The organism is Mycobacterium pseudokansasii (assembly GCF_900566075.1).
Classification (GTDB): Bacteria; Actinomycetota; Actinomycetes; order Mycobacteriales; family Mycobacteriaceae; genus Mycobacterium; species Mycobacterium pseudokansasii.
This window is the reverse complement of sequence record NZ_UPHU01000001.1, coordinates 1-57,671: the sequence shown is the minus strand read 5'-3', so window position 1 is coordinate 57,671 and position 57,671 is coordinate 1. Positions and strand designations below refer to the sequence as shown.

The following is a 57,671-nucleotide window of genomic DNA, read 5'->3' as shown; positions in this document are numbered from 1 at the left end:
CACCCACGAAATGGGCTTCGCCCGCTCGACATCGGATGCGGTCATCTTCATGGATCACGGCAAGGTCGTGGAAGCCGGCCCGCCGGAGCAGATCTTCGAGGCCGCACAGACCGAGCGACTACAGCGGTTCCTGGCCGAGGTGCTTTAGTCGGCGCTGACAGTCACCACGCAGGTCTTCAGCGAGCGCCATGTCGGGTTAGACTGCCGACTTATGGCGGACAGCGAATCCACCGCACCTGAGGTGACGGAATTGGCGGAGGGCCTGCACCGCGCGCTGTCCAAGTTGTTCTCGATCTTGCGCCGCGGGGATCCCAACGGCGCGGTTGCCGGTGAGTTGACGCTGGCGCAGCTGTCGATTCTGGTCACCTTGCTCGATCGCGGTCCGATCAGGATGACGGACCTGGCCGCGCACGAACGAGTGCGAACCCCCACCACCACGGTGGCCATCCGCCGGCTGGAAAAGATCGGGCTGGTGAAGCGTTCCCGCGACCCATCAGATCTGCGGGCCGTACTGGTCGACATCACCCCGCAGGGGCGTGCGGTGCACGCCGAGTCACTGGCCAACCGGCATGCCGCCCTGGCCGCGATGCTCAGCCAGCTCCCCCACTCCGACCTCGACACGCTGACGAAAGCGCTGGCGCCGCTGGAACGTTTGGCCAGCGGTGAACCGGCCACCGCCACCGCGGACGATGACGCCCGCAAGCAGGCGTGAAAGCAACCGACCGCCAAGCTGATTGGTAACCGCTCGAGTCATGCCCACCGCACTCATCACCGGCGCCAGCCGTGGCATCGGTTCGGCGATTGCCACCGCCTTGGCACCGACACACACCCTGCTGCTGGCCGGTCGGCCCTCCGAGCATCTCGACGCCGTTGCGGAACGGTTGGGCGCCACCACTTTTCCAATCGACCTGGCCGACTCCGGCACGATCGAGGCCAGCTGCGAAGTGGTCGACGAACTCGACGTGCTGGTGCACAACGCCGGGTTATCCGTCCCCGGCCATGTCGCTGATTCGCACGTCGACGAGTGGCACGCCACCTTTGCTGTCAACGTCTTTGGCGCGGTGGCACTTACGCTGGCGTTGTTGCCGGCACTACGGCAAGCCCGTGGTCAGGTGATATTCATCAACTCCGGTGCCGGGCGCAATGTTTCGCCGGGCATGGCGGCTTACTCGGCCAGCAAGTTCGCCTTGCGGGCCTTCGCCGACTCACTGCGCGCCGACGAGCCCGGCCTGCGAGTGACGACGATCTTCCCCGGCCGCACCGACACCGAGATGCAGCGCGAACTGGTCGAGTTCGAAGGTGGCAATTACGATCCCACCAGGTTCCTGCGGGCCGAGACGGTGGCCGCGGTGGTCGCAAACGTGGTAGCCACCCCGCCCGATGGCCACGTCCACGAGGTTGTCGTCCGGCCCCGCTAGCGCTAGCGGGCTGCCGAGTGTGTACCATGCGACAGGTTTTCGGCGTGTCGCGTCGGCCAATTCACAGTCGGCGGGAGATTCAGACCACCAGGTTGATCAGCCGGCCCGGAACCACGATGACCTTGCGGGGCGTGGCTCCCGCCAGGAACGCCTGCACCTTTTCGTCAGCCAGCGCGGCGGCTTCGACCGCCTCGTTGTCCGCCTCGGCAGCGACCACTATCCGGCCACGCACTTTGCCGTTTACCTGTACCGGGTATTCGACGGTCTCGTCGACAAGGTATGCCGGATCTGCCTCGGGGAAGGGGCCGTGCGCCAACGAGACGGTGTGGCCCAGCCGCAGCCATAGCTCCTCAGCCAGATGTGGAGCCAACGGAGCCAGCATCAACACCAACGGTTCGACCGCCGCGCGAGGCACCGCATCACGATGCTCTTTGGTGAGGTGGTTGGTGTATTCGATGAGTTTGGCCGCCGCGGTGTTATTACGAAGTGCCGCATAGTCTTCGGACACACCGGCAATCGTGCGGTGCAGTGCCCGCAGCGTGTCGGTGTCCGATTCCGCCCTGTCGACCACCCGCGTCTCACCGGTGTCCTCCTCGACCACCAGCCGCCACACTCGTTGCAGAAAGCGGTGAGCTCCGACGACATCCTTGGTGGCCCACGGACGCGACGCCTCCAGCGGGCCCATCGACATCTCGTACACCCGCAACGTGTCGGCGCCGTATGCGTCGCAGATCTCGTCGGGTGATATCGAATTCTTCAGGCTCTTACCGATTTTGCCGAATTCCTGGAAGACCTCGATCTCGCCGCCGGAATCCGGGTAGAAAAAGCGCCCGTCGCGTTCGATCACCTGATCTGCCGGCACGTAGGATCCGCGCACGTCGGTGTAGGCGAACGCCTGAATGTAGCCCTGGTTGATGAGCTTGCGATAGGGCTCCCGTGAGCTCACGTGACCCAGGTCGTACAAGACCTTGTGCCAGAACCGCGAATACAGCAGATGCAGCACCGCGTGCTCGGCGCCACCGACGTACAAGTCGACGCCGCCGGGGTCCTCCGGGCCGTGTTCGACCGGCCGCGGGCCCATCCAGTACGCCTCATTTTCCCTGGCGCAGAACCGTTCTGAGTTATGCGGATCGGTGTAGCGCAGCTCGTACCAGGAGCTGCCGGCCCATTGCGGCATCACGTTGGTGTCACGACTGTACCGCTTGAGGCCGTCGCCGAGATCCAGTTCCACGTTGACCCAGCCGGTCGCCTTGGCCAGCGGCGGCGATGGCTCACTGTCGGCGTCATCGGGATCGAACAAAACCGGTGAATGATCTGCCACCTCAGGCAATTCCACCGGCAACGCGGTCTCGTCGAGGGCATGCGGACGTCCGTCGCCGTCGTAGACGATCGGGAACGGCTCACCCCAATACCGCTGTCGCGCGAAAAGCCAGTCCCGCAACTTGAATTCAATTCGGGCTCGACCACGGTCCTCGGACTCCAGCCGTGCGGTAATCGCCGGCTTGGCTTCCGCGACGTTCATCCCGTCGAGGTAGCCGGAGTTCACCAAGACGCCGTCTCCGGTGTATGCGGCCTGCGAAATATCGCCGCCGGCAATGACTTCCACGACCGGCAGGCCGAACGCCCGGGCGAAGTCCCAGTCTCGCTGATCGTGGCCCGGGACCGCCATGATCGCCCCGGTACCGTACCCGGCCAGCACATAGTCGGCGATGAAGATTGGCACCGGTTCGCCGTTTGCCGGGTTGATCGCGTAGCTGCCCAGGAAGACGCCGGTCTTCTCCCTGCTCTCCTGACGCTCCAGGTCCGACTTCGCCGCGATCGCTCCGCGGTAGGCGGCGACGGCATCGACCGGTGTGGCGGCGCCGTAGGTCCACGATGGGCTGACGTCTTCAGGCCAGGCTGCGGCGACCAGCTCGTCGACCCGATCATGTTCGGGAGCCAGCACCAGGTACGTCGCGCCGAACAAGGTGTCGGGCCGGGTGGTGAACACCTCGATATCGACCTGCGAGCCGGCGCGGTCACCCGCCGGAATGGTCGCCGCAAACAATGCCGCCGCGCCCGTCGAACGCCCAATCCAGTTGCGCTGCATGGTCTTGACCTGCTCCGGCCAGTCCAGCACGTCGAGGTCGTCGAGCAACCGGTCCGCGTAGGCGGTGATGCGCATCATCCATTGCCGTAGCCGCTTGCGGAACACCGGGAAGTTGCCGCGGTCGCTGCGGCCGTCGGCGGTGACCTCTTCGTTGGCCAATACCGTGCCCAGTCCCGGACACCAATTCACCATCGAATCGGCCCGGTAAACCAGCCGGTAGCTGTCGATCAGGTCGGCCTGCTCCCCCGCCGACAGCTCAGACCACCGCCGGGCATCGTCGAGAGTTCTGGCGCCGGAGTCGAATTCGGCAACCAACTCGGCAATCGGCCGGGCCCTATTGGCGTTGGTGTCGAACCACGCGTTGTAGATCTGCAGAAAAATCCACTGCGTCCACTTGTAGAACTCGACGTCGGTGGTCGAAAAGCTGCGGCGGCTGTCGTGACCCAGACCCAGCCGGCCCAGCTGCCGGCGGAAGTTCACGATGTTGGCCTCGGTCCGGGCACGCGGGTGCGTACCGGTTTGCACGGCGTACTGCTCCGCGGGCAACCCGAAGGCATCGAACCCCAATGCGTGCAGTACGTTGTGGCCCTTCATCCGGTGGTACCGAGCGAAGACGTCGGTCGCGATGTAGCCCAGCGGGTGACCGACGTGCAATCCCTCGCCGGAGGGATAGGGAAACATGTCCTGGACGAACAGCTTGTCCGCGGGCACCGGCGAACCGTCCGCGGGAGCCAGCGAGCCGACCGGGTTGGGCACGTTGAACGTCCCGAGCCGAGCCCAGCTGTCCTGCCAGGTCCGCTCTATCTTCGCCGCCAACTCGGCGGTGTAGCGGTACCGCGGCGCGTCGGATTCGGTATCCCTCACACCGGACAGGGCACCGGTCGGGTCGCCGGACGCGCTGCCAGGCGTGGTGGTCGGCGATTCGGTCACGCCCAACAGGGTATAAGGACGCCCCTTCGTGGCCGGCGGCCAAGCCGCTGGCCACGGGTTGGTCTCGGTTGCGTTGCACACCGGTTAGAGGTTCATCCCAGCTCGATTTCGGCCCTATTGGCGCCTCTAAGAATTCGTTAAATTCAGCCTCGATGAGGGGCAGTGACGCCCGAGTAGTTCGGAGGGACCGACGCACATGATCCACATCGCGCGAACCTGGCGGGTTTTCGCCGGGGGTATGGCCGCCGGTTTCGTCGGCGTCGTGCTCGTCGCGGGCGGGAAGGCATCGGCCGAACCGCTGTTTCCCCAACCGCCACTGCCCGCGCCGGTTCAACAGGCGGCGCCGCCCGTCCAGAACCTCACCGCGGTCCCCGGAGGTGTCAGCAACAGATTCGCCCCGGCTCCCGCACAGGCATCGGCGCCCGCCCCGGTGGTGTCCCCGCTACCCCCGGCGGCGGTGACGCCCATGCCGCCGGCGGTGGCCCCCATGCCGCCGGCGGTGACGCCCGCCGCAACCGGGACCCTGTGGGAATTCCTCCAGGGCAAGGGGGTCAAATTCGAGCCGCAGCGGTCGCAGGGGTTCAAAGCACTCGACATCACGCTGCCGATGCCGCCGCGCTGGACTGCCGTGCCCGACCCGAACGTGCCCGATGCTTTCCTGGTGATCGCCGACCGGGTCGGCGGTAACAGCATCTACACCTCCAATGCACAGGTGGTGGTCTACAAGCTGGTCGGCGACTTCGACCCGGCGGAGGCAATGACGCACGGCTTCGTCGACAGCCAGAAGCTGCTGGCCTGGCGGACGACCAACTCGTCCATGGCCGACTTCAACGGCTTCCCGTCGTCGATCATCGAGGGCACCTATCGCGAGAACGACATGACACTCAACACCTCGCGTCGCCATGTCCTCGCGACCTCCGGGGCCGACAAGTACCTGGTGTCGCTATCGGTGACCACCGCCGCATCGCAGGCGATTGCCGACGCCCCGGCCACCGACGCGATCGTCAACGGATTCCGGGTGACGCTACCGACGGCAGCCGGTCAGCTGCCCCCGCGGGCCGGGGCACCGGCCGCGCCGCAGCTGCCGGCCCAGTCCCCCGCCCCGGTCACCCGCTCGGCGCCGGCGGGGATACCCGCCCCGGCGACCGCGCCCAGCCTCAACCCCGCGACGCAAGCCCTGCCCGGTGTGTCGCCCGCGCTGCCACCGCTGGTCACCCTGACACCGGCGCCGTCGCACTAGAGCCGTACCAGGCCGTGCACTAGCCGTCCCCTTGCCATTCCGAAGGAGCAGGCCGGACGAACGCACGGGCGTACTCGTATCGTGAGCCCATGCTTATCGCAGGTGTGCTGTGCCTATGTGCGGCGGTAGCTTCCGCCGCCTTCGGAGCCTGGTCGCTTTCCCATGCCCACGCTGGCGATCCGACCCAGCTGGCGCTGCGCGCGATGGCGCCAACTCAATTCGCGGCCGCGGTCATGCTGGCGGCCGGCGGGGTGGTGGCGCTTGCGGCCTCGGCATCCGCCGCGCTGGTGGTGGTGATCGTTTGCGTGGCCGGGGCATTGGGCACGTTGGCCGCCGGATCGTGGCAGAGTGCGCGCTACGCGCTGCGCCGCGAAGCTGTCCGACCCGATGCGGCTGATTGCGGCGGCAGCTGCGCGGGCTGCACTTTGTCCTGTCGGTGAAGCCCTGACGGTCGAGCAGCTACCTGAGAAGGTTCACCATCCAGGTTGACCCGCTGCTTCCGTTGCTCATCTGCAGCATGGTGATCGCCACCCTTGTGCCGGCGCGCGGTGGGGCCGCCGACATCTCGTCCATAGGCACCAAAGTGGCGGTCGCATTGCTGTTCTTTCTGCACGGCGCCCGGCTATCGCCGGAGCATGTTTGGAACGGAATACGTCAATGGCAACTGCACCTGATGGTGTTAGCGGCCACGTTCGCGATCTTTCCGATTCTCGGAGTCGTCGCGAGCGGATGGATAGGCCCGTGGCTCGGCCCCGACTTAGGCAATGGGCTGCTCTATATGTGCCTCGTCCCGTCGGCCATGCAGTCATAAATAGCCATCACCTCGGTAGCCCGCGGAAACGTGCCGGCCGCCGTAATAGGCGCATCGTTGTCGAACATTCTTGGGGTGCTGCTCGCGCCGCTGCTGGTGATGCTGTTGATGGACACCTCGGACGTGCCCGGTGTGAGTGGTGCCGGCATCCGCGCCATCGTGTTCGAACTGTTGGTGCCCTTTCTGGCGGGCCAACTGGCGCGGCCGTGGATCGCCGAGGTGCTCTTCCGGAATGCCAGCGCGCTCAAACGGGTGGACCGCGGGGTCATTTTGCTCTTGGTGTATTCGGCGTATTCGATCGCCATGGTGGAGGACATCTGGGATCGGGTCGATACGTGGCGGTTGGTTGCGGTGGCGGCCACAGCGGGTGTGCTGCTCACCGCGATACTGCTGAGCACCGCGACGCTGGGCCTGCTCGCCGAACTCGACTCGGCCGATACGGCCGTATTGATGTTCTGCGGTTCGATCAAAGGCCTGTCGCCGGGCTTGTCGATGGCGCTGGTGCTTTTCCCCGCCGCCGCCGTTCCGTTGACCATGCTGACGCTGATGCTCTACTACCAGCTTCAGCTGATCGTCTGCGCACTGATTGCCAGCCGGCTCGGGCAGGCCCAACAGGCCGGCCCGACCGCACTCACGCGGTGACGGGTAGAGCCGGCCAGTACCCTAATTGCGGCTGAGATCGATCGGATGGGTAGCCAGCAACGAAAGCGGTAACGGCTGCCGCCGCAAGACCTGCCCCCACAAGTCGGCTCTGGGCGGAACCAAGACGTCAGATGGCAACGCCGACAACACAATCCAGTCGTCGCGTTCGATTTCGCCTTCGAGCTGACCGATGGTCCAGCCCGAGTACCCGGCGAAGATTCGCACACCTTCCACCATCGGGCCAAGCAGGTCGGGGTCGGCGTCCAGATCCACCATCGCCATGCGGCCGGCAACGTGGCGTAGACCCGGCACCCCGTCCGGATCCGCCCCGACCCGCAGTACGGCCAGGCACAGGGCAGCGTCGCGCTTGACCGGGCCCCCGATGAACATCGTCTTCGGTTTGGCAGCGAGTTGGGCCCACTGCGGCAAGACGTTGTACACCGCTGTCTCGCTGGGCCGGTTGAGCACCACACCCAAGGTGCCGCCGTCGTTGTGTTCGACGATGTAGATCACGCTGCGGCGAAAGGTCGGTTCCAGCAGATCGGTGTTGGCCAGCAGTAAAGTACCCGCTCGCACACGTTGTGCGGCGGGTGCCATGTAGTCCTCGGGGTCTTCCTGCGGCGCCACCACACCATCATCGCACTCACCACAGCATCACCGGGCCAAACAAGCACGGTCGGCAGATATTTGTACTGTGATTGGGTCGGCACAGCGCGAAACCAGCATTGCCTGCGCCCGATCGTGGAAGTGGGTTTTGTGATTCGCAGCCAGACGCAAGCCAGAGCACCGGTCGCACTTTGGCGGTCGATACGCGCTCTCCCCGACTTCGGGCGACTGCTGCAGCTTCGCATAGCGAGTCAGTTCGGTGACGGCCTCTTTCAAGCGGGACTCGCGGGCGCATTGCTGTTCAATCCGGACCGCGCCGCCGACCCGATGGCGATCGCAAGGGCTTTCGCGGTGTTGTTTCTGCCGTATTCACTGATCGGCCCGTTCGCCGGGGCACTGATGGATCGCTGGGACCGGCGGCTGGTGCTGGTCGGCGCCAACGTCGGCCGGTCGGCCTTCATTGCCGGGATCGGCGCGATCCTGGCGCTTCGCGGCGGCGATCTACTCCTGCTGATCGGAGCATTACTGGCCAATGGTTTGGCCCGGTTCGTGGCATCGGGCTTATCGGCATCGTTGCCCCATGTGGTGCCACGCGACCAGGTGGTCACGATGAACTCGGTCGCCACCGCTTCAGGAGCGGTCGGGGCCTTCCTGGGCGCGAACTTCATGCTGTTGCCCCGCTGGCTGGCCGGCGGCGGCGATCACGGCGCCGCCGTGGTGGTCTTCACCGCCATTGTTCCGGTGCTGATTGCGTTGCTGCTATCGCTGCGGTTCGCCCCCCGGGTACTCGGTCCGGACGACACCAAGCGCGCGATTCATGGGTCGGTCGTGTACGCAGTGATCACCGGCTGGCTACACGGCGTGCGTACCGTTGTGCAACAACCGACGGTTGCCGCGGCGCTGTCCGGCTTGGCCGCACACCGGATGGTGGTCGGCATCAACTCGCTGTTGATCTTGCTGCTGGTCCACCACATGAAAGATGCGGACGTCGTAGGGTTCGGCACCGCTCTGGTGTTCTTCGCCGCCACGGGTCTCGGGGCATTCCTGGCCAACGTGTTGACCCCGGTCTTGATCCGGCGGTGGGGGCGCTATGCGACGGCCAACGGCGCCCTGATCGCGGCCGCGACGATCGAAATCGCCGGTGCCGGCCTGGTGATCCCGATCATGGTGGCATGCGGCTTCCTACTGGGGGTGGCCGGTCAGGTGGTCAAGCTGTGTGCCGACTCCGCGATGCAGATAGACGTCGATGACGCGTTGCGCGGGCACGTGTTCGCCGTCCAGGACGCGTTGTTCTGGGTGTCCTACATCGCTTCGGTTACGGTGGCAGCGTCCTTGATTCCAGCCGACGGGCACGCACCGATATTCGTATTGTTCGGTTCGGTGATCTATCTGACCGGGCTTGCGGTTCACGGCATCGTCGGCCGACGGGGCCGGCCGGCGAACGGCGATTAAGAGAGGTACCGATGGCAGGTCCGGATCCGATCGTCGCTGACCTGCGGGCTGAAAGCGACGACCTCGACGCGCTGGTGGCGCCGCTTGCGCCGCACCGATGGGCTGAGCCGACGCCCGCGCCCGGCTGGACCATTGCGCATCAGATCGGTCACCTGTTGTGGACGGATCAGGTGGCGCTGACCGCGGTCACCGACGAGGCCGGATTCGCCGACGTGCTCGCCAAGGCGGCGGCCGATCCTGCCGGTTTCGTGGACGCCGGCGCCGAAGAGTTAGCGGCCCGGCAGCCGCAGGAGCTGCTGGGGGAGTGGCGGGTCACCCGCCGCCGATTGCACGATGCGCTGCTGACCGTCGCCGACGGTCGCAAACTGCCGTGGTTCGGGCCGCCGATGAGCGCAGCGTCGATGGCCACCGCGCGGTTGATGGAGACTTGGGCACACGGACTCGACGTCGCCGACGCCCTCGGCGTGACTCGGCCCGCCACCCGGCGGCTGCGTTCGATCGCGCACCTCGGTGTCCGCACCCGTGATTACTCGTTCTTCGTCAACAACCTGGCACCACCGGCCGAGCCGTTCCGGGTGGAGCTCCGCGGACCCGACGGAGACACCTGGTCCTGGGGACCCGCCGACGCCGCGCAGCGGGTCACCGGATCCGCCGAGGATTTCTGTTTCCTGGTCACGCAGCGGCGAGCGTTGCGGACCCTGGATATCACGGCAACAGGGGAGGACGCGCAGCGGTGGCTGACGATCGCGCAAGCCTTCGCCGGCCCCCCCGGCCACGGGCGATGAACGCGCGCCGGCGCGCGAAGAGAGCCGCGGCCCGTCAGCCCCGGCCACGGGCGATGAACGCGCGCCGGCCTCAGTGCAAGGAGCCGCCGTATCGCACCCGATTCTCGGCCTCCGCTTCCTCGCGCAGCGCGGCGATCGCCAGGTTCAACCTGTCGGCCAGTTCCGCGTGGGAATAGCCGGTCATCACGCCCGGATGCAACGTCAACCCGAGTAACCGACCGTCCGAATTGGCAACAGCGTGAACATCTCCCAGATCCACGCTGTAGGTGACGGTTTCCGCCTGTGCGACAAGCGCTTCCCACTTGTCGGCCGCCTCGCTTAGCTCACGAAGAACCGATTCGACGAGGTCTTTGTCGCTCAGTTCCGCGCGATCACCAGACCCCGGCACCAAAACAGTATGTCGACGGCTCCAACCAGCGTCAATTCAACCGTCCGCCAACTTGACCGGCTATCGGCTGAGTTCGCGGAACCAGGCAAAGTGATAGTTGGCTGATACCGGATCTCCGGTAACCCCGCTTTCGGTGGCCGCCAACAACATACAGTTGAGCAACAACGCGGCATCGACATTCGGGTACTGGGCCACGACCTCATGCCGGGCGGTATCGAGATGCACGCGCAGCAGGTCGATTTCGTCTTCGCCGACGCCGCCTCCGGCGGCCGCGGCCTGGGCCAGCAGGTGCACGATCCGTGGCAGTCCGTCGCGCCAGCGGGTAGCCCCACTCAGCTCCGGTAGCAGGTGGTCCAACGTCGGTAGCTCGCGCGGCTTCGGCGAGGACGTGGTCGGAGTGAAGTCACTTGTCCAGCCCAAGAAGTCACCGGGGCGATAGGTCTCCAGACGCGCCGTCATACCGATCAGCTTGGCGACGCCGCCGCTACGGCGCTTCGGCTTCAGCAACTGCACACCTTCGGGGAGCATGACCCCAGGAGGTACCCAACCGTGGGCCAGGTCGGTGACCAGTACCGTCACCCCGTCCGCGAGCTGCCCGACCGCCCAGTTCAGCCGCGGTTCCTGACGAGCCACGAAGGTCAGGAGCCGCTGCAGCCGTTCGTCGTCGGGTTCGGGCGCGGCCATGCCCCGCGCCGGAATCACCGACTCGGCCACAGTGACCACCGCTTCAGGAGGCGCAGCCTGTTGGACTGGTTCCTTCTCGTGGGCGGCCGGTTGCTCTTCCCCCGTGGCGTCCTCAACGACAGGGTGCACTCGGGTGCTCGCCAGGTCGCCAGCAGCACCCGGCTGCTCATCCTTGATGGCGGGGAGGACCCGGGTCCGCTCCAGATCCGTCCGGCTCCAATCAGCGGTGACCGACGGACGCGGGACGACCGGCGGCGCAGGCTGTCCGCGGAGTTGCCGCAGTGTCGACTCGACTCGTCGCATTGCCCGCGCGCGAGCCTCGTCGATCACCGCGGCTTCGGCCGCGCGGCGGGCGGAATCAAGCATCACCGCTGACCTGAGCGTCCGCAACTCGTCGTTGGCAGAACTGACGATCCGGTCTAAGTCGGCTTTCAGATACGCTGCCAGCGCGGCGGTTTCGGCGTTGTTCGGCGACAGCTCGACAGGCCAGAGCCCGCCGATCACCCAAGGGGTGCAATCGGGAGGAGAGCTGAAAGCCGGAATCGTGAGGGATTCCTCCGTCGCTCTCCGCAGGCGCTGGCGCGCCGACCGCCTGCCGAAGATCGCCACCGGCTAAGCGTACCGGGACCCTGCGAGCCTCCCCAGACGCCTGAATTGTGCCGTCCTCATGGCCTGGGTAGCGTAAAGCCATGGCTGATTCTGCGCTGCAGCAGCAACTCGACGAGGTGCGGACCTTGCTGTCTCGGGCGCGAGAATTGTTCGGCGCCAATCCCATCGAACCGCCCAGCGATATCGTCCCGGATCCCGAAACCGCCAAGACCTGGATGCTCTAGAGCGTCAGCGCCGGCGCCGGCGCAGTCGGTGCGCCAAGAGTTTTTCAATCGCCGCGTCGAGATCTTGGTCGGTCGGAACGCTGGCGGAGGGCGTATGCCCGGCCGCGATGATCTCGTCGCGTACTTCCAGCAAGGCTTTGAGGCAGGAAACGTCTGCGGTCAGCAGGATGCCTTCGGCCAAAGTCTCGGCATCGGTGTCCATGGCGCCCTCACTCAGCGCGACGCTATGCATGTAGCCACCACGACAGGAGCGAACCAGGATGTGTCCGCTGGGGTGCACGGTGTCGAAAGCAGGATTGGCGTCCGTCATCGACCTGTCATCGATCGGGGTCGAAGACTCTGCTGAAGTCCTGTGCCGCGTCTTGGTCGTGCCGTTCCCACATGGCGGCCGACGCCCTCAGGCTCTGGGCGATATCGGCATGGTCATCGGCTTGCTGCTCGTAACACTGGCGCCGCAACTCCAGGAGTTCACGGCCGGCGCCCCGAAGCTCGGCGAAGATCGGCCCGAGCGACTCCAGGCTCTCCAGGATCGCCGCATGCGACGACGGCACGGTGCGCAGGTACTCCGAAGTCTGCTGGTGATGGCCGGCGGCTTCACGTAAGTGCGCCGGCACCACATGGATTCGATCTGCCATCCGCGTCTCCTTTTGTGTGCCGGCGCTCAGGCCGGCGGGGTCAGTATTGCGAAGCGGCCGAGGGAGCCGCCGGCCGGGTAGGTGTCGGTGCGCCGGCCCGGGCCGGCCCAGTCGCGGTCGCCGTGGCGGGCGGATGCTCCCAGCCTAGGAAGCTCGGCCCGCCGATGCTGGAAACCTGTTGAATCTGGCCATCGAGCAGTGCCTTGTTGCGGCCAAGCGCGAGCGCATGCCGATCGATGAAGAGGCCGATGTCTCCGGGTTCGAGCCGAGCCGGGTCTATTGGGTCGGTGACCGCCGTACCCGGCGGCGGCAGGGCAATTCCCTGCTGTCGGAACGCATCTGGGATCGGCACTCCACCGGCGGCGGCCTTGATGGCCGCTGCGAGTCGGGGGTCGGCGGCGGTGACCGTCTCACCGTTGGGCAACGTGACGGTGGTCGGTCCGGTCGGTGGCGAGTCCGGCTTGTCCGGTGATGGTTGCGCCTCGGTGTCTCCCTGGTCTTCCCGGTCGTCTTTGGGGTCATCGGGGTGGCCGGCTCGCGCGTGGTCGGGACCGCCGGAATCCAGTTCGCGTTCGTCACGGTCGGCGAGTCCTGGTTCAGATCCCCGAAGTAATCCCGAAAGCGGAGACCCACCCCCGCCGAGGCCGGGCATCGGTGACGTTGCCCCTGCCGGTAATCCCGGCATCGGTAGGCCGCCGAGGTTGGGCATGCCGGGCATCGTCGGTGCCATCTGCGGCGCCGGGGAACTGGTGCCGGGCATCGGGGCGTCCCCGTCGGGAAACGCCGGATCGTCGAACAACAACGAATCGAGAAGAGGGTCGCCAGACAGCAGATCCGCCTGCTGACCGGCACCATCACCGGCTGCGGGTGCGGGCGTCGCCGGCCCCGGGGCGACCGGCCCCGGGCCGTCCTTCGAGGCGTTGTACAGCGACGTCCACGCCGCCATCAGGGTCGCCTTGGACGTGTCGTCGAGGCTGGCGTAGGCGACCACCTGGCGGATATCTCTGAGCTTGCCGATCAGGAACCGCTGGAAATCGCGGGCTCCCGCCGGTGTGTCCAGATCCGATCGGGTCCGGACCGCCGCTTCGGTCTCCCGCTGAAGTTGGTCGAGCGCGTCGCGACCCTCGACAGCGGTCAGGTGTGCGTTGAGGATCGCCGAAATAACTTGCAAGTCGAGCTGCGAACTCGCCGAATTCTGATGTGCCAGAGCGGCTTCCGCTCCTGCGATCGCATCGGCGGCTCTTGTCTGACCGCTATCCGGCGGTGCGGATGCAGATTCGTTCCGCTGCGGGCGATCACGCGACCCTGCCATGCCGCGTGACAGTACCCAGGTGCTCGGGTGCCCACAATTCACCTCGGCTCGCCGGTGCTCAGCGAACCTGCGGGGCCGGCATACTGCGCCAGCAATCGGGCCAGCACAGCACTTTTGGTGCGATCGAGCTCGCGCGCGTCGGCCACGATCGCGGTGATCTCGCGTTGCTTGTCGAGCAGGAATCGCTGAAACTCACGGCCTCCCACGGGAGTGTCGACGGCGAGCTCCGCCTGGTCGGAAACGGCACGCTCGATGTCGGCTGCAACCTCGTCCAGCCGGCGAATGCTGTCCCTCATCGCGGCGTGTGCGCTGGCAAGAGCGTCGGCCAGCGCGCGGTCGGCCTCGACGATCGCCTCGTATTGCCGACCCAGCAGCGCCCGCCGCGCCGCGATGGCATCCGGCGACGATCCGGCTTGCTCCGACATGGGTTCAACCTTCCCATCCTGCCCGCCCGACCGGGCGTTAATCACTCACAGCGGTCTGCGGATCCGGACGTCGCTGCCCAACCGGCTGACCCGCACCGAAGCACCCGAGTACGGAGCCTCGACAACCAGGTTGTTGCCAATCGCCATCTGGACGTGTCCCGGATGCGGAAAGACGAGATCACCGGGGCGCACCTGGGAACGCGGCACGGCTATCCCGTCATGGAGCTGTTGATAGGTCGTGCGGTCCAGGTGAACGCCCGCCTGTGCGTAGGCCCATTGGACCAATCCGGAACAGTCGAATTGGCTGGGTCCCGTCGCGCCCCACACATACGGGCAGCCCAGCCGTGACAGCGCGGCCCGCACGGCGATCCCGGCTCGGTCGCCCATTGCCCGGCTGCCATCTCGCAACATCCGGTACCGGAGCGCGCGCAGCGCGGCCCGATGCCGTCGTGCCCGGAGGTGGGCCGACAAGACATGCGCTCGTTGCGCGCGCAACCGTGCGACGCGCCGACGGATCGCCTCGCGCTGGGCCATCGGCGTCACCGGGGTGACGGTCACATCCGTACGGGCCTGTTCGACGATGCTTCCGGTCACCTGGCGCGCCCGGTCCCGGTCCCGGTGCGCGCCGGCGATGACCGCGGCGACGGCCGCGTCCGTTCGAGCCGCAGACAACAGGGCTTCCCTGCTGTCGGTTGCGCGGCGTTCGTACCGACCCCGGGCAGCATCGACATTGAGCCCGGTGGCGCGGCGCAGCAGTTGCTCGTGGTGTGCTTTCTCAACGTTCAGCGTCGGTGGCAGACCACCGCCGTCAAAAAGCTGGTGGGCGCGACTCAACACCTCGATTTCGGTGAGGTTCACCGGTCTTGTTCTCCGCCGCTGTGGTGTGTCTGGTACGCGGCCGCCGTCTCCATAGCCTCGGCGGCCGCCATTGTGTCCACGAACGCGCGGACACGGGGCAGAGCTCCCGGGGGGATGACCCCTCTATTGCGGATCTCCCACATTTCGTCGGTGCTCACTCCGATCAGCGCGGCGATGACGGCTTCCGGTAGCGGTGACTGCGCGCATGCCCGATCGAATCGCGCGCTCAAGCTGGTCGGCATCCGCTTCAGCAACGTGCTGCGCATCGCCTCGAGCGCCTGCAGATGTTGCATCAGTCGGTCGCTGGACTCCGAACCGGAGTTGACCGCCACCCGCCAAGAGCTTGCCGCCAGCATCTCCGCCTTCACGCACTGTGAGACCACGGACAGAATATACGTCTCATATTCATTTGATGTCGTCGACGGTAGTCTATCGATGACGGATCTGAGGGTATCGAGCTGGGCTTCGGCGTAACCCTCGAGCACATCGGTGTCACCGTGACGGTCAACCACCACGGTGCCGGGGCGTCGCGGCGACGTTGCCGTAGGGGGCTGGGCTGCCATAAGCCGCGCCAGCTCCGCATCGGGATCTGCGGCGACCAACAGCCGAGAATAGGTGCCCGGGGGCAGGCCAAGTCCGTTTTCGACCTTCTGAACTGTACCTTTATGTGGCTTGCGAGCGCCGCGCTCCAAATAGCTGAGCCCCATGATGCTGACGCCCGTTGCGGCGGCCAGGTCGGCAAGCGACCAGTCGCGCGACTCGCGCAATGCGCGGATGGCCGCGCCAGCCGATTCACGGCTCACCGCAGGCTCCGGCCATAGTCGGATATTACACATGGCCGGGCGCCTGTCGCGTTTATATACGTTTTTGTCACGTTTCGCTTGCCAAGCCGCGATCCGCGTGTATACGCTTTTGCCTACGTTTCAGAGGACTTTCGTCGGAGAAGGAGACAACAGACATGGCTACCCCGTGCACAGGCAACCCGGAACTGTGGTTCGGCTACCCCGACGACGACAGCGGCGACGGGGCGGCGAAGGCTCGCGCGTATGAGCGGTCCGCCACCGAGGCTCGAATTCAGTGCCTGCGCCGCTGCCCACTGGCGCAGCAACGCCTGTGCGCCGAACGAGCCGTCAAGTATCGCGAGGAGTACGGCGTGTGGGCCGGTGTCAAACTTCCCGGGGGCCAGTACCGCAAGCGGACGCAACTGGCTCAGGCTCACGAGATACTGCGGCGGATCGCCGCCGGTGAGATCAACGCCAGACAACTGCCGGAGAACGCTGCTCTGCTGGCGCGCACTGAACGCGACGCCCGCCCGGTGACCGCGGTGGTGTTGCACCTGTCGGCGGCACGGGTAGGCCCCCGCTCCGCGGCGTAGCGGGATGACGAGGCCAATCAGTTTGCTGAGTTGGCTTTCGGGGTAGATCCGGGTAACCGAGAGTTCGACCCCGAAGGCGCTCCGTGACGTTCGACCTGACACCGACGGCAGCACAACACGATCTGGCCCGGCGCACGCACGAGTTCGCCGAAGAGGTGATTCGGCCGGTGGCGCTGGATTACGACCAGCGCCAGGCGTTTCCCTGGCCGGTGCTCGAGGAGGCGTCCCGGCGCGGGTTCTACAGCCCGCTGTTCTACCGCGATCTGATCGGCGATCCGACGGGCCTGTCGCTACCCATGTTCATGGAGGAGCTGTTCTGGGGGTGCGCCGGAATCGGCCTGGCGATCGTCATGCCCGCGCTGGCACTGTCGGCCATCGGCCAGGCCGCCTCCCCGGAGCAGATGCTGCAGTGGGCGCCGGAATGTTTCGGCACCCCAGGTGATCTCAAGCTCGCGGCGCTGGCGATCTCAGAACCCGAAGGCGGCAGCGACGTCCGCAATCTGCGCACCCGTGCCCGTCGCGACGGCGACGACTGGATCATCGACGGACACAAGATGTGGATCGGCAACGGGGGAATCGCCAACGTGCACGTGGTCAACGCCGTGGTCGACGAGGATCTCGGCCACCGGGGTCAGGCGCTGTTCGTCGTACCCGGCGGCACGCCGGGACTGGAACTGGTGCGAAAGCTCGACAAACTGGGTTGCCGCGCTTCGCACACCGCGGAGTTGCGATTCAACGGCGTCCGGGTCCCAGGCGCCAACCTACTTGGCGGACAGGAGAAGCTTGAACACAAACTTGCCAAAGCCCGCGAAATCGTTGCCGGTGGAAAGCGTTCCAGCTCGGCGACTTTGGGCACTTTCGAGCAGACCCGCCCCATGGTGGCCGCCCAGGCTATCGGGATTGCCCGCGCCGCAGTGGAGTACGCGACGTCGTATGCCACCGAGCGCGAGGCGTTCGGCGGGCCCATCATCGACAACCAGGGCATCGCGTTTCCGTTGGCGGACTTGGCAACTCAGATCGATGCCGCCCGGCTGCTGACGTGGCGGGCCTCCTGGATGGCGGCCAACGGAGTGCCTTTCGAGCGGGGTGAGGGCTCGATGTCGAAGCTGGCCGCCAGCGAGGTCGCCATCAAGGCCACCGAACGCGCTATCCAAACCATGGGCGGCTGGGGCTACATCACCGATCACCCGGTGGAAAAGTGGTATCGAGATGCCAAGCTGTACACCATCTTCGAAGGCACCAGCGAGATCCAGCGGATGGTCATCTCGAACGCGCTCGGCGCTGCCGTCGGCACCCCGCCGCTACATGTCGTGCTCGAACCGTCCGGCGGACCGCTGAACCGGATCTTCGGTCGGGGCACGCCGCTGAGATCGCGAGCCGCCGACGCCGCGCTGTCGATTCAGGACCGGCTCCCCGAACCGGTGATGCGGGCGGCCATGAAGGTGCTGCGGCCGCCGGGCCGGTAAAGCCGGCGTAGGGTCGCGGCATCGGGCCGGACAGCGCACCCCATGCCGACGAGAAGGGGGACGATGAGTAACCTCGAAGCCGCACCGGCTGAAGTTGCCTGTAACGCTTCACAGACCGCGGGTATCGAGGTGCTGCACCCGCGCGAGGTTCCCTTGGGCGGACCACGAGCGATCCCGGTACAACGCACCGTGCCGCAGCGGCAGCGATCACTGATAGGCGCCTGGTGTTTTCTCGACCGCTACGGCCCCGTGACCGGAGCCGCCGCGCGTATGGATGTCGCGCCTCATCCGCACACCGGGCTGCAAACGGTGAGCTGGTTGTTCAGCGGCGAGGTGGAACACCGCGACAGCGCGGGTGTGCACGCGATAGTCCGACCCGGCGAGCTGAACCTGATGACCGCAGGCGCGGGGATCTGCCACTCCGAAGTCTCCGTCGGATCCGGCGTTCTGCATGGAGCCCAGTTGTGGGTTGCGCTTCCTGACTCCGCTCGTGATACCGGGCGCGACTTCGCGCACCACACGCCCGCGCCGGTGTCGCTGCCGGGTGCGGCGGTACGGGTATTTCTCGGCGAACTTGCCGGAAGCCGTTCGCCGGCACATACGTTCACGCCGCTGCTGGGTGCCCAGATCGATCTGGACACCAACGCTGCGCTGGACGTCGACATCGACCCGACATTCGAGCACGGGGTGCTCTGCGATGTCGGTGACATAGAGCTTGGCGGGACCGCTCTTACGGTCGGCGACCTGGGCTATCAAGGTCCGGGCATCGCCACCCTGCACCTGCGTAACGCCGGACCACGACCCGGACGCCTGCTAGTGCTGGGCGGCAAGCCGTTCACCGAGGAATTGGTGATGTGGTGGAACTTCGTCGGGCGCAGTCACGACGAGATCGTCACCTATCGACGGTTATGGCTCGACGGCGACGAACGATTCGGCGCCGTCAGCGGATACCAGGGCCGGGTGCCGCGGCTACCCGCCCCGCCACTGCCGAGCACCCGACTGCTTCCCAGACCGATATCCGACCGGAAGGAAACCGGATGACTGCCGACAACGCCGACGCTGAGACCACGATCACCGCAGAGGAGGGCAAGTACACGATCGCGGTCGAGGGCAAGATCGTCGGCTTCGCCACCTACCTCGACCGCGGCAACCAGCGGGTCTTCGACCACACCGAAGTCGACCCGAGGTTCGGCGGTCGCGGGCTGGCAACCATTCTTGTCGAGAAGGCGCTGGAGGAGGCGCGAGCGGACGGTAAGCGCATCGTCCCGGTCTGCTCCATGGTCGTCACCGTGCTCAAGAAACATCCCGAATACGCCGACATCACCGACCCGGTCTAAGTCGGTCTAAGTCCGCGCGTCCGAGCCGTCGGAGTCCCACGTGGCCGGCAGCATCGGGCTGGTCGGACCGTCGTCGAAGCCGTGGGCGGGCAGCGTGATCAATCCGGCCGCACGAGCGTTGTCCGTGGCCGCGGTACCGCCGAAGCCGATCGCGCCGGCCCCTCGGCTGGATACGGCGGCGCGCAGGTCTCCAACGTCCTCAACGTCTTCAGGGAGGCCGTTTTCGGCGTCGCTGTCCACATCCATGAACTCGTCGGCGTACTGACGCTGCGGCGCCGTCGCCTTGCGTCGGCGACGAGCATGCCGTTGTTCGCGTGCCGAGTCCGCCGCGGCCGGGGCGGCCACACCGACCGACGGCGCCTTGGCACCGCTGTTATGGGTCAACGCGGGCGGGAAGCCTTCATCAGGGTCGAAGCCGCCCACGGCGTAAGTCGCCGTCGCCGCCGGAGCCGCCGGTGCGGCGGGCGCAGTGCCGGCACCCGCCGCTGCCGAGGCAGCCGGCGCGCCGACCGGAGCCGTCACGCTCGAAGCCACACCCACCGTCGGCCAGACCACGGGGTGCGCGGCTGACGCCACGGACCAGCTGGCCCCATCGGCGATTTCACCCGCTGCGGCTGCCGCCGGAACCTGAACCACAAGTTGTTCACCCACGCCGATCACTACCCGCAGAATCGTCCCGAGCAGCGGGTCGAGTATCAGTTGGGGATAGGTGAGTGACGCCGCGACCCAGGAGAAGACCTGGTAGGCAACGGCGAACAGGAACGGCCCCCACGCGACCAACGCCTGCGACGGATTGGTCAAGAAATCGGTGATCAACTGCATGCCGTTGCCCACCGGGTCCTGCAAGAAATTGATGATCGGCGCATAGAGCTGCTCGACGTAGTTGATGTATGCCTGTAGCAGTTGCCAAACCAGGTCCGCGAGGTTCAGTTGGTTGCCGGCGTCGGTGGCCGGCGCCATGGCCGCCAGCTGCGCGGGGTCGGCGGCGTCGTTGGTATCCGCCTTGAGTAGCGTCGGCGCCGGCGATGTGGCCGGGACGGAGTCCGCTGCAACGTTCGACACTGTTTGATAGAGGCTCATCGTGGTGGCGGCCTGAACCCACATGCGGAAGTAATCCGCCTCGTTGAGCGCGATCGGGATCGTGTTGATGCCGAAGAAATTGGTCGCGACCAGCACACCATGCACAACGTGGTTCGCGGCCAGCTCGGCCAGGGTCGGCATGGTCGCCAGCGCCGCCGTGTAGGCCTGGGCGGCGACGTGGTGCTGTAGCCCGGCGGCAATGCTCTTGCCGCGGGCCTGCTCGAGCCACGCCAGGTAGGGTGCATGCGCGGTGACGTACTCTTCGGCGCTGGGTCCCTGCCACGAACCGCCCTGGACCGCGTTCAGTACGGCCGCGAGTTCGGCGATCGCCGAATCGTACTCGGCGCCGAGCATCTGGTAGGCGCCCGCGGCGGCCAGGAACGGCCCCGGACCAGGCCCACTGGACAACAGCGCGGAATGCACTTCGGGTGGCAACGCCATCCACACCGGCGCCGTCATGACCTGTCCTGCATCACGAACCCGGCGCTGGCCACAGCGAACGTCGTCATCGGCTATCCCCCCGGCGCGTTGGCCCCTTCGGCCGTCCGGGTGCTGGACCATGCGCACGGCCACAGGCGAGTGTTTCGCTACCTCACGACAATTAACCCGCCAGCGGATCGGCTAAACCGATGCCGATCGATCTGTCCGCGAGTCGCCGTCACCCGACAAGCACGCCGACCCCGATAACGCAGGCGCGGCTCAGGTGTCTTCGTCCTCATTCGGACGCGGACGAGACGCGCCGCCCAACGACGGGCGTCGGGGGGCCTGATGCCCGTAGACGCCCTCCGGATAAGCGGTCTCGGCGTGCTGGGTGAGGTCGACGCCGCTCACCTCGTCCTCTCGGCTGAGCCGGAACCCCATGGAACGCTCGATCAGCAGGGCCAGCACATAGCTCACCGTGAACGCGTAGAGAGCTACCACCACCATCGCCAGCGCCTGCTTGCCGAGTTGACCCATCCCGCCCCCGTAGAAGAGTCCCTTCGGGCCTTGGGTCATCACCGCGGTGGCGAGCAGCCCGATCAACAACACACCGACCACTCCGCCGACGAAGTGCACCCCAACGACGTCAAGAGAGTCGTCATAGTTGAGTTTGAACTTCACCGCGATCGCGAACGAGCACACGACGCCCGCCACCAGCCCGACGACGGCGGCGCCCAGGGTGTTCACCGTGCCGCACGACGGCGTGATCGCCACCAAGCCGGCGACCACACCGGAGGCGGCGCCGAAGGTGGTCGGCTTGCCGTCCCGAAACTGTTCCACCGCAAGCCATCCCAGCATGCCCAGGCAGCCGGCGACCAGGGTGTTGAGGAAGATCGCGGCGGCCAGTCCGTTGGCGGCCAGCGCCGAACCGGCGTTGAACCCGAACCAGCCAAACCACAGCAGTCCCACGCCGAGTAGCACGAACGGCAGGTTGTGCGGGCGCATGGCTTCTACCTTGAAGCCGATGCGCGGACCCAATACCAGCGCCAATGCGAGCGCCGAGGAACCCGAGACGATCTCGACGACCAGCCCGCCCGCATAGTCGAGCACCCCCATCTTGAACAGCCACCCGCTCGGTGCCCACACCCAGTGCGCGATAACGCAATACACCGCCACCGCCCAGATGGGCACGAACACCATCCAGGCCGCGAACCTGGCCCGGTCGGCGATGGCGCCGCTGACCAGGGCGGCGGTGATGATCGCGAAGCTCAGCTGGAAGGTGGCATACAGCAGTTCGGGCACCGACCCGTGCAAGGTCTGCGGGCTTATGCCGAGCATCCCGGCATGCGCCAGTCCGCCCAGAAATCCGCCCGCGCCGCCATCGGAAAACGCCAGGCTGTAACCGACCAGCAACCATGCCACAGTCACCAGCGGTATGGAGATGAAGCTCATCATGATCATGTTGAGCACGCCGGTAGTACGGACCATGCCCCCGTAGAAAATCGCCAACCCGGGCGTCATCAGCAGCACCAATGCGGTGCTGGCCAGCAGCCACGCGGTCGCAGCAGGATCGATGTCCAACTCTGCGGCTCCTTCGATCGTCGTCGATAAGACTCCCGGCGCGCATTTTCGCCATAGACGGATAGACGGTAGACGCTGTTGACGAAGGTGGCTATCGAGGTCGCCCTTACGCCAATTCCGGCCGAAGCAACGGTCGCCGCGACCGACGGCGGGTCCTGACGCACCGCTGCGGCGGTGCGGGACAAGGCGGTGTTGAGCCGAATTTGAGACGGCAATGCGGCGATCGGGCCCAGCGGCAGCTCGCACTCAGGAACGCGCTCCGAAGAAGGCGTTACCCGCCAGTACGTTCGCGATGCCGGCACCCCGGCCAGCAGCAGGGACGGCGCTTGCCTTCTTCCAGCTCCTCCTGGGTCCGGCGGATGCGCCGCTCTCGGGTCGTCGGTTGCTTGGCGTCCTCGACCCAACAGATGAACTCGTTGCGCGCCAACGGCGTGATGTCGTTCCAGGCAGCCAGCGCCGTTGCGTTGGCGATCAACGCGTCACGCAGGTCGGCGGGCAGCCGATGCACCACGCCGCCGGGCACTTGGGCACGATTCACCGGGCCACCTTCTTCTCGGCGAGGATTTCCAGCTCATGGATGCGGTGAATGAACCGCGGCGGGGTGCACTACTCGACACCCCCGGCGCGGTTCACCCGCAAACAGTGGGCGAAGGGGGACTTGAACCCCCACGTCCCGAAGGACACTGGCACCTGAAGCCAGCGCGTCTGCCATTCCGCCACTCGCCCGAAACAACCGGAGGACCATACCACTGTAGTAGCCGCACGCCCCAACCGCCGCCGACAGGTCGACAACCCGCGACGGGGGAGTGGGCGTCGGGCGGAGCGGGACTCGCTCGGCCTTGGCGGTCCTTGGTACTGGCCTGTCACCTGCGCGATGCTTTCTCAGGATTCTCACGGTGCCACTGCGTCACGGTGTGCCGATAGCATGTTTTGTGACCCCGACATGCGGGCGAGTCGTTTGCCTCGCGCCGACGATGACCAGAATCTAGTGAGGCGAGCGCTGAAAAATGGACAGTCAGAAGGGCCTGGTTCAGCGCATCGAGCGCAAACTCGAGTCAACCGTCGGGGACGCATTTGCCCGGATGTTCGGGGGATCGATCGTCCCGCAAGAGGTGGAAGCCCTGTTGCGACGGGAAGCCGCGGACGGTGTGCGTTCACTCGAGGGAAATCGCCTTTTGGCGCCCAACGAGTACATCATTACCCTCAGTGTGCACGACTCGGAGAAATTGGGCGCAGACCCGGATCTCACGTCGAAGGCATTTGCTCGGTACTTGGCGGACTATATCCAAGAACAGGGGTGGCAAACGTATGGTGATGTGGTGGTCCGGTTCGAGCAATCGCCGAACCTGCATACCGGCCAGTTCCGCGCCCGCGGCACTGTTAACCCCGACGTCGAGCCCCGCCCGACGGTCACCGCTTACGCCCGGCCACAATCGAACCACGCGTTTGGCGCAGAACCAGGAGTACGACCGATGACTGACAATTCGAGCTACCGCGGCGGTCCGGGGCAGGGGCCCGACGAGTACTACGACGACCGGTACGCGCGTCCGCAAGAGGAGCCACGCAGTGGCTCGCCCGCCGGGCCGGACCCGCGCGGCGGATATCCGCCGGAAGGCGGCGGTTACCCACCCCAGCCCGGATACCCACCGCCACCACGTCAGCCGGACCAGGGCGGCGGCTACCCCGAACAGGGCTACCAAGACCAGGGCGGCTACCCCGAACAACGCGGCTACCAAGACCAGGGCGGCTACCCCGAACAACGCGGCTACCAGGACCAGGGCGGCTACCCCGAACAACGCGGCTACCAGGACCAGGGCGGCTACCCCGAACAACGCGGGTACCAGGACCAGGGCGGCTACCAGGACCAGGGCTATCCCTCGTCGTACGAGCAGCGTCCGCCCGGCTATTCCGGACCCGGCTACGACCAGGGTTACCGCCAGGGCAGCGGCTACGGCCAACCACCCAGCGGGTACGGACAACCACCCAGCGGGTACGGACAACCGCCGAGCGGCTACGGCCAACCACCGGGCGGCGGCTACGGCCAGCCACCCGGCGGCCAACCCGGCTACGGCGGCTACGGCGACTACGGCCGTGAACCCGCGCGCCAGGAGGACGGTGGCTACGGCGCTCCTGGTGGTCCCGGCGCTCCGCCACAGGCCCCGCCGGAACCACAGCGGCCGGCCTATCCCGACCAGGGTGCCGGCTACGAGCAAGGCGGCTACGACCAGGGCTATCAGCAGGGTGGCGGCGGATACGGCCGTCAAGAATACGGTTCAGGGGACTACACCCAGTACGCCGAAACGTCGGCCCCCGGGGGCTACCCCGCCCAAGGCGGCGGGTACGCCGAGCCGGCTCGCGACTACGACTACGGCCAGCCGGCTGCTCCCGACTATGGTCAGCCGGCGGGCGGCTACGGCGGTTATGGGCAAGGTGGCTACGGGTCACCCGGAAATGCGGTGACGCTGCAGCTCGACGATGGCAGCGGCCGTACGTATCAGCTCCGCGACGGCTCCAACATCATCGGGCGCGGACAGGACGCTCAGTTCCGGTTGCCGGACACCGGGGTCTCACGCCGGCACTTGGAGATCCGTTGGGACGGCCAGGTCGCGCTACTGACGGACCTGAACTCCACCAACGGCACGACTGTCAACAACGCACCGGTACAGGAGTGGCAATTGGCCGACGGCGACGTGATCCGCTTGGGCCATTCCGAGATCATCGTCCGCATTCACTGAACCCTCTGGGCACAATGCTGCCTCGCTTGTCCTCGCACCGACCGCCTGACCAGTATCGTGACTTTGCTGAACTTCTCGGCATCACCGGCGCGGGGGTGGCAGCACCAGGACGGAAAGGACGCCAGATGCAGGGGTTAGTACTGCAACTGACGCGTGCCGGCTTCTTAATGCTGTTATGGCTGTTCATCTGGTCGGTGCTGCGGGTGCTGCGCACCGACATCTACGCACCCACCGGCGCCGTCATGGTGCGCCGCGGGTTGGCGTTGCGCGGCACGCTACTACCGTCGCGCCAGCGCAGGCAGACGGCACGCTACCTCGTCGTGACCGAGGGCGCGCTGGCGGGCGCGCGCATCACGTTGAGCGGACAGCCCGTGCTGATCGGACGCGCGGACGACTCCACCTTGGTGTTGACCGACGACTACGCCTCGACACGGCACGCCAGGCTCTCTCAGCGGGGATCGGAATGGTACGTCGAGGACTTAGGATCGACCAACGGCACTTACCTTGACAGGGCGAAGGTGACGACTGCAGTACGAGTTCCGATTGGGGTGCCGGTTCGGATCGGCAAGACGGCAATCGAGTTGCGCCCGTGACCCGCGCAGGCGGCGACGCAGTGGGGGCACGCCCACCCGCTCGCGAGGGACGTAGCGATGAGGTGGGGGCACGCCCCCACAAGCGGGCGGCACCGCCACCCGCTTGCGGGGGAGAGCGGCGCTCGTGACCCTGGTCCTGCGATATGCGGCGCGCAGCGATCGCGGCCTGGTACGCGCCAACAACGAAGACTCCGTCTACGCCGGCGCACGGCTGCTGGCGCTGGCCGACGGCATGGGCGGTCATGCCGCCGGCGAGGTGGCATCCCAACTGGTCATCGCCGCACTGGCCCATCTCGACGACGACGAGCCCGGTGGTGACCTGCTCGGCAAGCTCGAGGCCGCGGTCCGCGCCGGCAACTCGGCCATCGCCGCCCAGGTCGAGATGGAGCCCGACCTCGAGGGCATGGGAACCACCCTCACCGCAATCCTCTTCGACGGCAACCGGCTTGGTCTGGTGCACATCGGTGACTCCCGCGGCTATCTACTGCGCGACGGCGAGCTCACCCAGATCACCAAGGACGACACGTTCGTCCAAACCCTGGTCGACGAGGGCCGGATCACCGCGGAGGAGGCACACAGTCACCCCCAGCGATCGCTGATCATGCGGGCGTTGACCGGTCACGAGGTCGAACCCACCCTGACCATGCGCGAAGTACGGGCCGGCGACCGCTACCTGCTGTGCTCGGACGGCCTGTCCGACCCGGTGAGCGACGAGACCATCCACGAGGCCCTGAAGATCCCCGACGTCGCCGAAAGCGCCTACCGTCTTATCGAACTCGCGCTGCGCGGTGGCGGCCCGGACAACGTGACCGTCGTGGTGGCCGACGTCGTCGACTACGAGTACGGCCAGACCCAGCCGATTCTGGCCGGAGCGGTATCCGGTGACGACGACCAACTGACCCTGCCTAACACGGCCGCCGGACGAGCCTCTGCGATAACCCCCCGTAAAGAAGCCGTCAAGCGGGTTCCGCCGCCGGCCGAGACTTTCCACCGGCACCGCTGGTCGCGTCGGCGGATCATGCTTGTCGCTGTGCTGGCGGCGGTCCTGGTTGTCGCGGCGCTGTTCATCGGTCGCGCGATCATCCGCAACAACTACTACGTCGCGGAATACAACGGCACGGTGTCGATCATGCGCGGGATCCAAGGGTCGCTGCTGGGCATGCCCCTGCACGAGCCGTATCTGCTGGGCTGTTTGAACGCACGCAATGACCTGTCCCAGATCAGCTACGGCCAATCCCTGGACCACCTCGACTGCCATCTGATGAAGTTGGAGGATCTGCGTCCGTCCGAACGCGCGCAAGTGCAGGCCGGACTTCCCACCGGCTCCCTGGACGGCGCCATTACTCAGCTGCGTGAACTGGCCGCCAATTCCCTACTGCCACCGTGTCCGCCGCCCCGCGCCACCTCGCCACCCGGGCCACTCACCCCGACCACCGCCAGCGGGACCCCCGAACCGAGCGTCACATCCTCGTCAACGTCCCCGACCACCCCGACCGCCGGGGCCCCGTCCACCACTTCCGGAAGTGCCGGCCCCAACCACGCGAGCACTTCGCCGACGGCGCCCGCGTCACCGCCAACGACATCACCGACCGTGACCGCGCTTCCGCCACCTCCTCCGCAGCCGGGCATTGACTGCCGGGCGGCGGCATGACGGCACCGCTGCAGGCGCCGGTGACGGTGACGCCCCCGTTGCCGACCCGGCGCAACGCCGAATTGCTGCTACTGTGCTTCGCCGCCGTGATCACCGTCGCCGCGCTGCTGATCGTGGAAGCTAACCAAGATCGCAGCCTCCATTGGGATTTGGCCAGCTACGGGCTGGCCTTCCTGACGCTGTTCGGCTTTGCGCACCTGGCTATCAGACGCTCCGCCCCGTTCACCGACCCCCTGCTGTTGCCGGTGGTGGCGCTGCTCAACGGGCTTGGCCTGGTGATGATCCACCGCCTCGACCTCGTCGACGACGAGATCGGCCACCACAGTCATCCCAGCGCGAACCAGCAGATGCTGTGGACGCTTGTCGGCGTGACCTCGTTCGCGCTGGTGGTGACCTTTCTCAAGGATCACCGCCAGCTCGCGCGCTACGGCTACACCTGCGGGTTCGCCGGTCTGGTCATGCTCGCCATACCCGCACTGCTTCCCGCACGTTGGTCCGAACAGAACGGCGCCAAGATCTGGATCCGGTTACCCGGCTTCTCGATTCAGCCGGCCGAATTCTCCAAGATCTTGCTGCTGATCTTCTTTTCCGCGGTGCTGGTCGCCAAACGCCGACTGTTCACCAGCGCGGGTAAGCATCTGATGGGCATGAACCTGCCGCGCCCCCGCGACCTTGCGCCGCTGCTGGCGGCCTGGGTGATCTCGGTGGGGGTCATGGTCTTCGAGAAGGACCTGGGCACGTCGCTGCTGTTGTATGCGTCTTTCTTGGTGGTCGTCTACCTGGCCACCCAGAAGGTCAGCTGGGTCGTCATCGGCTTGGCGCTGTTCGCGGCGGGAAGCGTCGTGGCCTACTTCGTCTTCAGCCACGTCCGTGTCCGGGTACAGACCTGGTGGGATCCGTTCGCCGACCCCGAGGGCAGCGGCTTCCAGATGGTCCAGTCGCTGTTCAGCTTCGCCACCGGTGGCATCTTCGGGACGGGACTCGGCAACGGCCAGCCCGACACCGTGCCCGCGGCATCGACCGACTTCATCATCGCCGCCTTCGGCGAGGAGCTCGGCTTGGTCGGCCTGGCCGCCATTTTGATGCTCTACACGATCGTCATCATCCGGGGGCTGCGCACCGCGATCGCCACCCGTGACAGCTTCGGCAAGCTGCTGGCCGCTGGCCTGGCATCGACGCTGGCCATCCAGCTGTTCATCGTAGTCGGCGGCGTTACCAAGCTCATTCCGCTGACCGGGCTGACCACACCGTGGATGTCCTACGGTGGGTCGTCGCTACTGGCCAACTATGTGCTGCTGGCCATATTGGCGCGCATCTCACACGGCGCCCGACGTCCGCTGCGCACCCGCGCCCGAAATACGACGCCGATCGCGGCGGCCGGTACTGAGGTGATCGAGCGGGTATGAACGCCTCTCTGCGCCGGATCTCGGTGACCGTGATGGCGTTGATCGTGCTACTGCTGCTCAACGCCACGATGACGCAGGTCTTCACCGCCGACGGGTTGCGCGCCGATCCGCGCAATCAACGCGTCCTGCTCGACGAGTATTCGCGCCAGCGCGGCCAGATCACCGCGGGCGGGCAGCTGCTGGCCTACTCGGTGGCCACCGACAGCCGTTTTCGGTTCCTGCGGGTCTATCCCAATCCCCAGGTGTACGCGCCGGTCACCGGCTTCTACTCGCTGCGTTATTCCAGTACCGGTCTGGAACGCGCCGAGGACCCGCTGCTGAATGGGTCGGACGAGCGGTTGTTCGGCCGGCGACTGGCCGACTTCTTCACCGGGCGCGACCCGCGCGGCGGCAATGTCGACACCACCATCAACCCCCGCGTCCAGCAGGCCGGCTGGGACGCGATGCAACAGGGCTGCGGCGGCCCATGCAAAGGCGCGGTTGTGGCGCTGGAGCCGTCGACTGGCAAGATCCTCGCGCTGGTGTCGACGCCGTCCTATGACCCCAACCTGCTCGCGTCGCACGATCCCGAGGTCCAGGCGCAAGCCTGGCAGCGGCTTCGCGACAACCCCGACTCGCCGCTGACCAATCGGGCCATCGCCGAAACGTACCCGCCGGGTTCCACCTTCAAAGTGATCACCACCGCGGCCGCACTGCAGGCCGGAGCCACCGACACCGAGCAACTGACCGCCGCCGCCGAGATTCCGCTGCCCGGAAGCACGGCGACATTGGAGAACTACGGTGGCACGACGTGCGGCGCCGAGCCGACCGTGTCGCTGAGCGTGGCATTCGCCAAGTCGTGCAACACCGCATTCGTCCAGTTGGGCATGCTCACCGGCGCAGCCGCGCTGCGCAGCACGGCACAAGCGTTCGGCTTGGACACTTCGCCGGACCCGATACCGCTGCAGGTGGCCGAGTCGACCATCGGCGTGATCGCCGACACCGCCGCATTGGGTATGACCAGTATCGGGCAGAAGGACGTCGCGCTGACCCCGCTGCAGAACGCCGAGGTCGCGGCGACCATCGCCAACGGCGGGATCACCATGCGGCCGTACCTCGTTGACAACCTCCGCGGGCCCGACCTGGCCAACATCAGCACCACTGCGCCATATCAGCAGCGGCGCGCGGTGTCGCCGCAGGTCGCCGCTAAGCTAACAGAGCTGATGGTCGGCGCCGAGAAAGTCACACAGCAGAAAGGGGCCATCCCCGGCGTGCAGATCGCATCCAAGACGGGTACCGCAGAGCACGGCACAGACCCCCGTCATACTCCGCCCCATGCGTGGTACATCGCCTTCGCGCCAGCACAGGCGCCGAAGGTTGCCATCGCGGTGTTTGTGGAAAACGGGGGCGATCGTCTGTCCGCGACCGGTGGTGCGCTGGCCGCGCCGATCGGACGGGCCGTGATCGAAGCTGCGCTGCAGGGGGGCCCATGAGTCCCCGAGTTGGTATGACGCTGTCTGGCCGCTACCGCCTGCAGCGGCTCATCGCCACCGGCGGCATGGGGCAGGTCTGGGAAGCGGTCGACAGCCGACTGGGCCGGCGGGTGGCCGTCAAGGTGCTCAAGAACGAGTTCTCCTCCGACCCGGAGTTCATCGAACGGTTCCGGGCCGAGGCCCGCACCACGGCCATGCTCAACCACCCGGGGATCGCGGCGGTGCATGACTACGGCGAGAGCCAGATGGACGGCGAGGGCCGCACCGCCTACCTGGTGATGGAGCTGGTCAACGGCGAGCCGCTGAACTCGGTGCTCAAGCGCACCGGCCGGCTGTCGTTGCGGCACGCGCTCGACATGCTCGAGCAGACCGGCCGCGCTCTTCAGGTTGCCCACGCGGCCGGACTGGTGCACCGCGACGTCAAGCCGGGCAACATCTTGATCACGCCCACCGGCCAGGTGAAGATCACCGACTTCGGGATCGCCAAGGCCGTCGACGCGGCGCCGGTGACGCAGACCGGAATGGTGATGGGCACCGCCCAATACATCGCGCCCGAACAGGCTTTGGGTCACGACGCGACCCCGGCCAGTGACGTATATTCGTTGGGAGTTGTTGGCTACGAAGCGGTTTCGGGTAAGCGGCCGTTCACCGGTGACGGCGCCTTGACGGTGGCGATGAAGCACATCAAGGAACCGCCGCCACCACTGCCCGCCGAGCTGCCCCCCAATGTGCGAGAACTCATCGAGATCACGCTGGTGAAAAACCCCCAGATGCGCTATCGCAGTGGGGGACCGTTCGCCGACGCCGTCGCCGCGGTACGGGCCGGCCGGAGACCGCCACGGCCCAGCCAGTCACCGCCGCCCGGGCGGGCCGCGCCGGCAGCGATTCCGTCGAGCGCGCCGGCCCGGATCGCGGGCAACCCCACCAGCCGGGCCACGGCCCCGCGCCGCTCCCGGCCGGCGACCGGGGGAAACCGGCCACCCGCGCGGCGTACATTCTCGTCGGGCCAGCGGGCACTGTTGTGGGCTGCCGGCGTCCTCGGGGCGCTGGCCATCATCATCGCGGTGCTCATCGTCATCAATTCGCGTGGCGACAACCAGCCGCAGCTACCGCCCCCTACCGTGACCGACACCGGAAGCCCGTCGGCCAGCCAGACGCCGACCGGTCAGGGTTCGCGACTCGGTGGGACGGGTTTCAGCCCGGTCGACGATGCCGGCCATGACGGCTCGCAAAGGGGGCTCTTCCCGCCGCCGCGGGCGAGCCGGACAGACCAACTCAGCCGGACTGTCGCGCTGCGACCGACTCACCATGAGTCGCCGGACCGATACGAGACATCGCGATGACCACCCCTCGGCACCTCTCCGATCGCTATGAACTGGGCGACATCCTCGGCTTCGGGGGAATGTCCGAAGTTCACCTGGCCCGCGATCTGCGTCTACACCGCGACGTGGCGGTAAAGGTGCTGCGCGCCGATCTGGCCCGCGACCCCAGTTTCTACCTGCGCTTTCGGCGTGAGGCACAAAACGCGGCGGCACTGAACCACCCGGCAATCGTGGCGGTATACGACACCGGCGAAGCCGAGACATCCGCCGGTCCGCTGCCCTACATCGTCATGGAGTACGTCGACGGCGTCACCCTTCGTGACATCGTGCACACCGAGGGACCGATGCCGCCGAAGCGGGCCATCGAGGTGATCGCCGACGCCTGCCAGGCACTAAACTTCAGCCACCAAAACGGCATCATCCATCGTGACGTCAAGCCGGCCAACATCATGATCAGCTCGACCAATGCGGTGAAGGTGATGGACTTCGGCATTGCCCGGGCGATCGCCGACAGCGGCAACAGCGTCACCCAGACGGCCGCGGTGATCGGGACGGCGCAATATCTATCCCCCGAGCAGGCTCGCGGCGATGCGGTCGATGCGCGCTCCGATGTCTATTCGTTGGGGTGTGTGCTGTACGAAATCCTGACCGGCGAACCGCCGTTCACCGGTGACTCGCCGGTGGCGGTCGCCTACCAGCACGTTCGCGAAGACCCCATCCCGCCCTCGGAACGCCATGAGGGCATCTCCGCCGACCTGGACGCCGTCGTCCTCAAGGCGCTGGCCAAGAACCCGGAAAACCGTTACCAGACCGCGGCGGAAATGCGCGCCGACCTGGTCCGGGTGCACAACGGCGAGCCACCGGAGGCACCCAAGGTGCTCAGCGGCGCCGAGCGACGCTCGTTGCTGGCGGCCACACCGGGACATCCCGCCGCTCCGCGCACCGATCCGCTACCTCGCCAGGTCCTCGACCAGACCGATCGCGACCGCACCACCCCTTCGGTGGGCCGTTGGGTCGCGGTGGTCGCGGTACTGGCGGTGCTGACGATCGCCGTCACGATCGCCATCAATACCTTCGGCGGCAACACCCGCAAGGTCCAGGTGCCCGACGTGCGTGGCCAAGCATCTGCCGACGCCATTGCCGCGCTGCAGAACCGCGGCTTCAAAACCCGCACGCTGCAGAAACCGGACTCGACGATCCCGCCTGACCACGTCATCGGGACCGACCCGGCTGCCAACACCTCGGTGGGTGCGGGAGCCGACATCACCATCAACGTCTCCACCGGACCCGAGCAACGTGAGCTGCCCGATGTCTCGTCGCTGACCTATGCCGAAGCGGTCAAGAAGCTGACCGCCGCCGGGTTCAGCAAATTCAAGCAGGCCGCCTCGCCGTCCTCCCCGGAAATGGCGGGCAAGGTCATCGGGACCAACCCGCCGGCCAACCAGACCTCGGCGATCACCAACGTGATCACGATCATCGTCGGCTCCGGGCCCGAGGCCAAACAGATTCCCGACGTCGCGGGTCAGACCGTCGACCTGGCGCAGAAGAACCTCAACGTCTACGGCTTCACCAAGTTCAGCCAAGCGCAGGTGGACAGCCCGAAGCCGGCGGGTGACGTGGTCGGCACCAACCCACCCGCGGGCACCACCGTTCCGGTCGATTCGGTGATCGAACTACAAGTGTCCAAGGGCAACCAATTCGTCATGCCCGACCTGTCGGGGATGTTCTGGACCGACGCCGAACCGCGGCTGCGCGCGCTGGGCTGGACCGGGGTGCTGGACAAGGGGCCCGACGTCGACGCCGGCGGTTCCCAGCACAACCGGGTCGTCTACCAGAGCCCCCCAGCCGGTTCCGGTGTCAACCGCGACGGCATCATCACGCTGAAGTTCGGTCAGTAGTCCCGGCTGCTGGGCCGGCTCCTGGGGTCGGTAGGTGCGGCCGGACGGCGGTGAGCACTTCGTTTTCCAGCCGGCGCACCAACGTGTCGTTGCGCGCCCAGCCGCAATAGGTCAGCCAGTTGGCCAGCATCCGGTGTCCGCCCTCAGTCAGGATCGACTCCGGGTGGAACTGGACACCGTGAATCGGCAACTCGCGGTGACGCACGCCCATGATCACTCCGCTGCGGGTATGGGCGGTGGCCTCCAGCTCGGCCGGCAGCGACTCCGGCAGGATGGTCAGCGAGTGATACCGGGTTGCCGTGAATGGGTCCGGAAGTCCTTGCAGTACACCGACATTCGTGTGGTAGACGCTGCTGGTCTTGCCATGCAGCAACTCGGGCGCGCGGTCGACGGTGGCCCCGAACGCCACACCGATGGCCTGATGTCCCAGGCACACGCCCAGCAGCGGGGTCCGCGCGGCGGCGCACGCCGCGACCATGCTCACCGACGCCCCCGCCCGTTCCGGCGTGCCGGGGCCCGGACTCAGTAGCACGCCGTCGAATTGCTCGGCGATGGCGGTCTCGTCGGCGAGCCGACCGTCGTCGTTGCGCCACACTTCGGCCTCGACGCCCAATTGGCCCAGGTACTGGACCAGGTTGAACACGAAGCTGTCGTAGTTGTCGACGACCAGAGTCCGCATCGTGACAGGTTACCGTCCGGCCTCAGTAACCCACGGGCCCCAGCGGCTGCGCGAAATGCATCCGGACCGGTTCGGAATGTCCGACGACCTGCACGTCGGACTTGACTTCTTCGTGGTAACCCAATCCGAACCGGACTACGTACTGCTTGTAGAGGGTCACCAGCGGAGCCGAGGCCAAGGCTGCTTGCATCGCGGCGGGATTGCCGATCGCGGTGATCGTGTAGGGCGGGCTGTACGTGCGTCCGTTGAGCAGCAACGTGTTGCCGACGCAACGCACCACCGAGCTTCCGATGATGCGCTGGTCTTGCATCTGGATCGCCTCGGCGCCCGCGCTCCACACCGCGTTGAAGACCGCATCGATGTCCTGTTGGTGCACTACCAAGTCGTCGGGGGAGGCATCGCGGGGAAAGCGGCCCTGGGCGTCGCGCTGCGCGTCGCTGAGCGTCACGACGACGCCCGGGCCGTGGACCGGGTTCATGCCAGCCTCACCGGCCAGTTGCGAGGCCCGCCTGAGCATCGCCGCCAATGCGGTATCCGACGACGGAGTGTGCGCCATGTCGATCCGTTTGGTCAGCGCGTCCCGCTGGGCATCCAGCCGATTCACTGACGACTGGGCGTGGCGGACGAGATCGACGAGCCGCGGCGCGTCACTGCGGCGAATCTCCGCACCGCCGGAAACCCCATGCGTCGCGGCCAGCAACAAGCCGGCGAGCAGGCACACCAGCGGAACGCCGAAACGCCACGCCGAGCGGCGCTCATCGGTCATCACGTCTCCGTTTCCTGATCGCGAGGCCAGTTGGGTTAGTCTCGTAGCCAAGCTTTGGCTGCAACTGCAACTGCAGTCGCAATCCTTGCACTTTGTCCGCTCACCGTGTTGTTGAGGTATCCCGAGGTATTACATGCCCAAGTCGAAGGTCCGCAAAAAGAACGACGTCACCGTCAAGCCGGTCAGCCGCACACCCGTGAAAGTGAAGGTCGGACCGTCCAGTGTGTGGTTCGTCTCCTTGTTCATCGGGTTGATGTTGATCGGCCTCGTCTGGTTGATGGTGTTTCAGTTGGCCGCCCTCGGTAGTCAGGCCCCCAAGGCGCTGCAGTGGATGGCGGATCTGGGCCCGTGGAACTACGCCATCGCGTTCGCTTTCATGATCACCGGCTTGTTGCTCACCATGCGGTGGCACTAAGCCGCACCGCGCCCGAAATGAATTTATTTCAGGTGGGGTTCTTTACTGAGCCAGCAACCTTATGGTTCGTCAATCACATGGATGTGATTTATCCCCACTGTTGATAGCGTCTGTGGATAACCGAATCTGCGGTGGTCGGAGGGTCCGGATAGCGCATGCAGCAAACACAATGGTCGCCCCCGGCGGCTGGAATCGCTGGCTGCGGCATTGCGGGCGTATTGATGGCTATCGGGTCTGTGATCTTGGTCACAGACCCGCCGGGGCGCGCGCTGGCCATGGTTGCCGCACTCGGTTTGATCTTGTTTGCCGGCGTTTCCTGGCGGGCACGGCCGAAGCTGGCAATCACCGGTGACGGGCTGGCGATCCGAGGGTGGTTGCGGACGCAGTTATTGCGCCGGCCCGACATCAAGATCATCCGGATCTCTCAGTTCCGGCGTTACGCGCGCACTGTGCGACTCCTCGAGATCGAGACGGTCAACGACCGACTGTTCATCTTGTCCCGTTGGGACCTTGGGACCGATCCGCTGAACGTGCTCGATGCCCTCACCGCAGCCGGCTACGCCGGCCCAGGGGGCGGGTAGAGCGGTGGTTCAGGAGATGGTGATCGACTCGATCACCACCGGGTCGGTGGGCCGATCGTTGCCGTCGGTGGGTGTGGTCGCGATGGCGTCGACGACGCGCTGCGACTCCGGATCGGTCACCTCACCGAAGATCGTGTGACGCCGGTTCAGGTGCGGAGTCTTGCCGACGGTGATGAAGAACTGTGAGCCGTTGGTGCCGGGCCCGGCGTTGGCCATCGCCAGCAGGTAGGGCTTGTCGAATTGCAGTTCCGGGTGGAACTCGTCGGCGAACTTGTAGCCCGGCCCTCCGCGGCCGGTGCCCGTCGGGTCGCCACCCTGGATCATGAACCCGTTGATCACCCGGTGAAAGACCGCTCCGTCGTAGAACGGGCCGGAGGTGCCTCCCGATGCATTTTGGGTCGAGTAATCCTTGGTGCCCTGTGCCAGGCCGACGAAGTTGGCGACGGTCTTGGGCGCATGGTTTCCGAAGAGGGCGACCTTGATGTCTCCGCGGTTGGTGTGCAGCGTGGCGGTGGCAGTCTGAAACGGGCTGTTAGTCACGGGATCACAGTGTGCCATTACCCGGTGGCGCGGCCGCACCCGGTGCCACCCGACGCGAACGGCGCGGTATTGAGGCAATGGGCCCGCAGACGTCCTTGTGATGGCAGTCTGTGGGGGTATCGAAGTGGCTCTGGGCTAGGGCATCGACCAGCCAGACACCAGAAAGGCGGCAGATGAGCGAGAAGGCGGAAACCCGGTTGACCCCGAGGGAGCGACTCACCCGCGGGCTGACCTATTCGGCGGTTGGGCCCGTGGACGTGACCCGTGGCGTCGTCGGTCTCGGAGTGCAGTCCGCGCAGTCGACCGCCTCGCAGCTTCGTCGCCGGTACCGAGAAGGCCGGTTGGCCCGCGAGATCGCCGCCGCTCAAGAAACGCTCGCCCAGGAACTGGCCGCTGCCCAGGAAGTGGTGGCAAACCTGCCCCAGGTGCTTCAGGAAGCGCGCTGGTCCCAGCGCCGCGGCAAGAAGCGGGTATGGGTGATCGCCGGGGCGGCCACCGTCGTCGTCGTGGCCGGTGGTGCGGTGGCATTCACGATCGTGCGGCGCTCGTCGCGCCCGGAGCCCTCGCCGCGCCCGCCGAGCGTGGAGGTCCAGCCGCGCCCGTAGGGCGCGGCATCACGGGGCGAGGCTTGCGATGTCGTTGATTGCGTTGGAAGAGCATTACGCGTGGGATCCGGTCAGCGCCGACAATGTCGTCGGCAGCTGGCTTCGGCTGCACAATCGCACCGCATACGAGCGGCTGTACGACCGGGGAGCGCTGCGGCTAGAGCAGATGGACGCCGCGGGAATCGACTTCCAGATCCTCTCGCTGTTCGACCCCGGCGTGCAGGCCGACGACGACGTCCACCGTGCGGTCGACGGTGCGCGTCGCGCCAATGACGACTTGGCCGAGACGATCACCGCGATGCCCGACCGATTCGGTGCGTTTGCGACCCTGGCGCCCCAGGATCCGCGGGCCGCGGCGGCCGAATTGACCCGCGCCGTGAGCGAATTGGGTTTCGTCGGGGGGCTGATCAACGGGCACACTCAGGGTCGTTATCTCGACGACCAGGCCTACTACGGATTGTTCGAAGCCGCCGAAGCGCTGCAGGCACCGATCTATTTGCATCCGACCACTCCGCACCCGGCGGTGATGGACGCCTGGTTCAAGCCATACCTCGGCGCCGGGCTGCACCTGGCATCGTGGGGTTTCGGCGTGGAGACCGGTACGCATGCGCTGCGGCTGATCTACTCGGGCCTATTCGACCGCTTTCCCCGGCTGCAGATGATCTTGGGCCACCTGGGCGAGATGCTGCCGTTCGCCGCCCACCGGATCGACCGCTACTACGGCCTTGCCGGCGATCCGGATGCCGGCCACAAGCTGCGCCGGTTGCCGTCGGAGTACCTGCGCTCCAACTTCTATGTGACCACCAGCGGCAACTTCTCGGCGCCGGCGTTTGCTTGCACGCTGGAAGTCATGTCGGCCGATCGGGTGATGTTCTCGGTCGATTATCCGATGGACGACAACATGGCCGGCGCGAAGTTCCTCGCCGACTTCCCGTTCGACGACGAGCTTCGACACAAGGTCGGGTCCGGTAACGCACGGCGGCTGTTCGAGGGCAAGATCCCGGCACTGTAGATGCGCTTTAAGCGGTGCCGGCTGCGATTTGTCGTGGGTAATCGAGGACACGCGTGACGGGATCGCATGTCTATCCCTTCGCGCCATAGGCGAAGCGCCGCCGTGGCATCTGGGAGTCCACCGAGCTCATATCAACGCATGGCCTACCCGTGGCGCTTTCGTGCCGATGCTGATCGTCGCTGCGATCAGCGTCATCCCCGCGTTGTCGGATAGGCACCATCTGGGCTGCATCTTCGAACTGTGGAGCCATGGGGAATCGAACCCCTACCACCCGCCTTGCAAAGGCAAATCATTTAGCTGGACAATTTGTTCTTAGTCCCGTCAATCTGCGGAAAGACATAGCCCTAGCTCCTGGAAGTGTCTGTTACCGTGCTTGCTGGATGCATGCTCCACACCCAAGCGCTAGCCACAGAGATGAAGTGTCCCACCTCAACGCCTTCGGCGGTCACAGACCCGATCAACGCCCCAGCGGTTAGCCCAGCCGCGCGATTCAAACGCTTCACAATTCAGTGTTCACATCAGCGAAAGCTGTTTCGGCCCATGTCCGTTGAGGTAGTCAAGTGCTATTTCGAGATGGTGCCGACTGCGAATGACTTTCGCGCCGTGCGCAATCAGCAGCTTGTTTCCTGGAGCCGCGTCGAAGAGCTGGAGGGCTAGTACCGTTTGGCCCCGCTCTAGTGCGTATTGCCCTGCGGCCAAGGTCCCACCCGTCTCGCCAGCTTCCACAACAACAAGTGCTTGGCTGAACCCAGCGATAACTGTGTTACGCGCCATGGCGCCGGACGCGAACCACTTCTGATCCGGCGCAAACTGTGAGACCACCACAGCCCGATCGGGATCCCACAACTTCGTGAATTGTCAATGGCCAGGTTGAAGTATCCGCTGGTGGCCAGATAGAAGTATCCACCCCGTGCGGTAGTTCCTAGGTTGGTGTGGGCGTCTCCTTCCGGTGTTTGGCGTCTTTCATGCGATAGGAGTCACCGTCGGTGATGACGACGGTGGCGTGGTGCAGGAGGCGGTCGAGGATGCTGACCGCGGTGGTCTGTTCGGGCAGGAAGCGGCCCCACTGCTCGAAGGGCCAGTGCGATCCGATGGCCAGCGAGCGGCGTTCGTAGGCGCCGGCGACGAGCCGGAACAGCAACTGGGTGCCGGTGTCGTCGAGGGGGGCGAACCCGAGTTCGTCGAGGATGATCAGGTCGACCCGCAGCAGCGATTCGATGATCTTGCCGACGGTGTTGTCGGCCAGGCCGCGGTAGAGGGTTTCGACGAGGTCGGCGGCGGTGAAATAGCGGACCTTGTGTCCGGCGTGGATCGCGGCGGTTCCCAACCCGATCAGGGTGTGGGACTTGCCGGTGCCGGCGGGGCCGATGATCGCCAGATTCTGTTGCGCGCGAATCCATTCCAGACTCGACAGGTAGTCGAAGGTCTTCGGCGGGATGGAGGAGGCGGCCACGTCGAAGCTCTCCAACGTCTTGGGCACGGGGAACGCCGCGGCTTTGAGGCGGTTGACGACGTTCGAGGCGTCGCGGGCCGCCAGTTCGGTCTCGACCAGCGTGCGCAGAACCTCCTCGGGAGTCCAGCGTTGGGTCTTGGCGGTGATCAGGACTTCGGGTGCGGTGCGCCGCACCGCGGCCAGTTTCAACCGTCGCAACCCGGCATCCAGATCGGCGGCGAGGGGTGGAATCGATTTCGGTGCAACGGGTTCAGCGTCGGTGATGGGTGGCGTCCTGCTCATGGGATCACCTCGCCATCGGCCACGGCGGGGGTGATCCTGTAGGCGTCCAGGGAGCGGGTCGGGGCCACGGGCAGGTCGAGGATGAGCACGTCGCCAGCGGGTCGGGGCTGCGGCGCCCCGGTGCCCGCGGCCAGGATGGAACGCACGTCGGCGGCTCGGAACCGGCGGAACGCCACCGCCCGGTGCAGCGCGGAGACCAGGGCGTCGGTGCCGTGGGCCGCGCCGAGGGCGAGCAGGATCTCCAACTCCGAGGCCAGCCGGGTGTTGCCGATCGCCGCGGCGCCGACCAGGAACGCCTGCGCATCGGCGCCGAGGTCGCAGAACTGCTTCTCGACCATGGTCTTCGGGCGCGGGCCGCGACTGGGTGCTAGCCGGGGTCCGTCGTAGTGCTCATCGAGGATCGAGGTGCCGCCGGGTGCGACGAGTTCGTGTTCGGCCACGATCACCCCGGTGCCGGGCTCCAGCAGACAGATGGCGCCGTGGTCGACGACCACGGCCACCGTGGTGCCGATCAACCGCATCGGCACCGAGTAGCGCGCCGACCCGTACCGGATGCAGGACAGGCGGTCGACCTTGCGCAGCACCGATGGTGCCCCGATCTGCAGTCGCAGGGATGGGAGTGGTTGCAGCAGTTCATGTTCGACGATCAACCGTTCATCGGGAACCGCGCAGATCTCCGAATGGGTCGCGGCGTTCACTTCCGCGCACCACACCTCCGCCGCGGCATTGGCGATACGCAGATCGACCGGTGTTCCGGTGACGGCGGCCTCGGTCAACAGCGGGACGGCAAGATCGTCCTGGGCGTAGCCGCACAGGTTCTCCACGATGCCCTTGGACTGCGGGTCACTCGCATGACAGAAATCGGGAGCGAAGCCGTAGTGACCGGCCAGCCGGACGTAGTCCGGAGTCGGGACGACGACGTTGGCCACGACCCCGCCCTTGAGGCAGGCCATCCGGTCGGCCAGCACCCGCGCCGGGACCCCACCCGCGGCGGCCAGGGCTTCGGCGATCAATGCCAACGTGGTCGAGGCACGCTCGTTGGTGGCGAAGCGCACGAAGCGCCACCTCGAGAACGCCAGCACCGCACAGAACAGGAACAACCCCGGTCCGACTTGAGCCCAGTCGATGACCAGGTACTCACCGGGTTCCCACACGGCTGGACGACGGCCTCGGTGATTGGTGCTGCGCCACAACGCTTTCGCCTCCGCGACGAGGCGGCGGAAGTTACGATCAGAACCCGTGTAGCCCGCCGCACGGGCCTTCGGGAGCAGCCGCTTGGCCGAGATCCGACCCTTCGATTTCTCCACGCGTTCGGCGACCAGATCGGCGACCGCGTCGTAGTTGTGGGCCCGTTCGGCCCGCGGTGGTGGCGGGACGCCGGCCTGGTCGGCCTCGAACTTGTCCACGATCTTCTTGACGGTGCGGTGGGTGGTGCCGCAGTGCTCGGCGGCAGCCCTATACGACCCGAGCTGTTGGTAGGCGGAAATGATGTCCATTCGGTCCTTCGCAGATTTCAATGGAACTCCCCGGTGGTGGCGCTGAGTGGTTGGCGCCTTCACCGTCACCATCGGGGCCCGCAGTTCCTGATCGACACGACGAACACGGGGTGGATACTTTTATCTGGCCAAAAACGGATACCTCGACTTGGCCACCAGTGGGTACTTTTTCATGGCCACGGACATGAATTCACCGCGTCGAATGCGGAAATTGTTCATCCCTTCCGCGAGCACTATGACGGTCGTACCTCCACTCGCAAGTGCTGCGGAATGGGCCACTAGATCCACGCCTTTCGCGTAACCAGATACCACGCTGTATCCGCGGCGAGCGACAGCATCCGAACATGCATGAGCCGCTCGCAATCCTTCAGAACTTGCATGCCGTGAACCGCACATACCGATTGCGCGCTGTTCAAGCAGCTGACGTGGGCCTTTAATGAATAGAGCTGCCGGCGCCTGACGAGACGGATGCAAGGTGCTCTGGGAAACCGGGCTGACCGAGAAGGATGGCGTCGACTCCACGATCCAGAAGCTCTCGAGCTTGTTCCTCGATGCTTCGACGGACTTCGAGCTGAAGTGCGCTGACGACATCTTCGAAGGCACGCACGCCGGTACCACGGACCCTCATGGCCATGGTCTTCTGCCCTCCGCCGTAGCGAGTCGCAGCCACCGCGTACTGCAAACGGACAAGCGCGTCGGTGTCCATCGAGCCACCTCCTCGGCGCCTGAGGCTAAGCACCTACGATACTATCGAACGTACGTTCGCATCAACCCATTGCGTGGCGTGTCGCGTGCCGTGAATGTCGGCAACGCACGCGACCATATATGACGGAAATTAGTTCAAGTGGGTTGCATGGTAATCAGAGATTTGTCCCAACGCGGGCCGAGCAATCGGGGCGGCTCGTACGTCACAGAACATGACTTCGAGGCGACGCCGCGCGGTGGACACATACTGCGTATCGCTGGCCCAGAAGGTGCTGTCACGCAAGTTCAGCTGACTGATAGGAGGTATGTGCGCAGAGCCTGGGCCACATTCTATGGCCACCACATGCTCGACGGCGCAGGCCCTTGCCCGTCCGCCCCGACGTCGAAACTCCTCGACCTCTTACACGGGGTCGTCATAGTCCCTTGTGGGACGTCGGTTGACTTCGCGATCGCGCTTGACTGGTACAACAAGATCGTTGACGACGTGCTTGGGGGGCACACCGATCTCGCTGACCTCGTGCATCGCGGTAAGTACAGGTACAAAGCCGATGCCAAGATGCAGCGGCACGTGGGACTGAAGGTCGTTGGCGAGATTGTCGACTTCATCGAGCAGCATCCCCGTCTGGCAACGGTCGACGCGATTGTCGCTGTCCCGGGCCACGACGCGAGTGTCCTGAGCTTTGGATCGCGCGTCGCTGCGGCAGTTGCACACCAACGCGACGTCAGCTAGTGCGCTGCCAGTCGATACAGGCATTCCGTGCGCCAGCGAAGAGCCTTAATCCCACGGATCGAGCCACGGCACTTGAAGGGCAATTCCGTTGCCCCGTGGACATTTCAGGAAAGCGCGTGCTGATCGTCGATGACGTATACACCAGCGGAGCGACAGCTCAGGAAACCGCACGCGCGCTTCGCGCAGCTGGCGCAACCGCCGTTGCAGGCCTCGCCGCCGTCAGAACAATGAAGTCGTGTTAGAAAGCCCAGTCTTCGTCCTCAGGACGCGGGACGCCCGGAATACGGACCTGTTCCAACACCCGCGCCGCGTTGTCTGCCGCAGTCCGGGCGAGGACTGTATCGACGGTCAGACGCTCGGCGGCAAGGTGCCCCGTCAACCGCGCGAGGTCAAGCAGGTCTCCGTCAGACCACGCTTGCGCCAGCTCCAGCAACCGGGCCGCAGCCGATGTCAGCTTTTGTTGCCAGTCAGTTAGCAGCACCTGATCGACGAGGTAGGACTCAAGCACATCACGGATATCCACGATCGGCTCGAACACCAGGGCTGGTTCGCGCATGCTCGTCATATCCACCCAAATTCGTCCTAAATATGTTCTGAATCAATATGTAGATTGTATTTCCTAAATACAAAGGACCTACAAGACGCGCCGAGCGAGGTGCCATGGTAGATCAGCACGGCATGCGGCTAGACGCAGACCAACTAGCGTCGCGAACCGCGCCGAAACCCGCTGCGATCAGCTGGCCGTTCCCAGTCGACCGACGTCTTGACCAACTCGTCGATGTCGCGAATGAGGCAGGTGCAAACGTCCGGCGAAGTGAACTGGTTGCGGCCATAGTTGCTGCGGCACCGACCGATCCCAAGAAGCTGCTGCGGATGATCCTCGCATGGCGTAAGCATCATGTCCGAGACGTCGTGCTCGGGCTTGAGGATGCAGCGCAGGTTGTCGACATTCCTCGGTACCCGCCTGGTCGCCGGCGGGCTAACGCGAGCAATGAATGAGTCGCGCGCGCAGTGTGCCCTTCGCTGCAGCACAAGCGGGTCACAGGGCCGAGGGGTCCCAGGCCTGTTCGTCACCATCCTTCGCGCAGTCGTCGTCGGAGTCGGCTGCCGCAACAGCGGCCGCGACAAACGCCCGGAGCTGCTGGTCGACCTGACGCTCAACTCCCTCATCCCGGGAGTGTCAGGCATCAGCCGAAGCAACTGTCGGGCATCACCCGAAGGTGAAATGTCCAGCATCACCCGACGTCATGCATTTCGATTTGTGGAGCCTAGGGGAATCGAACCCCTGACACCCGCCTTGCAAAGGCGGTGCTCTACCAACTGAGCTAAGGCCCCTCGTCATTGCGAGGTGGGTGACCAGGCGCGTGATCAGAGGTGGGATCCGGCGCCGCGTGCCACACTTCGGCGTTGCGCCGCGCCCGCACCACCACCGCCACCACCGCAGCGATCGCTGCCAGTGATCGCGCGAGCCTCACGCAACACCTTGACGGGCACATGGTCGTGGGCCTAGGAGGACTCGAACCTCCGACCTCTTCGTTATCAGCGAAGCGCTCTAACCGCCTGAGCTATAGGCCCGGATTCCGGATACGGCCGAGCGACGAGATTACCGCACTCGCCGCCCCACCCCCAAAATGCTAATCCCGGTCGGCCAGCGTCACCTCGATGCCGCCGATCAGATCCGTGGTGAGGTTGTAGACGAACGCCCCGATGGTGGCCATCGCGGTCATCAAAACGATGTTGACCAAGCCGATCAGCACGGCGCCGCCGAAGATCGTGCCGCTGGAGACCAGTTCTGCGCTGCTTCCGCTGGTGTTGTTGAGCAGATCGCCGACGTTGCTGTTGAGCTTGGCCCACACGCCCATGCCGCCGAGCACCAGGTACAGGAACGCCACCGAGATCATCCAGACGAAGAACAGGGCCACCGACAGCAGCAGCGACACCTTCAGCGTGCTCCACGGATCGATCCGCCGGATCTGCATGCTGGCCCGCACCGGTCCGCGGCCACGCCGGGGCGAAACGTGCACACGGGATTCCCGGGATTCGGTGCTCACCGGACGGCTGACGGCGGTCGTAGGTGCCGGCGCGTCGACCGGACGGTCGGGCGCGGGCCTGCGCTGTGCCCGAGGGATAGGTCCCGACAGATCGGGCAACTCGCTGGCGTAGGCCTCAACCGGTGGACCGTCACTGCGGGCCGGAAGGTCGTCGGGCTCCGGTGGGCTGGTCTTCACCGGCCCGGACGGGACACCCGACGGCGCCGAGGTCCCGGTGATGAAGCGGTTCAACCGGGCGTCGACGGCCGAACTCGGGCCGGGTGGCCGGACGTCGGTCGGCGGATCGTTCGGTTGCCACTGCCCGGGCTGAGACGGCCAGGCGCCACCTCGGTGCCGCGACGCAGCGTCTGCGGGCTCTGATGGGCGGCCCGGTCCGGTCGTCGCCCGGTGTGCACCGGCACGCTCTGCCACCGCATCCCCATTCGGTAAGTCGCCCGTATTGGGGGCGCCCGGCTCGTTCGGTGAGGTCACCCCGACTCCTAACATGTGTACCCAGGTCGCTGAGTCTAGTTGCCCTGGTGTTCGGCGGCGGATCCGCCATCCGGATCGTCACCGGGCGGTGACAACACCGGACCCACCGTCATCGATGCGGCCCCCAAGCGTGGTGCCAATGTCGCCGAAGACGACCCCGTGTCCGGCCCCTCTAGCCGGACGGCGCCCGACCGGTCATCCGCGGATTACGATCGATCCGCCGCACCGCAACCGCCACAACCGAAAGTACGAGGACTCGCCGTGAAAGCGGACTCGCTCACCGCGTCCCCTCCTCAGTCGGCCACCGGCGGGCCCACGGCCAGTGTCGCCATGGTCGTCGGTGGGCTCGGGGTCGTCTTCGGCGACATTGGCACCAGCCCTATCTACACGATTCAGACGCTCTTCAGCCCCAGCGACCCACACCCCGTGCCGATTGCCCAGGCCAACGTCTTCGGCATCGTGTCGTTGATCTTCTGGTCGGTGATGATCATCGTCACGCTGACCTACATCACACTTGTGATGCGTGCCGACAACAACGGCGAGGGCGGCATCATGGCGCTGATCACCTTGATCCGGCGCGGCGGCGGCGCGCGAGGTCGTCGCACCGCGAAGACCTTGGCTGCGTTGGGAATCTTCGGCGCGGCACTGTTTTTCGGCGACAGCATGATTACCCCGGCGATATCCGTGCTGTCGTCGGTAGAGGGTCTCAAGGTGATCGAGCCAGGTCTTGAAGACTGGGTCGTGCCCATTACAGCGGTAATCATCATGGCGCTGTTCGACGTCACGGCACCCAGGCGGTCGGGCGGCTCTTCGGACCGGTCATGATCGCTTGGTTCGTGGTGATCGGCGCTGCCGGGTTATTCGGCGTCGCCGACAACCCGGAGATTTTGAAGGCGCTGTCGCCGACCTATGCGCTGGCATTCATGGCCGGTCACTTCCACATCGCCTTCTTTTCTCTGGCGGCGGTCGTCCTGTCGGTCACCGGAGCCGAGGCGCTCTATGCCGACATGGGTCACTTCGGTCGCCGGTCCATCTCGCTCGGTTGGCTGCTTCTCGTGCTGCCGGCCTGCACGCTGAGTTATTTCGGTCAGGGCGCACTGGTGCTCCGCGAGAAGACCGCGGTGCGGGCTCCCTTCTTTCTGCTCACCCCGGAATGGGCGCGGATCCCGATGGTGCTGCTCGCCACGGCCGCAACGGTGATCGCATCGCAGGCAGTGATCACCGGCGCGTATTCGGTGGCATCCCAAGCGGCTCGGCTGGGCTACCTGCCGCGGCTGCGCATCGAACACACCTCGGCGTCGACGATCGGTCAGATCTATGTGCCGTGGATCAACGGTGTGCTCATGGTTGCCGTGCTGACACTGGTGTTCGCGTTCCGCAGCTCGGCGGCGCTGGCCTTTGCGTTCGGGATGGCCGTGACCGGAACGATCACGATCGTTACTCTGCTGTTCCTCTACATCGCCCGAACCCGGTGGGGCACCCCGCTATGGCTGGTGCTGATCGGCGGCGGCGCGTTGCTGCTGGTCGATCTGATGTTCCTGGCCGCAAACCTGACCAAACTCGTGCATGGCGCCTGGCTACCGCTACTCATCGGCCTGGCCGTGTTCACCGTGATGACCACCTGGCAGCAGGGCCGGGTGATCGTCACCCGGGTGCGCGAGCGGGAGGAAGGGCCGCTGCGTGGGTTCGTCGAGGAGCTACGGCAATACGATCCGCCGCTGGTGCGCACCCCGGGAACGGCGGTGTTCCTCAACCGCGGCAACGAGACTGCGCCACTGGCGATGCGAGCCAACGTCGAGCACAACCGCGTCTTGCACGAAAACGTCGTCATCATGTCGATCGACACGATGCCGGTGCCGCGAGTACCCGATGCAGAACGCACAACTATCGACAGCCTGGGCTACTCGCAAGACGGGATCATTCACGTCAGCGCCCGCTTTGGATACATGGAAAGGCCCAACGTCCCGCACGCTCTGAGCCTGCTCGACGCCAAGGAGACGGAGGGCCTTCTCGACATCGACACAGCTTCCTATTTCTTGTCGAAAATCGAATTGACGGCCGGGGCGGACGCCACCATGTCGTCTTGGCGCAAGCGCCTGTTCATCGCCACGTCGTACATCACTGCCGACGCCGCCGCATATTTCAGCCTGCCGCTCGACCGAACAGTGATCATCGGTTCACGAATCGAGATCTGACACCAGATCACTTCCGCCACTGCAGTCTCTCGCAACAGGGCAGCGCCGTCTTGCCCGCGTCACCGTGACACGCGGGCCGCGCAAAGCTGTTAGCGGTGGATGTCACTCGTACTTCCGTTTGGTGACCTCCGCGCGCACCATGGAGAGAGATCGGCGGTTCTCACGAGAGGGAAGGAAGCGCGCGATGAAAGCGAAAGTTGGCGACTACCTCGTGGTCAAGGGCACCACCACCGAACGACACGACCAACATGCGGAGATCACCGAGGTGCGTTCCCAAGACGGCTCACCACCGTACGTGGTGCGTTGGCTGGTGACCGGACACGAGGCGACGGTGTATCCGGGTTCGGATGCGGTCGTCGTCAGCGCGGCCGAACACGAGGAGGCCGCACGACGCGCTGCCGACCGGGCCGGACACCCCGCGACATAGCCGGCACGTCGCTGAGCTTCACCGCGGCCACCGGTTAGTTGCCCGAGCCGTTGCCGTCGTCGGTTTCCCCGACCGCCTCCTCGCTTTCCTCGGCGTTGCGTGCGATCGCCAACAGGGTGTCGCCCTCGCCCAAGTTCATCAAGCGGACACCCTTGGTCTGACGTCCCGCCTTGCGAACCTGTCGTGCCGCCGTCCGGATGACGCCACCTCCGGAGGTGATTGCGTACAACTCGCTGTCGTCGTCGGCGATCAACGCTCCGACCAGCCGGCCGCGCCGACGGTCATACATCACGGTCAGTACACCCTTGCCGCCGCGGCCCTGCACCGGGTACTCCTCGATCGCAGTGCGTTTGGCGTAGCCGCCCGACGTAGCGACCAGCAGGTAGGTGCCTTCACGGACGACGTTCAGCGACAGCAGCCGGTCGTCGGCGTTGAACCGCATGCCCTGTACCCCGGAGGTGGCCCGTCCCATCGGCCGTAGCGCCTCGTCGGTCGCCGAGAACCGGATCGACTGCCCGTTGGCCGAAACCAGCAACAGGTCATCCTCGGCCGAACACAGCACCGCCCCGACCAGCTCGTCATTGTCGCGCAGATTGATCGCCACGATGCCGCCGGAGCGGTTGGAGTCGAAGTCGGTCAGCTTGGACTTCTTGACCAATCCGTTCTTAGTGGCCAGCACCAGATACGGCGCATCCTCGTAACCGCGGATCTGGATGACCTGGGCGATGCGCTCCTCGGGCTGGAAGGCCAACAGGTTGGCGACGTGCTGGCCGCGCGCGGTGCGGGAGGCCTCGGGCAACTCGTAGGCCTTGGCACGGTACACCCGGCCCTGAGTGGTGAAGAACAAGATCCAGTCGTGGGTCGAGCAGACGAAGAAGTGCGCGACGATGTCGTCCTGCTTGAGACCGGCGCCCTGTACGCCCTTCCCGCCGCGCTTTTGGCTGCGGTACAGGTCGGTCTTGGTGCGCTTGGCATAGCCGGTTTCGGTGATGGTGACCACGACGTCCTCGCGCGCGATCAGGTCTTCGTCGCTGACATCGCCGTCGGCGGCGACAATCCGGGTGCGACGGTCGTCGCCGTGCTTGTCGACGATCTCACCGAGTTCGTCGCGCACGATGCCGCGCTGTCGCTCGGGCTTGGCCAGGATGTCTTCCAGGTCGGCGATCTCGGCCTCGATCTTGGCGAGGTCGTCGACGATGCGCTGACGTTCCAGTGCCGCCAGGCGACGCAACTGCATGTCCAGGATGGCCTGGGCCTGGATCTCATCGATGTCGAGCAGCTCGATCAACCCCGCCCGGGCGATGTCGACGGTCTCCGATGCGCGAATCAGGGCGATCACCTCGTCCAGCGCGTCGAGCGCTTTGACCAGGCCGCGCAGAATGTGGGCCCGCTCGTTGGCCTTTCGAAGCCGGTAGCGGGTGCGCCGGATGATGACGTCGAGTTGGTGCTCGACGTAGTAGCGGATCATCTGGTCGAGCCGCAGCGTGCGCGGCACCCCGTCGACGATGGACAGCATGTTGGCGCCGAAGCTCGTTTGCAACTGGGTGTGCTTGTAGAGGTTGTTGAGCACCACCTTGGCCACGGCGTCGCGTTTGAGTTCGACGACGATGCGCACGCCGACCCGCTCGCTGCCCTGGTCTTCGATGTTGGCGATACCGGCAAGCTTGCCGTCGCGGACCTGCTCGGCGATCGACGTGATGAAGTTGTCGTGGTTGACCTGATACGGCAGCTCGGTGATCACCAAAGAGGTGCGGCCGCGCGAATCTTCTTCCACCTCAACGACTCCGCGCATCCGGATGGAACCGCGACCGGTCTTGTACGCGTCGGCGATACCCTGGGATCCGACGATGAGCCCCGCGGTGGGGAAATCGGGGCCCTTGACCCGTTCCATGACCGCGGCCAGCGTCGTCTCTTCGTCGGCGTCGTAATTGTCCAGCGCCCAGAACACCGCGTCGGCCAGTTCGCGCAGGTTGTGTGGCGGGATATTGGTGGCCATGCCCACCGCGATACCGCCGGAACCGTTGGCCAGCAGGTTGGGGAACCGGCTGGGCAGCACCGTCGGTTCCTGCACCCGCCCGTCGTAATTGGGGATGAAATCGACTGTCTCCTCGTCGATTTCGCGCAGCATCTCCATTGCCAACGGGGTCAGCCGAGCCTCGGTGTACCTCATGGCCGCCGGCGGATCGTTGCCCGGCGAACCGAAGTTGCCCTGACCGTCAACGAGCGGATAGCGCAGCGACCACGGCTGCGCCATGCGCACCAGGGTGTCGTAGATCGACGCGTCGCCGTGTGGGTGGTAGTTACCCATCGTCTCGGCAACCGACCGTGCCGACTTGGCGTAGCTGCGGTCCGGGCGAAAACCCGAGTCGTACATCGCGTAAAGCACCCGCCGGTGCACCGGCTTGAGCCCGTCGCGCACTTCTGGCAACGCGCGGCCGACGATGACGCTCATCGCGTAATCGATGTAGCTGCGCTGCATCTCCTGCTGGATGTCGACCGGCTCGATCCGGTCGAGCGAGTCGTCACCAGGGGGCAGCGTCGTGTCTGTCATCTATTCCTCGTTTGTAACTGTGCGCGGGCACGCTTTAGACATCTAGGAAGCGAACATCCTTGGCGTTGCGTGTGATAAAGCTTCGGCGTGCATCCACGTCCTCACCCATCAAGATGGAGAAAAGCTCGTCGGCGGCTGCGGCGTCGTCCAACGTCACTTGACGCAACACCCGCACCGACGGATCCATGGTGGTTTCCCACAATTCCTTGGCATCCATTTCGCCCAGACCTTTGTAGCGCTGGATGCCGTCTTCTTTGTTGATCTTCTTGCCGGCTTTGAGCCCTGCCTCCAGCAACCCGTCACGCTCACGATCGGAGTAGGCGAATTCGGGGTCGGAGCGTTGCCATTTGAGTTTGTACAGCGGCGGCTGGGCCAGGAACACGTGACCGTTCTCGATGAGCGGACGCATGAAGCGGAACAACAACGTCAACAACAACGTCGAGATGTGCTGGCCGTCGACGTCGGCGTCGGCCATCAGCACGATCTTGTGGTACCGCAGCCTCGCGATGTCGAATTCGTCGTGAATACCGGTACCCAACGCGGTGATGATCGCCTGGACTTCGGTGTTCTTCAGCACCCGGTCGATGCGAGCCTTCTCGACGTTGATGATCTTGCCGCGCAACGGCAGAATTGCCTGAAACATCGAATCGCGGCCGCTCTTCGCCGAGCCGCCGGCTGAATCACCCTCCACCACATACAGTTCGGACTTTCGGGGATCAGTCGAGCGGCAGTCGGCCAACTTGCCCGGTAGACCGCCGAGATCAGTTGCGCTCTTGCGGCGCACCAGCTCGCGGGCTTTACGGGCCGCAATCCTGGCCTGCGCCGATGAGACTGCCTTGTTGACAACGGTTTTGGCATCAGCCGGGTTCGCCTCGAACCAATGGGTGAGCTGTTCGTTGCACACCTTCTGCACGAACGACTTCACCTCGGTGTTGCCCAGTTTCGTCTTGGTCTGACCCTCGAACTGCGGCTCACTGACCTTGACCGAAATCACCGCGGCCAACCCTTCCCGGATGTCGTCGCCGGTGAGGTTGGGGTCCTTGTCCTTGAGCAGCTTACGGTCCTTGGCGTACTTGTTGACCACGGAGGTCAGCGCGCTGCGGAACCCCTCTTCGTGGGTCCCGCCCTCATGGGTGTTGATGGTGTTGGCGAAGGTGTGTACCGACTCCGAATAGCCGGCATTCCACTGCATCGCGATCTCCACTTCGTGGCCGGGGCCTTTACCGGAGAAGTCGACGATGCTGCTGTGGATGGCATTTTTGGTGCGATTGATGTGTTTGACAAAGTCAACCAGCCCACCGGGATAGTGGAAGGTACGCCTCTTGACCTTGTGCGGCGCGGCGGATTCGGCCGCCTTCTCGCTGGCCGACTTCGGGGCCTCGGCGACGTCGCTGACCACCTCGTCGACCACCTCGTCCTGGGTCACCCGCTGATCGGTCAGGTTGATGGTCAGCCCCTTGTTGAGAAACGCCATCTCCTGCAATCGTCGTGCGACGGTTTCGAAATCGTACTCGGTAGTCTCAAAAATATTGGGGTCGGCCCAAAACCGCACCGTCGTGCCGGTCTTCTTCGTCGGCGCGCCTTGCTTGAGTCCCATCGGTTCCGATTTCTCGTAAACCTGTGACCACTCATGGCCGTCGCGCTTGATCTCCACCTCCAGCCGGGTGGACAGTGCGTTGACCACCGAGACACCGACACCGTGCAGCCCACCCGATATCGCATAGGCATCGGAATCAAACTTCCCGCCGGCGTGCAGCTGGGTCATCACCACGTCCACGGTCGGTATGCCGGAGGCGTGCACCGCGACCGGGATTCCGCGGCCGTCGTCGGTCACCTCGACACCGCCGTCCTCGAGCAGCACCACGCTCACGGTGGCCGCATAACCGGCCATCGCCTCGTCGACCGCGTTGTCGACCACCTCCCAGATGAGATGGTGCAGACCACGCTCACCGGTCGAGCCGATGTACATGCCCGGGCGTTTACGGACGGCCTCTAGTCCCTCGAGAATCGTGATGGATGCAGCGCCGTATTCGTCTTGGGGCTTCTTCTTCTGGGCAGCCACGGTCCGAAAGCTCTCCTCGGGGTTGCAATGCGAGCGGTCCAGTCACCGCAGCAGGTCGTGTACCTACTGTACCGTGAGCACCTGTCCGCACCGATTCTCTAGGCGCGTTTCCACCTATCTAACTGCGCCGTGCGCTCGATATCTTCTTGAAGGACGCGTCCGGACGTCGGGGATGCGGGTCCGCTTCGTCCTGGTGGATTTCAGACGTGGCCGAAATGCAGCGAGGGCCGACGATTGATGGACCCGGGTTATGGGTTAGCCATAGGTGTCGCGAGGCCCTCTACCGGCGATGTGTCGCGGCCCTTTCCGCCACGACGGTGCGGCCGGGCCGGTGATTTTCAGCGTGGTCACCACGCCGTTGCCCACCGCGGCCGCGATCTTGGCCAATAGTTGGGATTGCATGATCCGCAACTGCGTGGCCCATGCGGTCGATTCGGCGGTCACGCTGAGCACACCGTCGTCCAGACAGGTGGGAGTCGCATGGTCGGCGATCTGCTGGCCGACGACAGAAGCCCACTGGCCCAGCACGGTGCCCTCGGCAACACGTCCGGACCAACCGCGCCTCTTCGCCAGTTCGCGGGCTAGCCTGCCCAACGGTTGCGGATCGCGAGAATCAGGTCCCGGACCCGACCAGCTTCGGCGCTGTCCGGCGACGCGTCGCGAGGAAACCGGCTGCGGTACCGGTCCGCGCCCGACATCCCGTCCCCGGGCACGAGCGGCGGCCTGCGCCTCTGCCAGGGTGCGTCGAACCAAGTCGATGCCGTTGTCGGGTTGTGGGGTGTGCTCCGGTCTTGATTGCTCGCCGTTCACGCTGACACCACCGATACTCGTCCGTCATCACCCTCACGCAAATCGATGTGCACCCGTTTCGCGTCCCAACCCGCCGGAATGTCTTCCGCCACCGCCGCGGTCACCACAACCTGCTCGGCCGACTCCGCCGCACTCGCCAGAGCCCGACGGCGCTTGGTATCCAGTTCGGCAAAAACGTCGTCCAACAACAACACCGGGTGACTACCCTCGACCCGCAACAGTTCGTAGGCGGCCAGCCGCAGCGCCACCGCCATCGACCACGACTCTCCATGGCTGGCAAAACCTTTGGCAGGTTGGTCACCCAACCGCAATTCCAGGTCGTCGCGGTGCGGACCGACCAGGCACAACCCACGTTCCACCTCGGCGCCACGACGCGTGGCCAGCGCCGCCAACAGCCGGGCCTCGAGGTACCCACGATCGGCAATCCCGTGAGGTTCGTCAGATCCGGGGATCACCGACGTCATGCTGGCCCGGTACTCGATGGACGCCGTGCGTGACTCCGGCGCCAGCAGTTGATACGCCTTCGCCACCTCCGGGGCCAATTGGCTCACCAAATCCATACGGGCGGCCATCAATTCGGCGCCGTGTTCGGCCAGTCGGCTATCCCAGACATCCAGCGTGTCCACCACACCGCGGTCCCCTCGATACCGTGCGCCCGCCACGGATTTCAGCAGCGCGGTACGTTGCCGCAGCACCTTGTCGTAATCGGCTCGCACGGCGGCCACGGCCGGACGGCGCACCGTCGCCAAATCGTCCAGGTAGCGACGCCGATCCGCCGGATCCCCGCGGACCAATGCCAAATCCTCGGGAGCGAACAGCACTGCTCTCAACACCCCGACCACCTCGCGGGTGCTGCGCACCGGTGACCGGTTCAGCCGGGCCTTGTTCGCCCGCCCCGCGGCGATCTCGAGGTCCACCGCACATTCTCGACCGTCGCTGACCACGATCGTCGAGATCACCGCACGGTCGGCCCCCGTCCGAATCAGCGGCGCGTCGGTGCCGACCCGATGTGAACCCAAAGTGCTCGAATACCACAGTGCCTCAATAAGATTCGTCTTTCCGAACCCGTTCGGACCAACGTACACGGTCCGCCCCGGGTGCAATTCAAGGTCCGCGTGTGCCCACGAGCGGAAATCACGCAATCCCAAATGCCGGACGTACACCTACTTCGGCACCACAATGATCAGCCCGGCAACCGAACCGGCATCAGCAGGTAGACGTAGTCCGTCGGCGTCGCCGGGAAGGGACCATTACCGGTCGGCGTGGCATCCTCGGCTGATGCGGGACGCAGCAGAGCCGGCTTTCCCGGGTTGGTGAAACCAAAAGACACCCGCTCGGAATGCAACGACCCCAGACCGTCGGTCAGATATGTCGGGTTGAACGCGATCGTCAACGGTTCACCGGCGAAGTCGACGGCAAGGTCTTCCTCGGCTCGTCCGACATCGTCGGCGCCGGCGGAAAGCCGCAGCGTCCCTTCAGCGAATTCCATGCGGACCTGCGCGCCGCGATCGGCGACCAACGCGACCAGCTTGATCGCTTCGGTCAACTCCGCCACATCTGCGGTGGCCACCGCGGTGTGCTCGACCGGCAGCAGTTGGCGAAATTTCGGAAACTCCGCGTCCAGCAGCCGGGTCGTGCTGCGCTTGCCGTTACCGCTGATCCCCAGCAGCCCGTCCTTACCGACGCCGGTGCCGGCACCCAATGACAGCCGGACATCAGATCCGTCACTGTTGGCTTTGGCGGCCTCGGCCAATGTCTTGGCCGGCACCAGCACCGACGCCTCGATGTCCGGCGACAATGCGGTCCACGTCAATTCGCGCACCGCCAGGCGGAACCTGTCGGTTGCCGCCAAAACCACCGTCTTACCGGAGATCTCGACGCGGATACCGGTCAACATGGGCAGTGTGTCGTCACGGCCGGCCGCGATGGCGACCTGGCTGATGGCCTCGGCGAACAGATCCGACGGCAACGTGCCGGTGTCATCGGGCAGCGCCGGCAGCGTCGGGTAGTCCTCCACCGCCATGGTCGGCAGCGAGAACCTGGCATTTCCGCAGGTCAAGGCGACCCGGTTGCCGTCGACGTAGAAATCGACCGGCTTATTGGGCAAGGCGCGAGTGATGTCGGACAACAGCCGGCCTGAAACCAAAACACTTCCCGGAAAAGCTATTTCAGCAGCAACCCGTACTTCGGCAGAGACCTCGTAATCGAATCCGGAAATTGTCAGCCCGTCGTCCGAGCCCGTCAAGAGCACACCTGAGAGCACCGGCACGGCCGGCCTGGTCGGCAGGTTCTTCGCCACCCATGACACCGCCTCGGCGAACGACTCCTTCACCAAGCGAAACTTCAAGTCGGTGAGACCAGTCTGGGTCGTAGCCGCGTCCATTGCGTCCCTTCACCTAACCGTGAGTTCGATCCCTAGATCCATGAGCCAGCTCCCGCCGCCGGCATCGCGACTGCGCCCGTGACATAACGCCGCAACGGCAGTCGAACAACAACCGTAGAACGTCTGGCCCCAAGTTGAAAGCTAATCGTCAACGCCGACATGTCGGGCTGCGCACCCTCGGGAGGGACGCTGTGTGGCGGGTGTCCCCAGACCCGTTCTTCTAAGGACAACCCTCGAATAGATTTCAATAACAGTAATAAGGGGTGTGAGTTCTGGGGATGGCCCGGTGTCGGTGCTGCTAGGCGGCGAACCGGGATGTGGATGACGACATTGAGGGCTGTGTAGGCCGTGTGAGCTGCTGGGGATGAATCGGCGGGTGTGACAACGAAGGCTGAAGTGTGCAACCGAGTTTCGAGAGGCTGTGCACATAACTACACACACCGGATGGGCGTGGCTGCTGTGACTGGCGGGAGAGAAGTTTTTTCACAGAAGGCGGCCGGAAATGGCCCGGACTCATCGCTTGGAACGCTGACGGATCCTTGTTGTGAGCTCTTTGACGTGGTCGAAGACTTCGCGGCGTTCGGCCATTTCGGACAAGATCTTGCGTTGGGCGTACATGACCGTGGTGTGGTCGCGGCCGAACGCCTGACCGATCTTGGGCAGCGACAGATCGGTGAGCTCTCGGCAGAGGTACATCGCGATCTGGCGCGACTGGGCCAGCGATCGGGTCTTGCCTGGTCCGCGCAGCTCTTCGACCGTGGTGTCGAAATATTCGGCGGTGGCCGCCATGATGGTGGCCGCGCTGATTTGCATGGCGGTGGCGTCGGCGATGAGGTCGCGCAGCACGATCTCAGCCAGGGCTTTGTCGATCGGGGTCTTGTTCAGCGAAGCGAATGCGGTGACCCGGATCAGTGCACCCTCGAGTTCGCGGATGTTGCGTTCGATGCTGCTGGCAATGAGTTCTAGGACATCGTCGGGTACCGCGAGCCGTTCCATCTGTGCCTTCTTGCGCAAGATCGCGATGCGGGTCTCCAACTCCGGGGGCTGCACATCGGTGATCAGGCCCCACTCGAACCGCGTCCGCAGCCGGTCCTCGAGTGTGGCGAGCTGTTTGGGCGGCCGGTCGGAGGAGATGACGATCTGCTTGTTCGCGTTGTGCAGCGTGTTGAAGGTGTGGAAGAACTCCTCCTGAATGCCTTCCTTGCCTTCGATGAACTGGATGTCATCGACGAGCAACACGTCGACGTCGCGGTAGCTGCGCTTGAAGGCGACTTTGCGGTCGTCACGCAAGGAGTTGATGAAGTCGTTGGTGAATTCCTCGGTGGAGACGTACTTGACCCGCATCCCCGGGAACAATCGCTGCGTGTAATTGCCGGCGGCGTGCAAGAGGTGAGTTTTACCCAGTCCTGACTCGCCCCAGATGAAGAGTGGGTTGTAGGCGCGCGCAGGTGCTTCGGCGATGGCCAGGGTGGCGGCGTGCGCGAACCGATTCGAGGCGCCGATGACGAAGGTGTCGAACGTGTAGCGGCGGTTGAGGCTGGTTCCACCGGTGGCAGCGACCGCATCGGTGCCCGACGGGCGCTTGGTGAAGTAGGTGGGCCAACTGGGTCGAGGGCTGCCGACGGTCTCGTCGGGGTAGTCGGCGTCTCCTGGGGTTTCAGGTGATGTGTCCCGTGAAACTTCCAGGCCGGGATCATCGGCCGGTTGCGCGCCCTCGTCGGCGTCGGTGGTGGGTGGAGGTGGCGCGATGCGAACACCGAGTTGGATCTGGTGGCCGAGTCGTCGACTCAGCGCGTCGGTGATCGGGGTACGCAGGTGACGCTCGATCTCGTTTTGCACGTAGCTGCTCGGGACCGACAACAGCGCAAACCCCTCGACGATGGTGAGCGGTTGGACAAGGTTCAACCATGCTCGTTGCTGAGGGGTGAGGGGGGTGGTGAGGGTGGTGCCAGTGCCCGAAACGCCGTCAGCGTTGAGTTCCCCGTTGAGTTCGGAGACGACCGCGTTCCACAC

General features: G+C 65.4%; 55 protein-coding genes, 3 tRNA genes and 2 pseudogenes (1 of these 60 running past the window's edge). 27 read left to right on the top strand and 33 right to left on the bottom strand.

Annotation, left to right across the window (positions count from 1 at the left end; genetic code table 11):
- From EET10_RS00305 to EET10_RS00295, 3 genes are all read left to right on the top strand, one after another.
- Window positions 1–148: the final stretch of an amino acid ABC transporter ATP-binding protein gene (locus EET10_RS00305; protein WP_036404793.1), read on the top strand. The gene continues 599 nt to the left of window position 1, outside the view; the window shows 148 of its 747 coding nt (coding positions 600–747); its start codon lies off the left edge, out of view; it ends in the stop codon at window positions 146–148.
- A 63-nt stretch (window positions 149–211) separates the two neighbouring features.
- On the top strand, window positions 212–712 hold the full coding sequence (locus EET10_RS00300) for a MarR family winged helix-turn-helix transcriptional regulator (RefSeq protein ID WP_036404790.1): 501 nt from the start codon (window positions 212–214) through the stop codon (window positions 710–712).
- Window positions 713–752: 40 nt separating this feature from the next.
- A complete protein-coding gene (locus tag EET10_RS00295) occupies window positions 753–1,418 on the top strand; it encodes an SDR family oxidoreductase (RefSeq protein WP_063467339.1) in 666 nt (221 codons plus the stop codon).
- Between the two features lie 79 nt (window positions 1,419–1,497).
- Here the strand turns inward: EET10_RS00295 and leuS are convergent, their stop codons facing one another.
- A complete protein-coding gene (leuS, locus tag EET10_RS00290) occupies window positions 1,498–4,437 on the bottom strand; it encodes a leucine--tRNA ligase (RefSeq protein WP_063467361.1) in 2,940 nt (979 codons plus the stop codon).
- Between the two features lie 196 nt (window positions 4,438–4,633).
- Here leuS and EET10_RS00285 point away from each other — a divergent pair, with 196 nt between their 5' ends.
- From EET10_RS00285 to EET10_RS00270, 3 genes and pseudogenes are all read left to right on the top strand, one after another.
- A complete protein-coding gene (locus EET10_RS00285) occupies window positions 4,634–5,677 on the top strand; it encodes an LpqN/LpqT family lipoprotein (RefSeq protein WP_122501804.1) in 1,044 nt (347 codons plus the stop codon).
- Between the two features lie 89 nt (window positions 5,678–5,766).
- On the top strand, window positions 5,767–6,117 hold the full coding sequence (locus tag EET10_RS00280) for a hypothetical protein (RefSeq protein WP_036404788.1): 351 nt from the start codon (window positions 5,767–5,769) through the stop codon (window positions 6,115–6,117).
- A gap of 23 nt (window positions 6,118–6,140) precedes the next feature.
- Window positions 6,141–7,130, top strand: a pseudogene (locus tag EET10_RS00270) (bile acid:sodium symporter family protein).
- Between the two features lie 21 nt (window positions 7,131–7,151).
- On the opposite strand, the gene EET10_RS00265 reads toward EET10_RS00270, so the two are convergent.
- The gene (locus EET10_RS00265) at window positions 7,152–7,760 is read right to left on the bottom strand and encodes a YqgE/AlgH family protein (RefSeq protein ID WP_099187873.1); all 609 of its coding nucleotides are present in this window, start codon (window positions 7,758–7,760) and stop codon (window positions 7,152–7,154) included.
- 99 nt (window positions 7,761–7,859) lie between these two features.
- Here EET10_RS00265 and EET10_RS00260 point away from each other — a divergent pair, with 99 nt between their 5' ends.
- Both EET10_RS00260 and EET10_RS00255 read left to right on the top strand, forming a co-directional pair.
- Window positions 7,860–9,188 carry an MFS transporter gene (locus EET10_RS00260; RefSeq protein ID WP_246013707.1) on the top strand — a complete coding sequence of 443 codons (1,329 nt, stop codon included), beginning with the start codon at window positions 7,860–7,862 and terminating at the stop codon, window positions 9,186–9,188.
- Window positions 9,189–9,199: 11 nt separating this feature from the next.
- Window positions 9,200–9,973 (top strand): TIGR03084 family metal-binding protein, encoded by a 774-nt coding sequence (locus EET10_RS00255; protein ID WP_063467342.1) that lies wholly within the window; start codon window positions 9,200–9,202, stop codon window positions 9,971–9,973.
- Between the two features lie 70 nt (window positions 9,974–10,043).
- Here EET10_RS00255 and EET10_RS00250 read toward each other — a convergent pair whose 3' ends face one another.
- Together EET10_RS00250 and EET10_RS00245 are read right to left on the bottom strand one after the other, a co-directional pair.
- Window positions 10,044–10,364, bottom strand: a complete 321-nt coding sequence (locus EET10_RS00250) for a DUF2710 family protein (RefSeq protein ID WP_099187871.1) — start codon at window positions 10,362–10,364, stop codon at window positions 10,044–10,046.
- Between the two features lie 57 nt (window positions 10,365–10,421).
- Window positions 10,422–11,654, bottom strand: a complete 1,233-nt coding sequence (locus tag EET10_RS00245; RefSeq protein WP_036404785.1) for a DUF5631 domain-containing protein — start codon at window positions 11,652–11,654, stop codon at window positions 10,422–10,424.
- 80 nt (window positions 11,655–11,734) lie between these two features.
- Here EET10_RS00245 and EET10_RS29395 point away from each other — a divergent pair, with 80 nt between their 5' ends.
- The gene (locus EET10_RS29395) at window positions 11,735–11,878 is read left to right on the top strand and encodes a hypothetical protein (protein ID WP_167480105.1); all 144 of its coding nucleotides are present in this window, start codon (window positions 11,735–11,737) and stop codon (window positions 11,876–11,878) included.
- A gap of 4 nt (window positions 11,879–11,882) precedes the next feature.
- Here EET10_RS29395 and EET10_RS00240 read toward each other — a convergent pair whose 3' ends face one another.
- From EET10_RS00240 to EET10_RS00215, 6 genes are read right to left on the bottom strand one after another with little or no spacing between them, the layout of a single operon-like run.
- Window positions 11,883–12,188 (bottom strand): DUF2694 family protein, encoded by a 306-nt coding sequence (locus tag EET10_RS00240; protein ID WP_036404781.1) that lies wholly within the window; start codon window positions 12,186–12,188, stop codon window positions 11,883–11,885.
- Between the two features lie 7 nt (window positions 12,189–12,195).
- Window positions 12,196–12,513 carry an ESX-1 secretion-associated protein gene (locus EET10_RS00235; protein WP_082273286.1) on the bottom strand — a complete coding sequence of 106 codons (318 nt, stop codon included), beginning with the start codon at window positions 12,511–12,513 and terminating at the stop codon, window positions 12,196–12,198.
- A gap of 40 nt (window positions 12,514–12,553) precedes the next feature.
- Entirely contained in the window at window positions 12,554–13,825 is a 1,272-nt protein-coding gene (locus EET10_RS00230) for a DUF4226 domain-containing protein (RefSeq protein ID WP_081260596.1), read from the bottom strand.
- Between the two features lie 38 nt (window positions 13,826–13,863).
- Complete coding sequence (locus EET10_RS00225; protein WP_036404776.1) at window positions 13,864–14,250, bottom strand: DUF4226 domain-containing protein; 387 nt, start codon at window positions 14,248–14,250, stop codon at window positions 13,864–13,866.
- 45 nt (window positions 14,251–14,295) lie between these two features.
- Window positions 14,296–15,108: a C40 family peptidase gene (locus EET10_RS00220; RefSeq protein ID WP_063467346.1), complete on the bottom strand. Its 813-nt coding sequence runs from the start codon at window positions 15,106–15,108 to the stop codon at window positions 14,296–14,298.
- Entirely contained in the window at window positions 15,105–15,911 is an 807-nt protein-coding gene (locus EET10_RS00215; RefSeq protein ID WP_051490598.1) for a helix-turn-helix domain-containing protein, read from the bottom strand. Before EET10_RS00215 ends, EET10_RS00220 begins: the two co-directional genes overlap by 4 nt.
- A 155-nt stretch (window positions 15,912–16,066) precedes the next feature.
- Between EET10_RS00215 and EET10_RS00210 the strand changes: the two genes are divergently transcribed.
- From EET10_RS00210 to EET10_RS00195, 4 genes are all read left to right on the top strand, one after another.
- Entirely contained in the window at window positions 16,067–16,483 is a 417-nt protein-coding gene (locus tag EET10_RS00210; protein WP_036404769.1) for a WhiB family transcriptional regulator, read from the top strand.
- An 83-nt stretch (window positions 16,484–16,566) separates the two neighbouring features.
- Entirely contained in the window at window positions 16,567–17,949 is a 1,383-nt protein-coding gene (locus EET10_RS00205) for an acyl-CoA dehydrogenase family protein (RefSeq protein ID WP_122501803.1), read from the top strand.
- A 63-nt stretch (window positions 17,950–18,012) separates the two neighbouring features.
- Entirely contained in the window at window positions 18,013–18,990 is a 978-nt protein-coding gene (locus EET10_RS00200) for a pirin family protein (RefSeq protein WP_036404767.1), read from the top strand.
- Entirely contained in the window at window positions 18,987–19,286 is a 300-nt protein-coding gene (locus EET10_RS00195; RefSeq protein WP_036404765.1) for a GNAT family N-acetyltransferase, read from the top strand. The genes EET10_RS00200 and EET10_RS00195 overlap by 4 nt, the downstream gene beginning before the upstream one ends.
- 6 nt (window positions 19,287–19,292) lie before the next feature.
- Here EET10_RS00195 and EET10_RS00190 read toward each other — a convergent pair whose 3' ends face one another.
- The 4 genes from EET10_RS00190 to EET10_RS00175 all read right to left on the bottom strand — a co-directional run bounded on the left by EET10_RS00190 (window position 19,293) and on the right by EET10_RS00175 (window position 23,093).
- Entirely contained in the window at window positions 19,293–20,825 is a 1,533-nt protein-coding gene (locus tag EET10_RS00190; RefSeq protein ID WP_122501802.1) for a PPE family protein, read from the bottom strand.
- Between the two features lie 240 nt (window positions 20,826–21,065).
- Complete coding sequence (locus EET10_RS00185; protein WP_063467348.1) at window positions 21,066–22,367, bottom strand: ammonium transporter; 1,302 nt, start codon at window positions 22,365–22,367, stop codon at window positions 21,066–21,068.
- Window positions 22,368–22,638: 271 nt separating this feature from the next.
- Window positions 22,639–22,905: a YdeI/OmpD-associated family protein gene (locus EET10_RS00180; protein ID WP_036404759.1), complete on the bottom strand. Its 267-nt coding sequence runs from the start codon at window positions 22,903–22,905 to the stop codon at window positions 22,639–22,641.
- Window positions 22,906–23,010: 105 nt separating this feature from the next.
- Window positions 23,011–23,093: transfer RNA gene (locus EET10_RS00175), tRNA-Leu, on the bottom strand.
- 281 nt (window positions 23,094–23,374) lie between these two features.
- Here EET10_RS00175 and EET10_RS00170 point away from each other — a divergent pair.
- The 7 genes from EET10_RS00170 (at window position 23,375) to pknB (ending at window position 33,444) form a co-directional block, all read left to right on the top strand.
- Entirely contained in the window at window positions 23,375–25,102 is a 1,728-nt protein-coding gene (locus EET10_RS00170) for an FHA domain-containing protein (RefSeq protein WP_036404756.1), read from the top strand.
- A gap of 125 nt (window positions 25,103–25,227) precedes the next feature.
- Complete coding sequence (locus EET10_RS00165; protein ID WP_023369070.1) at window positions 25,228–25,695, top strand: FHA domain-containing protein FhaB/FipA; 468 nt, start codon at window positions 25,228–25,230, stop codon at window positions 25,693–25,695.
- A 124-nt stretch (window positions 25,696–25,819) separates the two neighbouring features.
- On the top strand, window positions 25,820–27,346 hold the full coding sequence (locus tag EET10_RS00155) for a PP2C family protein-serine/threonine phosphatase (protein ID WP_099187869.1): 1,527 nt from the start codon (window positions 25,820–25,822) through the stop codon (window positions 27,344–27,346).
- Window positions 27,343–28,752, top strand: a complete 1,410-nt coding sequence (locus EET10_RS00150; protein ID WP_036404753.1) for an FtsW/RodA/SpoVE family cell cycle protein — start codon at window positions 27,343–27,345, stop codon at window positions 28,750–28,752. The genes EET10_RS00155 and EET10_RS00150 overlap by 4 nt, the downstream gene beginning before the upstream one ends.
- Window positions 28,749–30,224, top strand: coding sequence for a D,D-transpeptidase PbpA (gene pbpA / locus EET10_RS00145; protein WP_036404750.1), 1,476 nt, complete (start codon window positions 28,749–28,751; stop codon window positions 30,222–30,224). The genes EET10_RS00150 and pbpA overlap by 4 nt, the downstream gene beginning before the upstream one ends.
- Window positions 30,221–31,567 carry a serine/threonine-protein kinase gene (locus EET10_RS00140; protein ID WP_081260591.1) on the top strand — a complete coding sequence of 449 codons (1,347 nt, stop codon included), beginning with the start codon at window positions 30,221–30,223 and terminating at the stop codon, window positions 31,565–31,567. Before pbpA ends, EET10_RS00140 begins: the two co-directional genes overlap by 4 nt.
- A complete protein-coding gene (gene pknB / locus EET10_RS00135) occupies window positions 31,564–33,444 on the top strand; it encodes a Stk1 family PASTA domain-containing Ser/Thr kinase (RefSeq protein WP_036404748.1) in 1,881 nt (626 codons plus the stop codon). Before EET10_RS00140 ends, pknB begins: the two co-directional genes overlap by 4 nt.
- Here the strand turns inward: pknB and EET10_RS00130 are convergent.
- Window positions 33,422–34,123, bottom strand: coding sequence for an aminodeoxychorismate/anthranilate synthase component II (locus EET10_RS00130; protein ID WP_063467354.1), 702 nt, complete (start codon window positions 34,121–34,123; stop codon window positions 33,422–33,424). The genes pknB and EET10_RS00130 overlap by 23 nt on opposite strands.
- Before the next feature lie 22 nt (window positions 34,124–34,145).
- On the bottom strand, window positions 34,146–34,889 hold the full coding sequence (locus tag EET10_RS00125) for a DUF881 domain-containing protein (protein ID WP_036404745.1): 744 nt from the start codon (window positions 34,887–34,889) through the stop codon (window positions 34,146–34,148).
- Between the two features lie 133 nt (window positions 34,890–35,022).
- Between EET10_RS00125 and crgA the strand changes: the two genes are divergently transcribed.
- Together crgA and EET10_RS00115 are read left to right on the top strand one after the other, a co-directional pair.
- Window positions 35,023–35,304 (top strand): cell division protein CrgA, encoded by a 282-nt coding sequence (crgA, locus tag EET10_RS00120; RefSeq protein WP_036404742.1) that lies wholly within the window; start codon window positions 35,023–35,025, stop codon window positions 35,302–35,304.
- A 155-nt stretch (window positions 35,305–35,459) separates the two neighbouring features.
- Window positions 35,460–35,885: a PH domain-containing protein gene (locus tag EET10_RS00115; protein WP_036404740.1), complete on the top strand. Its 426-nt coding sequence runs from the start codon at window positions 35,460–35,462 to the stop codon at window positions 35,883–35,885.
- A 9-nt stretch (window positions 35,886–35,894) separates the two neighbouring features.
- On the opposite strand, the gene EET10_RS00110 is transcribed toward EET10_RS00115, so the two are convergent.
- The gene (locus EET10_RS00110) at window positions 35,895–36,443 is read right to left on the bottom strand and encodes a peptidylprolyl isomerase (RefSeq protein ID WP_023369051.1); all 549 of its coding nucleotides are present in this window, start codon (window positions 36,441–36,443) and stop codon (window positions 35,895–35,897) included.
- A 155-nt stretch (window positions 36,444–36,598) separates the two neighbouring features.
- Here EET10_RS00110 and cwsA point away from each other — a divergent pair, with 155 nt between their 5' ends.
- Both cwsA and EET10_RS00100 read left to right on the top strand, forming a co-directional pair.
- On the top strand, window positions 36,599–37,030 hold the full coding sequence (gene cwsA, locus EET10_RS00105; RefSeq protein ID WP_036404737.1) for a cell wall synthesis protein CwsA: 432 nt from the start codon (window positions 36,599–36,601) through the stop codon (window positions 37,028–37,030).
- A 28-nt stretch (window positions 37,031–37,058) separates the two neighbouring features.
- A complete protein-coding gene (locus EET10_RS00100) occupies window positions 37,059–38,042 on the top strand; it encodes an amidohydrolase family protein (protein ID WP_036404734.1) in 984 nt (327 codons plus the stop codon).
- Window positions 38,043–38,555: 513 nt separating this feature from the next.
- Here EET10_RS00100 and EET10_RS00095 read toward each other — a convergent pair.
- The 6 genes from EET10_RS00095 to EET10_RS29065 all read right to left on the bottom strand — a co-directional run bounded on the left by EET10_RS00095 (window position 38,556) and on the right by EET10_RS29065 (window position 42,639).
- Window positions 38,556–38,888 (bottom strand): DNA-processing protein DprA, encoded by a 333-nt coding sequence (locus EET10_RS00095; RefSeq protein WP_122501801.1) that lies wholly within the window; start codon window positions 38,886–38,888, stop codon window positions 38,556–38,558.
- A gap of 76 nt (window positions 38,889–38,964) precedes the next feature.
- Window positions 38,965–39,777, bottom strand: coding sequence for an IS21-like element helper ATPase IstB (istB, locus tag EET10_RS00090; RefSeq protein WP_122501800.1), 813 nt, complete (start codon window positions 39,775–39,777; stop codon window positions 38,965–38,967).
- Complete coding sequence (istA, locus tag EET10_RS00085) at window positions 39,774–41,294, bottom strand: IS21 family transposase (protein ID WP_122501925.1); 1,521 nt, start codon at window positions 41,292–41,294, stop codon at window positions 39,774–39,776. Before istA ends, istB begins: the two co-directional genes overlap by 4 nt.
- Window positions 41,295–41,393: 99 nt before the next feature.
- Window positions 41,394–41,795 carry a DNA-processing protein DprA gene (locus EET10_RS32085; RefSeq protein WP_425461699.1) on the bottom strand — a complete coding sequence of 134 codons (402 nt, stop codon included), beginning with the start codon at window positions 41,793–41,795 and terminating at the stop codon, window positions 41,394–41,396.
- A complete protein-coding gene (locus tag EET10_RS30365) occupies window positions 41,707–41,979 on the bottom strand; it encodes a hypothetical protein (protein ID WP_063467355.1) in 273 nt (90 codons plus the stop codon). The genes EET10_RS32085 and EET10_RS30365 overlap by 89 nt, the downstream gene beginning before the upstream one ends.
- Window positions 41,980–42,378: 399 nt before the next feature.
- A complete protein-coding gene (locus EET10_RS29065; protein ID WP_136622866.1) occupies window positions 42,379–42,639 on the bottom strand; it encodes a hypothetical protein in 261 nt (86 codons plus the stop codon).
- Window positions 42,640–42,707: 68 nt separating this feature from the next.
- On the opposite strand from EET10_RS29065, the gene EET10_RS31875 reads away from it, so the two are divergent.
- Window positions 42,708–42,950, top strand: a complete 243-nt coding sequence (locus EET10_RS31875) for a ComF family protein (RefSeq protein ID WP_280177760.1) — start codon at window positions 42,708–42,710, stop codon at window positions 42,948–42,950.
- Here the strand turns inward: EET10_RS31875 and EET10_RS00065 are convergent.
- From EET10_RS00065 to EET10_RS00045, 4 genes are all read right to left on the bottom strand, one after another.
- Complete coding sequence (locus EET10_RS00065; RefSeq protein WP_136622865.1) at window positions 42,947–43,279, bottom strand: hypothetical protein; 333 nt, start codon at window positions 43,277–43,279, stop codon at window positions 42,947–42,949. The genes EET10_RS31875 and EET10_RS00065 overlap by 4 nt on opposite strands.
- 691 nt (window positions 43,280–43,970) lie before the next feature.
- Window positions 43,971–44,043, bottom strand: a tRNA-Ala gene (locus tag EET10_RS00055).
- 166 nt (window positions 44,044–44,209) lie between these two features.
- A tRNA-Ile gene (locus EET10_RS00050) sits at window positions 44,210–44,283 on the bottom strand.
- Between the two features lie 59 nt (window positions 44,284–44,342).
- Complete coding sequence (locus tag EET10_RS00045) at window positions 44,343–45,230, bottom strand: DUF3566 domain-containing protein (protein ID WP_036404717.1); 888 nt, start codon at window positions 45,228–45,230, stop codon at window positions 44,343–44,345.
- A gap of 330 nt (window positions 45,231–45,560) precedes the next feature.
- Between EET10_RS00045 and EET10_RS00040 the strand changes: the two are divergent.
- Both EET10_RS00040 and EET10_RS00035 read left to right on the top strand, forming a co-directional pair.
- A pseudogene (locus EET10_RS00040) lies at window positions 45,561–47,425 on the top strand (potassium transporter Kup).
- Window positions 47,426–47,609: 184 nt separating this feature from the next.
- The gene (locus tag EET10_RS00035; RefSeq protein WP_036404711.1) at window positions 47,610–47,852 is read left to right on the top strand and encodes a DUF1918 domain-containing protein; all 243 of its coding nucleotides are present in this window, start codon (window positions 47,610–47,612) and stop codon (window positions 47,850–47,852) included.
- Between the two features lie 34 nt (window positions 47,853–47,886).
- Here the strand turns inward: EET10_RS00035 and gyrA are convergent, their stop codons facing one another.
- The 6 genes from gyrA to dnaA form a co-directional block, all read right to left on the bottom strand.
- Window positions 47,887–50,403: a DNA gyrase subunit A gene (gene gyrA, locus EET10_RS00030; protein ID WP_122501798.1), complete on the bottom strand. Its 2,517-nt coding sequence runs from the start codon at window positions 50,401–50,403 to the stop codon at window positions 47,887–47,889.
- A gap of 34 nt (window positions 50,404–50,437) precedes the next feature.
- Complete coding sequence (gene gyrB / locus EET10_RS00025; RefSeq protein ID WP_036404704.1) at window positions 50,438–52,465, bottom strand: DNA topoisomerase (ATP-hydrolyzing) subunit B; 2,028 nt, start codon at window positions 52,463–52,465, stop codon at window positions 50,438–50,440.
- Between the two features lie 255 nt (window positions 52,466–52,720).
- Window positions 52,721–53,275: a DUF721 family protein gene (locus EET10_RS00020; protein ID WP_036404701.1), complete on the bottom strand. Its 555-nt coding sequence runs from the start codon at window positions 53,273–53,275 to the stop codon at window positions 52,721–52,723.
- On the bottom strand, window positions 53,272–54,438 hold the full coding sequence (gene recF, locus EET10_RS00015) for a DNA replication/repair protein RecF (protein ID WP_122501797.1): 1,167 nt from the start codon (window positions 54,436–54,438) through the stop codon (window positions 53,272–53,274). The genes EET10_RS00020 and recF overlap by 4 nt, the downstream gene beginning before the upstream one ends.
- 20 nt (window positions 54,439–54,458) lie before the next feature.
- Window positions 54,459–55,658 carry a DNA polymerase III subunit beta gene (gene dnaN / locus EET10_RS00010; protein ID WP_036404694.1) on the bottom strand — a complete coding sequence of 400 codons (1,200 nt, stop codon included), beginning with the start codon at window positions 55,656–55,658 and terminating at the stop codon, window positions 54,459–54,461.
- A gap of 513 nt (window positions 55,659–56,171) precedes the next feature.
- The coding region (gene dnaA / locus EET10_RS00005) for a chromosomal replication initiator protein DnaA (protein WP_167480104.1) at window positions 56,172–57,671 on the bottom strand (1,500 nt) is incomplete at its 5' end.

Coding starts and splice junctions, on each gene's coding strand:
- EET10_RS00300 (WP_036404790.1), top strand. CDS start 212: ATGGCGGACAGCGAATCCACCGCACCTGAGGTGACGGAATTGGCGGAG.
- EET10_RS00295 (WP_063467339.1), top strand. CDS start 753: ATGCCCACCGCACTCATCACCGGCGCCAGCCGTGGCATCGGTTCGGCG.
- EET10_RS00285 (WP_122501804.1), top strand. CDS start 4,634: ATGATCCACATCGCGCGAACCTGGCGGGTTTTCGCCGGGGGTATGGCC.
- EET10_RS00280 (WP_036404788.1), top strand. CDS start 5,767: ATGCTTATCGCAGGTGTGCTGTGCCTATGTGCGGCGGTAGCTTCCGCC.
- EET10_RS00255 (WP_063467342.1), top strand. CDS start 9,200: ATGGCAGGTCCGGATCCGATCGTCGCTGACCTGCGGGCTGAAAGCGAC.
- EET10_RS29395 (WP_167480105.1), top strand. CDS start 11,735: ATGGCTGATTCTGCGCTGCAGCAGCAACTCGACGAGGTGCGGACCTTG.
- EET10_RS00240 (WP_036404781.1), bottom strand. CDS start 12,188: ATGACGGACGCCAATCCTGCTTTCGACACCGTGCACCCCAGCGGACAC.
- EET10_RS00235 (WP_082273286.1), bottom strand. CDS start 12,513: ATGGCAGATCGAATCCATGTGGTGCCGGCGCACTTACGTGAAGCCGCC.
- EET10_RS00230 (WP_081260596.1), bottom strand. CDS start 13,825: ATGGCAGGGTCGCGTGATCGCCCGCAGCGGAACGAATCTGCATCCGCA.
- EET10_RS00225 (WP_036404776.1), bottom strand. CDS start 14,250: ATGTCGGAGCAAGCCGGATCGTCGCCGGATGCCATCGCGGCGCGGCGG.
- EET10_RS00210 (WP_036404769.1), top strand. CDS start 16,067: ATGGCTACCCCGTGCACAGGCAACCCGGAACTGTGGTTCGGCTACCCC.
- EET10_RS00200 (WP_036404767.1), top strand. CDS start 18,013: ATGAGTAACCTCGAAGCCGCACCGGCTGAAGTTGCCTGTAACGCTTCA.
- EET10_RS00195 (WP_036404765.1), top strand. CDS start 18,987: ATGACTGCCGACAACGCCGACGCTGAGACCACGATCACCGCAGAGGAG.
- EET10_RS00190 (WP_122501802.1), bottom strand. CDS start 20,825: ATGACGGCGCCGGTGTGGATGGCGTTGCCACCCGAAGTGCATTCCGCG.
- EET10_RS00170 (WP_036404756.1), top strand. CDS start 23,375: ATGGACAGTCAGAAGGGCCTGGTTCAGCGCATCGAGCGCAAACTCGAG.
- EET10_RS00165 (WP_023369070.1), top strand. CDS start 25,228: ATGCAGGGGTTAGTACTGCAACTGACGCGTGCCGGCTTCTTAATGCTG.
- EET10_RS00150 (WP_036404753.1), top strand. CDS start 27,343: ATGACGGCACCGCTGCAGGCGCCGGTGACGGTGACGCCCCCGTTGCCG.
- pbpA (WP_036404750.1), top strand. CDS start 28,749: ATGAACGCCTCTCTGCGCCGGATCTCGGTGACCGTGATGGCGTTGATC.
- EET10_RS00140 (WP_081260591.1), top strand. CDS start 30,221: ATGAGTCCCCGAGTTGGTATGACGCTGTCTGGCCGCTACCGCCTGCAG.
- pknB (WP_036404748.1), top strand. CDS start 31,564: ATGACCACCCCTCGGCACCTCTCCGATCGCTATGAACTGGGCGACATC.
- EET10_RS00130 (WP_063467354.1), bottom strand. CDS start 34,123: ATGCGGACTCTGGTCGTCGACAACTACGACAGCTTCGTGTTCAACCTG.
- EET10_RS00125 (WP_036404745.1), bottom strand. CDS start 34,889: ATGACCGATGAGCGCCGCTCGGCGTGGCGTTTCGGCGTTCCGCTGGTG.
- crgA (WP_036404742.1), top strand. CDS start 35,023: ATGCCCAAGTCGAAGGTCCGCAAAAAGAACGACGTCACCGTCAAGCCG.
- EET10_RS00115 (WP_036404740.1), top strand. CDS start 35,460: ATGCAGCAAACACAATGGTCGCCCCCGGCGGCTGGAATCGCTGGCTGC.
- EET10_RS00110 (WP_023369051.1), bottom strand. CDS start 36,443: ATGGCACACTGTGATCCCGTGACTAACAGCCCGTTTCAGACTGCCACC.
- cwsA (WP_036404737.1), top strand. CDS start 36,599: ATGAGCGAGAAGGCGGAAACCCGGTTGACCCCGAGGGAGCGACTCACC.
- EET10_RS00100 (WP_036404734.1), top strand. CDS start 37,059: ATGTCGTTGATTGCGTTGGAAGAGCATTACGCGTGGGATCCGGTCAGC.
- istB (WP_122501800.1), bottom strand. CDS start 39,777: ATGAGCAGGACGCCACCCATCACCGACGCTGAACCCGTTGCACCGAAA.
- EET10_RS30365 (WP_063467355.1), bottom strand. CDS start 41,979: ATGGACACCGACGCGCTTGTCCGTTTGCAGTACGCGGTGGCTGCGACT.
- EET10_RS00035 (WP_036404711.1), top strand. CDS start 47,610: ATGAAAGCGAAAGTTGGCGACTACCTCGTGGTCAAGGGCACCACCACC.
- gyrA (WP_122501798.1), bottom strand. CDS start 50,403: ATGACAGACACGACGCTGCCCCCTGGTGACGACTCGCTCGACCGGATC.
- dnaN (WP_036404694.1), bottom strand. CDS start 55,658: ATGGACGCGGCTACGACCCAGACTGGTCTCACCGACTTGAAGTTTCGC.